The following is a 44,026-nucleotide window of genomic DNA, read 5'->3' on the forward strand; positions in this document are numbered from 1 at the left end:
GGACCTGCTCGGATTCCAGTGCTTCGTCGAGGTCAAGGACTGCGGCGGTGGGGACGCCGTGGCGTTGCCCGGCCTGTTCGAGTTCTGCTCGCAACTTGTCGGCGAAGAACCGCGCTATCGCAGGCAGGAGGGTGGGGGAGGCGAAGCGGGTGGTCAGCTTGTCGTAGGAGGGGTCGGCGAACTCCGCCGGGCGTCCCATCCACGCGAACATGGCGCGCCACTGCCGCGGGGCGAGGATGCACAGGCGGACGAACCCGTCGGCGCAGGGGATGATCGGGTACTGGTGGCGGGCCTCGGGGCGGCCCCGGGGGAGTTTGCTGGCGGGTACTCCGGCGGTGGCGCTGCCGGCGATGCCGTAGCCGGGGTCGAGCGCGGCGACCGCGCCGTCGAGGAGGGCGAAGTCGAGGTGGCCGCCCTGACCGGTGCGCAGGCGTTCGAGGTAGGCGAGGAGTACCACGAACACCGCCTGCGGCACGGCGCAGTCGTAGGGCAGGTCGCCGGGCAGCAGCGGCGCGCGGCCGGGAATGCCCGAGCGGGACAGCTCGTCGGACAAGGCGTGGAACACCGGGCTGGTGGCCTGCCAGCCGGCGTGAGGACCGGTCCGGCCGAACGGCGTTGCGGACAGGACGACGAGGGACGGGTGCTCCCGGCGGATCCCCTCGACGTCGAGCGTCGTCGCCTCCGGCGAGGTGGGCGGGGTGCTTTCCAGCAGGATGTCGGCCCCGGTCAGCAGGGCGGTGAACCTGTCCTGGTCGGCGGGCCGGGTGAGGTCGAGCGCCACGGCGCGTTTGCCGAGGTTCGCGGCGGCGAAGGCCAGCGAGACTCCCGCGACCCGGCGGCCGGAGTGACGGTCGGCGGCGCCGCCGGGTGGCTCGACGCGTAGGACGTCGGCGCCCCATTCGGCGAGGTGACGGCCGATCGCCGCCAGCGGCCCGGTGGTCAGGTCGAGGACCCGCACGCCGGACAGAGGCAGATCGAGCGGCTCGCCTGCCTCGCCTGCCTCGCCTGCCTCGACGGTGGTCAACTGAACCGCCTGGTGGCCTGGGCCTTGCGGACCTCGCGGAACGGGACGTTCTTGTCGACCTCGGGTTCCCTGGGCAGCCCCAGGACCCGCTCGCCGATGATGTTCCGCTGGATCTGGTCGGTGCCGCCGCCGATCGACGTGACGAACGCGGCGAACGAGGAGCGGTTGACCTCCGTGGCGACCGGGTCGGTAGCACCGTCGAGCACGGACGAGGCACCGAGCAGGTTCGTGGTCACGCTCACGCCGGTGTGCACGATGCGGGACATGGCGAGTTTGCCGATGGACGCCAGCGGTGACGACGCGCCGCGCCCGGCGTCCGCCCGCGCCCGCAGGCTGTTCCAGGCGTTGACCTTTTCCAGCGTGTACAGCCGGGCGATCTCCTGGCGGGTGACGGGGTCGTCGGCCTTGCCGACCTTCTTCGCCAGCTCGACGTAGTCGGCGCCGCCGATCTGCCGGGTCCACGGCGACTGCCGGTCCGCCAGGGTCGTCTCGCCCCCGCCGGCCCGCCTGCGCTGACGGGAGCTGCCGCCGGCGGCAGCCCCCATGATCAGCCGTTCGAAGCCGAGCGCGGTCTGCAGCACCCGCCAGCCGTTGTCGACCTCGCCGAGCCGGTGGGAGTCCGCCACGACGGCGTCGGTGAGGAACACCTCGTTGAACTCCGACCCGCCTGTGACCTGGTGGATCGGACGGATGTCGACCCCGGGCTGGTCCAGCGGTATCCAGAAGAACGTCAGTCCGCGGTGCTTCGGGACGTCCCAGTCGGTGCGCGCGACGAGGAAGCCGTGGGTGGCCTCGCGGGCTCCCGAGGTCCACACCTTCTGGCCGTTGACCACCCAGGAGTCGCCGTCGCGTTCGGCCCGGGTCTGCAGTGCCGCGAGGTCGGAGCCGGCGCCGGGCTCGCTGTAGAGCAGGCAGCCCTGCTGGTCACCGAGGGCCAGCGGTCGCACGAACGATTTCTTCTGCTCGTCGGTGCCGTGCGCGAGGATCGTGTTGGCGAACAGCTGCGTCACATCCAACGCGGCTGGTTTCGCGCCCACCCGGGTGAACTCCTCGGCGATCACCCGGCGCAGGTCGCGGTGCAGGCCGCGCCCGAACCACTCGATCGGCCAGGTCGGGGCCGCCCACCCCGAGTCGACGAGCCTCTCCCGCCACTGCGGGCCGCCACCGTCGGGTTGCCAGTTCTCGGCCAGCCACGCCGCCATCTGCGCGCGCACCCGCTCCGGTGACGCCTCCGCCGGCGCGTCCGCTCCTGTCGTCACGGTCATCGATGCCTCCTCGTCGTTCGCGTTCACCCGTGGTGTCGATCGCCGTTTCGATCACAGCCCGATCCGGGTGGCCAGCAGGTCACGGTGCGCGCGGGGGCTGCCCCACAGCTGCGCGCCGGACTTGGCGCGCCGGTAGTACAGGTGTGCCGGATGCTCGTAGGTGAAGGAGATTCCGCCGTGCACCTGCATGTTCGTCTGGGCCGTGGCGAAGAACGTCTCCGAGCAGAACGCCTTGGCCAACGGCGCGACCGTGGCGACCTCCGGGCTGTCCTGCGCGAGGGCCCACGCGCCGTAGTAGGCGGCCGACCGGGCGGACTCGACGTCGACGAAGGCATCGGCGCACAGGTGTTTGACCGCCTGGAAACTACCGATCGCCCGGCCGAACTGCACCCGCTCCTTGGCATACCCGACGGCCATCGCGAGCGCGAAATCAGCGCCACCGGCCTGCTCCGCGGCCACCGCGATCCGGGCGGCGTCGAGGAAGCGGTTGAACGCGGGCTCATCCGTCGGGGCCGTCAGCGGCTCCGCGGCCACGCTGTCCAGGCGCACCCGGGCGAGGCGCCTCCAGCTCGCTGCGCGACAACCCGTCCGCGGCACTGTCGACGGCGAACAACCCGACACCCGCCTCGGTGCGTGCCGCCACCACCAGAAGATCGGCGTCCAGGCCGTCGGGCACGAAGGACTTCGTGCCGGTCAGCCGCTGACCGCGGCGCAGCGCACCCCGGCCGCGTCCCAGCCGCCGCCGTCCTCGGCGAGGGCGACCGTGGCCACCACCCGTCCCTCGGCGACGGCCTCGAGGTGGCCCGCGGTCACCGCCCGGTCCCCGCCGGTCAGCGCGATCGTGGCCAGCGCCGTCGACAGGAACGGCATCGGCACCAGCCGGCGGCCGAACTCCTCCAGCACGATCGCCAGCTCGACCGGGCCGGCTCCCGCACCGCCGCACTCCTCGGGCACCACCAGACCCTGAAGTCCGAGCTCGCGGGCCATCCGTTCCCAGACGGGACGCTCCAGCGCCGACGGCGCCGCCATCAGCCGACGCACCTGCGTCTCGGGGAAGGTCTCCTCGACGAACGCCCGCACCGTCGACCGCAGGGCTTCGTGATCGTCGGTGAACTCGAACGTGCCCACGGCAGCCTCCAGACGACCGGTCGAACCCAAGTACTGACCACTGGTCAGCATCTTCGGGACGAACATTACTGACCAATGGTCAGGATGTCTAGCGGGCGGCCGCGCCGGCCCGGCTCGTCAGTCCGACGCCGGCAACCAGGCCCGCAGCCCCGCGATGATCACAGTGAGGCCGTTGTCGAAGTCGGCGTCGGTCGCGAACGTGTACGACCAGCCGCGCATCGTGACCTCATGCAGGTTCGGGAACCGGTCGAGGTCGCCGGGCAGGTTCACCGTCGACCCCGCCAGCACGTCGTCCCGGTTCGAACCCAGGAACCGCGCGAACTGGTGCTCGCTCACCAGACATCCACGTGTGTAGGTCGAGAGCAGGTGATAGGCATACCCCGCCTGCTCGGGCGTGAAGCCCGCCCGCAACAGCACCCCGAGCTGTGCGTCGATCCGCCCGTAACTGGAATCGAGCGCCTGCTGCGAACGGCCCATGGCCGCCCACTGACCCACTACCAGCTCGAACAGCGCCGGATCGGAACGCAGCACCGCACGGTAGCCCTCCCAGTAGCCGCGCAGGTGCGTCTCCCAGTCGTCGGAGTCGATCACCGGCAGGGCCTCGTTGAAGCGCCGCACCGCTCGCCCCAGCAGTGCGTCAACAAGATCGTGCCGCCGAGGGAAGTGGTAATGAACCGCGGGATGCTGCACGCCGAGGACCGCGGCAACCTTGCGGATGGTGACCTCGGCCAGGCCCGACTCGGCAGCCAGCCGCTCCGCCGCCGCCAGGATCACCTCGGCGTCGAGCGACCCCCGCGGCAACCGACCGTTCACCTGCGCCGGCACGACACCGCCTCAGCGCCACCGCGATCAGCGGCGACCGACCTCCCACAGGCACACCCGGCGATCATGCCCTCCCGCATTCGATCAGTCGACCCGAAGCACACCACCACCGGCATCGCCCAAGGCTAACCGCCTGACAGAGATCTACATCGGGGTGGGAAGTGGCTGGCGATCGCTATGCCTCGATCACGGCCACAGCGGAGCCGATGGAGGTGAAGGATTGGGCTCTCGGTTCCGGATGAGGGCAGGGGTGGGTGTCGAAGGTGGCTGGTTTCAGTACGAGGGCCGTGCATGGCGGCGCGACGGCGGATCGCGGCGATGGGCCGGTGGCGGAACCGATCGTGCAGTCCGCGACGTTCTCGGCGGCCTCGGAGGAGGAGTTCGCCCAGATCGCGCTGGAACGGCGAGGCGGCCGCTTCTACACCCGCTACGGCAACCCCAATCACGAGAAGGTCGCGGCGGTGATCGCCGACCTGGAGGCGGCGGAGACGGCGATGGTGTTCGCCTCGGGCATGGCCACCGCCACCACGACGGCCCTCGCGCTGCTCAGCTCCGGGGACCACGTCGTCGCGCAACGCAGCACCTATGCCGGGACGGCTTCGCTGGTGCTCAACGTGCTGCCACGCCTGGGCATCACGTGTACACAGGTCGACCAGACCGACCCGCGAGCCTTTGCCGACGCGTTCCGCCCGCAGACCCGGCTGGTGCTGCTGGAGACGCCGAGTAACCCGCTGCTGGAGGTCACCGACCTCCGGGCGGTCAGCGCGCTCGCCCGGTCCGCCGGCGCTCTCACCCTGGCCGACAACACCTTCGCGTCCCCCGTCAACAGTCGGCCGCTGGAGTTGGGGGTGGACCTGGTCTGGCACAGCTCCACCAAGTACCTGGGCGGGCACAGCGATCTGTCGGCCGGGGCGCTGGCCGGCTCGGCCGAGCTGCTCGACCGGATCTGGGACACCGCGCTTGTCACCGGGGCCGTGCTTGGGCCGTTCGACGCCTGGCTGCTCCTGCGCGGCATCCGGACCCTGCCGCTGCGGGTGCGTCAGCACAACGCCAACGGCGCGGCCCTGGCGACGGCGTTGGAGGCCCATCCGGCGGTGCGGGCCGTGCACTACCCCGGATTGCCCAGTCACCCGCAGCACGCGGTCGCGGCCACGCAGATGAGCGGCTACGGCGGGGTCGTCAGCCTTGAACTCGCCGGTGGCTACGCCGCCGAGCGGTTCATCAGCGGGCTGCGCCTGGCCCGCCGGGCGGCGAGCCTGGCCCTCGTGGTCCACCCCGTGGCGATGTGGGCCGGAACGCTGGAGCCTGGCCAGATCTCCAGCGCCGGCGTCAGCCCCGGTCTGGTACGTCTGGCCGCCGGCATCGAGGACACTCAGGATCTGGTCGAAGACGCCTTGCGGTCCTTGGACGCGCTGCACGAGGGCACCCCCTGAGACGTGACCGCTACGCCACCGACGACGCGCCGGACTCCATAAGGCGCGCAGCGGTTCGGTGATACTGCGAGCGACGGTGAATCGCGGGTCGAGTGAGGCGAACGGGCTCTGGTGTATGAGCTGGACGCGCCGGCGCAGTTGCCGCAGTTCCCGCTCCGGCCGCCGCGTCGCGTCGATTCCGTCCATGGTGCCCGTGCCCGTGGTCGCCGTGCCCGTGGTCGGCGCATCCAGGCCGGCGGCGAGCAGGCTGCGGGTGTAGGGGTGCTGCGGCTGGAGCAGCACTGCCGTCGTCGACCCGGACTCGACGACGGCGCCATCGTGCATCACCAGTACCCGATCGGCGCGGTCGGCGGCGACTGCGAGGTCCTGCCGGCCACGCCGTGGCCCGGCGACCTATGACCGCGGCGGCCAGCAGACGCGCGCAGAACACCTCCGACGTGAAAGCGACGTCATCGCCGCCCACCTCGACGACCCAGGCCATGACCGCCCACGCTACCGGTCCGGGCCGGCGTGACCTCGCCGCCGTCCGGGGACGATGGGACCAACGCGATACCAGAGGATGGCCCCAGCCGTGGGCGGTGGAGCCCACCCGCCGCGCGGAAGGAGCGAGACGGTGGACGATGACGCCCGGACCAGGGCCATGATCATAGAGCGTTGGCGGGCCTCCGAGCAGGGGGACAGCGCGGCCGAGCACGCCGTCTACGCGGCGAACGCGATCTTGGATTATCCGCAGTCCGGGGAACGGTTCCGCGGCCGCGCGACCATTGCGGCGCAGCAGTGAGCGCCACGGCTGCGTCACGTCCCGTTGACAGATGCTGCCTGCGGCGTGCAGGCTTGAACAGCTGGGCTATCAGCCAGTTCGGGACCGGAGTGCCGCGCCTACGCCGTGCCTCGGGAGCGGGGCCGCTCGCCGCCGGACCTCACGGTGATCTCCCTGTGGAGACACGCCATGCTTCTCCTGTCCATCGGTGTCCCGGCTGCGTCCGTGGCGCTGGTCGCCCTGCTGTCGTCGCTGCGCGTCGTCAAGCAGTCTAAAAAGGCACTGCGCCACCGGCACAGCGTCAGTGCTCCGTTCTTGCCTCCGACCCCGGAAAAGCGCCTGTTCACAGCGTCGGACGTCGCCTGAAAGCGTGAATGACGAGGCCGCCAGCGAAATCGTCGCACGAAGGTTGCGGTTCGCACGGGAAATGTCTCGATGACGGAGGAGAAGGCGATCGCAGGACCGCTCAACGGCGCGCGGAGGACGGCGACGGGCCAGGGCGAGCAGCTGCGCGAGGCGTTCGTCGCGTTGGCCGACAGTCTGGTCACCGACCACGACGTCACCGACCACGACGTTGCGGATCTGCTCCATGGTGTGGTGGCCGAGGACGAACCTCGAGGCCTGCCGGCCGTGCCAGCGCTCTTCGACGAGGCATCCTCGCCCACCACGGTGGCCGGTGCGGATGGGCCGTTCTGCCGTCTCACCGCGCTGGCGAGCTCGCTGCTGGACGTGCCGGTCGCGTTCGTCGCCTTGCCCATGGCGCCCAGCTCAGGGCGGTTGCCATGCAGCTCCGGGTCGCCACCCGGCCCGCTCGCGGACGCCTTCTGCCTGAAGGTCCTGCGCGGCGGAATGCCGCTGGAGGTCGAGGACGCGCGGACCGACCCACGGACCCGGGACAACCCGCACGTCGCCACCGCAGGCGTCAGAGCGTGGATCTGCCACCCCATGAAGGACCCGGCGGGCGAGACCCTCGGCTCGTTCTGTGTCCTGGACACGATCGCGCGTGCCTGGTCGGCCAGGGAACGCGAAACGGTCGCCGGCCTGGCGTACGCGGCGGCGGGCGAGCTCAACCTGCGGGGCGACATGGCCCGTGCGGCCTGTGACACCCAGCGGCTGAACGCGCTGACCGCGCAGACCGCAGCGCGGTCCCGCTACCTGCAGGACAGTCTGCTGCCCCCGCACCTGCCCGGCGTCCCCGGGATGCAGGTCGCCGCGCGCTACCTACCCGCCGCGGACGGGCTCGGTGTACTCGGCGACTTCTACGACCTGTTCCCCGGGCCTCGGAACATCGGCGGCCCGCGCCCACTCGCGAACAGAGGACCCCGGCCCCTCGCCCGTCGATGGCCAGGCGGGCGCGGATGGCCCAGGGGACGATGGGACGCGGTCATCGGCGACGTCTGCGGCCACGGCGTGGAGGCCGCGACGGTCACGGCGCTGGCGCGGTACACCATCCGCGCCGACGCGGTGCGCGAGATCTCCCCGGCCCGTGTCCTCGCCCGGCTCAATGCCGCGCTCCTGACCCAGCGACCCGACAGCGAGCGTTTCCTCACCGCCGCCTACGTCATGCTGTTCCCCAGGCGGGGACACGTCGACGCCCTCCTCGCCTCGGCCGGGCACACCCCCGCCCTGCTGCGGGACTCCGACGGCACGGTCCGCGCGGTCGGGCACCACGGCTTGCCGCTCGGCCTGTTCGACCGGGCCGACCTCCACGACACCCGCCTGTCCCTGAAGCCGGGCGACACCCTGCTGCTCTACACCGACGGCGTCACCGAAGCACGGCGAGGCCGCGAAGAGTACGGCGAGGAACGGCTACGCGGCCTGCTCGCCGACACGGCACACCTCGGCGCGTACGACCTCGCCCACGCCGTCGAGAAGGACGTGCTCTCGTTCACCGGCGGCCCACACCCCGATGACATCGCCGTCCTCGCCCTGCGCGTCGCCGACTACTGATCTTTAATGCGCGATGCCGGTTGATGGATCATGATGATGGCTCCACGGCCGGTCCGGTGATGGCGAAGTACCCCTCGGGCAGATCGGAACGGTGCCGGACCGGCCCGCGGACGGTTCCCGGCCGGCGCACAACCCCGCCCCCGCCCCGCCTCCGACCGGTGATCAAGGTGTTCCGCGGAACCGCGCCGCGGTCGTCACCGTCGCTGCTGCCACGTCCGCACGGTTCTATCCCGGTCGGAGTTCCGGTCCCGGTCCGGGTCGGGGCCCGAGTCCCGGTCTGGGTCCGAGCCCCGGTCCCGGTCGGGGTCGGGGTCGGGTCGACGATTACGTTCCGTGGCCGGTGAGGGAGTCGGGAGCGGGGGTGTGCGTGGGAACGGTGCTACTTGGGTCCTTCTGTAGGGACAGACCGGACGCCGAACCCACCAGAGCGACCACATAGGCGCTCTCCCACGTATCCACCCTGAACACCCCACCGCCGCCGTCACACTCCGCGGCCACCACCATGACCGCGGCCACGTGGCACGGTCATGCAGGTTCCGCGGGACCGCCCCTGACCCGGCCGCATCCCACCTCCAGCCGACGATCAAGGTGTTCCGCGGGACCGGAACCGGGACTGGGACTGGGACTGGGCAGAATCCACTCCAGTCCGACCCGGTGAATTAAAGATCAGCCTGCTGCACCGCCCGAGCGGGCGTGTGTCAGACCGCTGAAGGAGATGCCCCGTGACTCTTCTGGACCCGACCCGGACCCGGACCTACAGCGAGGTCTACTCCGCTGTCAGCCGGGACACGGACAGGTTCATCGCATCGACGCGGGGATCAGCGGGTTGCGCCGGCTATTCGACAGGCCACCGGCGGAACTGGAGACTGCCTGTACCTGAACGTCTACACCCCGCCGGACGCGACCGCCAAGCGCAACCTGCCGGTCATGGTCTACATCCCAGGCGGGGCGTTCGGCAGAACATCCGAACCTCGCTCGCGATCATCCCCTAGGCACGCTCCGCGTACCGCTCCCGCCACCGATCCAAAATCACGCCCCGTGATACCACCCTGCCCCGCGTCGGATGACGCTGTCAGTGCCCGGTGTCGGCGGACGCTCACGAGCACCGGCGACCTCGTCCGCGATGACATCGGATCCAGAAGTGCCCCTCTCCGGCCGCGAGGACCCCGAGGTCCTCAGCGCCAACCCCACACAACCCCGACCATGCGGAGCCCCACGCACTCACCCCCCTCCTTCTGTGGTGTCGCATAATGCTTCACCCTCTCCCTTCTATGGTGCGGCAGGTGCCGGAACCCCCTCCCCCCTGTGGTGCCGACAGCTAGTCTCGGCCGATGCGAGACGACGAACTGCGCCGCATCCTCGCCGACGCGAACCCCTGGTGGGCAAGTGCGGCAGCCGGCACGGACCCCACGGCGTGGACCGGCGCCCACCGCACTCTGCGCGACCGGGCCGGCCACGATCTCGGCTACCGGTCACGCGTCCTCGACGACATCGCTCACGGCCCGCCTGACGGCACCCTGACCGTGCTCACCGGGCCGCGACGGGCTGGCAAGACGGTCGTGGCCCTGGACACCGCCGCGCATCTGTGCGCCCACCCCGAGGTGGACCCACGGCAGGTGATCTACGTGTCCTGCGATGGCATGGCCGCTCGCGACCTGCGGCGGCTGATCACGCTGGGCCGCGCTCTCGCTCGCTCCGTCGACGCACCTGCCCACCGGCGACGGGTGTGGCTGCTCGATGAGATTTCCGGAATCACGGGCTGGAGCAGTGTGCTGAAGGCCGCCGCATCGCAGCCAAGTACGGCCACGGCATCCTCGCCACCAAATCCATCCTCGACCTCGACCACCCAGTCTGGGCCGTCCCTGCGCCCTTGGTCGCCAGCCTCCTTGGCTGAGGCCGGCTGGGTACTTCAGCCGGCCACTGAAGCCTCGCTGCGAAGCGACTTCGCCGGTAGCCGGTGAGGGACGTGCGCCGTTCAGTCGGACTGGTCTTCGAGGATCTGGAGTGCGGCGTGGGCGGCTGACGAATCAAGGCGCCCGGAGGCGGCCAGCCGGCGTAGGCGAAGGGCGGTGCGGGGTTCTTCCGCGGCCAGGCGGCGTAGGAAGGGCGTGGCGTCGTGCAGCCTGCCGGCCCTGGTGAGTGCGAGCGCGGCGGCGCCCACGGCGGTCAGGTCGTCGGGTGTGATCGCCAGCGCAGCCTCGATGTGGGCCAGGTCCTCATAGAGCCCGTCTGGGTTCATGGCGTGGAGGAGATGCTGGAAGGACCGGTGCAGCTCCCACAGCCTGCGTAGCTCTCCGACCGGGTCGCGGGCGTCGTCGACACGCAGATCGACCTCGCCGCTGACCGGACGCCCGCTTTGCGTCTCGCCCGACGACATGGCCGGGTCAACGACCCGCAGCGTGACGGACTGGCGGCCGCGTAGATCGCCGCCCATCTCGTCCGCCGCCAGTGCGGCGACCAACCGCGCGGGGAACGGCTGCGCCGACGAGGCGTCGTAGACCGCGATGGTGCGCCTGGCGACTTCGGGATGTTCCATGAGGTTTGCCGCGACGCAGACGTTCTTGCGCCGGGCGGCGCTGACCTCGGCTTCTACCCGCGGCCCTGACACGACCGCGGCCCCGCCGTCGGCTGCCACGATCCCAAGCTGGGCTGCATCTGCCCCGGGCAACCTGCCTATCATGGCGGCCACGTCGTCCGCTGACAGACCCGCATGTAACGCGTCGAGCCCAGTTCCCCCCATCGCCGCGGCGCCCCCGCCTGCACCGCCACAGCGCCCACTCCTGGACGCAGGTGAGGGACTCCCGCGCCCACGGCAAGGACGCGGCTCGCGGTCGCGACTCCCAGCCGCCCGGTCTCGGGGTCACGCGCCACGATCGAGACCGTCACCTGTACGACCCTAACGGTCGATGCCGCAATGCCTCTGCGGGGCGTAGACTGCGCCCGAGTTATATGCTCGACCCGCGAGTCGAGAAAAAGTTGCCGGGCGGTTGGGGGTCAGGATGGCTCGGATCAATCACGACACCGTGGAGCTGTGGCAGGGGTGGCAGCGGCGGGAACTGCGCGTCGACCGGTGCAAGGACTGCGGCACCTGGGTCTTCCCGCCGCGGCCGTTCTGCCCCGGCTGCTGGTCGGACGCCCTGGTGGGGACCACGCTCGGTGGGTCGGGACGGCTGGTGTCGTACTCCCTGCCCCGCGTCGCGCCCGCGTCGCCGCCGGTGGTCAGCGGGGTCGTGGCACTGGCGGAGGCGCCGGGCGTCCGGCTGCTGGCCCGCATCGTGGGGATCGAGCCGGAGCGGGTCACGCTCGGGATGCCGCTGGCGCTCGGCTGGTGGGAGGACGCCGGCGGCGTGTATCCGCAGTTCGGGCCGGTCGACGCCGACCCGGCCCGGCCCCCCGGCGCTGCGGACGGCGTCGAGGGTGGCGCCGCGGACGGCGGTACGGGGGAGGCGGGGGCATGAGCGAGCGGGAACGGGCCGCGATCGTGGGGATCGGGTGGTCGGAGCTGGCGCGGGACAGTGGCGTGGGGCCGGGCAGCCTCGTCGCCCGAGCCGCCCGGGCGGCGGTCCTCGACAGCGGGATCGCGCGGGACGCCATCGACGGGGTCGTCGGCGTCTACGGCACGGACTCGCCGACGCTGTGGCCCGGGTACGTCGTCGACGCGCTGGGATTACCCGACGTCCGCTGGTGGGACACGGCGCAGCCGCCGTCGGTCACGGCGCAGCCGCCGTCGGTCACGGCGCTGTCGACGGCGGCGAACGCGGTGCTGACCGGCAACTGCGACTACGCGCTGTGCTACCACGGCAAGTACCGGTGGGCGAACACCTCGGTCGTCGGCCGCGGTGACCCGCTGGGCCAGGCCCCGGCGCACGAGTTCGACCCCGGCCTTGACCATGCGCTGGTCGAACACGGCGGTTCGATGCTGTGGGCCGCGCGGGTCATGCGCGAGCACATGACGCTGCACGACAGTACCCGGGAGGACTTCGCCCGGATCTCCGTCAACAACAGGACGAACGCCGCCCGCAACCCCCGGGCGGTCTTCCGCGCCCCGATGGTCGACGATCCCATGTGCCTGCTCGACATGGACGCGCCGATCGACGGCGCGCTCGCCGTCGTGGTCACCACCGAGCGCCGCGCCCGCGACCTGCCGCACCCGCCCGTGCTCGTCGAGGCGTTCGGCAGCGCGCTGCCGGCGCGCAACGACGGGCTGCTGTGGCCCGAGGCGGACGGGATCGCCGCCCGCCGGGCCGTCGGCAACCTGTTCGCCCGCAGCGACCTGACCCCCGCCGACGTCGACCTCGCCTACCCGTACGGCGGGTTCACGATCCTCGCCATGCTGTGGCTGGAGGCCCTGTACACCGGGCCAGGGGAGGGCCCGGCGCTGCTGCGCGAGTCGTGGTCCGACGGTGAGCAGCGGCTGCGGCTGTTCGGTCGGGTACCGGTGTGCACTCACGGGGGCAACCTGAGCGAGGGCCGCGCCACGCAGGGGTTCGGCTCCGTGATCGAGGCGGTGCAGCAGCTATGCGGCGACGCGGGGGAGCGCCAGGTCGACGCCGCCCGCAGCGCCGTGATCACCGGGGGCATGGCGGGCACGAACCGCTCGACGATCCTCGTCGTCGGCTGAGCGCCGAGCCGCGACCCGACGGCCCGGGTCAGGTCGGGAGGTGCCGGCTCGGGAGCGGGGCGCCGCCGCCGTCGACGACGAGCGTCTGGCCAGTGAGGTAGGACGCCGCGTCGGAGCACAGGAACAGCACGACGGTCGCGATCTCGTCGGCGCTCGCCCAGCGCCGCAGCGGGATGCCGGCCGCCGTCGCCCGGCGAAACCGCTGGTAGCCCTCGTCGCCGAGGGCCGTTACCAGCGGCTGCCAGATGTCGGTGTCGACGAAGCCGGGCGCGACGGCGTTGACCCGCACCCCCCGATCGCCCCAGGCGGTGGCCAGATTCTGGGTCAGGGTGTTCAACCCGCCCTTCGTCGCCGCGTAGACGGCCTGTTCGACGTCCCCGCCATACGCCGCCGCCGACGACATCGTGACCACGCATCCCCGCTGGCGTAGCAGGGACGGCGCGAGCCATGAGGTCAGCAGAATGACGTTGCGAAGGTTGAGGTTGAGCTGCAGGCCCAGCGGCTTCGCGGTGATGGCCTCCGGCGGTTGGTGCCAGCCGAGCCCGGCGTTGTTCACCAGGATGTCGACGTCGCCGAGCTCCGCCAGGGCCTGGTCGGCCACCCGCCGCACGTCGGCCTCGACGGTGAGATCGGCGCTGATCGTGACGGGCTTGTTGGCGAGCTGGTCGGCGACGGCGGCCAGGCCCGCGCCGCCGCGGGCGACGACGGCGACCCGCGCGCCCGCGGCGTCGAGGGCGCGCGCAGGCCGCGCCGATGCCTCGGCTGGCGCCGGTGATCACGGCGGCGCGGCCGGACAGATCAAAGGTGAGACCGGGCATCATGCGCTCCTGGGAATCGTGCGGGTGATGATCGTCCGGTTGGGGATCGGGCTGCGTCGGAATCGGGCTGCGCGGGGTCGGCAGGCGGCTCGGGGACTCGCCGGGTCGGCGACGAGGCGGCTACGTCCAGCCGGCCGTGGCTCCCTGAATCATCGTGAACGGCCCGACGGGCCAGCGGAAGCAGTCGACCAGCAACTGGTCGACGTCGCGTTCGGTGCTGACCCCCTCGGCGACGATCCGGCGCGCCTCGGCCACCGCCGCCCAGTAGACCCGGTTGGCGACGTAGCCCCAGGCCATCGGGGCGTCGCGCACGATGATCGGGTTCTTGCCCAGCCCGTGGGCGAGCCGGGTCACCGTCTCGACGGCGTCCGGGTCGGTGTGCTCGGTCACGACGATCTCGGCGAAGCGCATGATCTGCGCGGGCGACGACCAGTGCCAGCCGAGGACCCGGGTGGGCCGGTCGGTCGTCGCGGCCAGCGCCCCGACCGGGAAGCCGCTGGAGTTGGTGGCGAGGACCGCGCTGGCGGCGGCGGCCCGGTCGAGCTCGCGGAACACCCGGACCTTCAGCGCGAGGTCCTCCGGCACGGCCTCGATGACCACCGTCGCGCCGGCGACGGCCGACAGCTCGGACTCCCAGGCGATCCTCGTAGCGACCCGGTCGACGTCGGCGGCGGCCAGCTTCCCGCGCTCGACGGCGGCCCGCAGTCCGAAGCGGCCCTCGACGAGCTGGCGGCGGGCGCGCTCGCGGGCCGCGGCGCTGGTGTCGACGCAGACCACCGCGCCGCCGGCCACCGCCACCGCCTGCGCGATCCCCGAGCCGATCACCCCCGCGCCGATCACCCCCACGGTCCCCACGGCACCGACGCCGGCCGGGTTGTCGCCGGCGGTCATGCGGCGGTCGCCAGTCGGGAGGTCAGCGCCGCCACCTCGGCGCCCGTCTCCGCCAACGGCCCCTCGGCCGGTCCGGCCGCGCCGACCGGCGGCCACGCCCGTCGGTCGGCGACGATCCACAGCTCCTTCGACCCGCTCGGGCCGGGGCGCGACTCCCCGTGCCAGGTGCCCTCCTGCTGGAGCCGGAAGCCGAGTCGGCCGAGCTCGACCCCGCTCGGCCGGCCGGTGAACCGGCTCGTCCGGCTGTCGGGCCCGTCCGCCGAGCCGTCGGGCCCGTCCGGCTCGCCGATCCGGCAGGATCCCTCGACCACGAGTCGGACCAGGTCGGTGCCGAGCCGGAAGGCGGGCAGCGCGGCGGCGCCCGGCGGCCGGTCCCAGCACAGCAGGAGCACCCCGGACTCCCGGTGCCCCAACGCGACGGCGGCCAGCCGGCTGCCGTCGCAGAGCATCGACCAGCCCGTCGTGTCGGTGAAGCCGGCGTCGACGTGGTTCGGGCGCAGGGCGGCGCCGAAGCTGTTGACGATGGCGTGCGGGACGTCGGCGTCGCGGGGGAGCATCGCCACCCCCTCGAGGCTGACGTCGTCGGCGAGGGCGGTGTCGGCGAGCCGTTGGAGCTGCGCGTCGGTCAGGTAGGGCTTGAGTCCGCGCCGGTCGGCCATCAGCAGGAGCTGGTTGGTGCCGACCTCGTCGGTCCAGTACTCCGGTCCGTAGAAGGCGTCGGCCTGCTGGAGGCGGAACTCGCCGTGGGCGTAGCTGGTGCCGCCCACCCGGATCGGTTCGCCCAGGGCCATCCGGAAGCTGTCGCTCTTGTGCAGGTGCACGGGGGCCTTGCGGGGAAAGATTCGGCCCTCGATGGACATCGCGACGACGGGGCCTGCGCCTGGGTCACCCATCCGCAGGATGGCCCCGCTGAGCAGGCCGTCGTCGGGTACCGGACGGCGGATGTCCCGGATGACGCCGTCGACGTGGCCGTTGTGCCAGGTCGCGGATCCGAGAAGAGTGATCATGAGGGACCCCCAGGGGATGTATGTTTCTTCGACTCGTGGGTTGACAATAATACGGCGGGGCTCCTACGGTCTGCGGGTCGCCGCCGCGAGGATCGAGGGATGACATGCCGATCAGTTCCATCGCCGACCTGATTCGCACCCATGGCGCCGGGCGCGGCGGCCAGCCCGCGCTCACCGCCGACGGCTGCACCGTCACCTTCGCCCAGCTCGACGCCCGCTCGAACCAGGTGGCCCAGGCTCTCGCCGGCGAGGGGGTCGGCGCCGGCGACCGGGTCGCCTGCCTCGACACCAACGCCGCGCAGTACTACGAGCTGCTCTTCGGCGGGGCGAAGCTGGGGGCGGTGAACGTCGCGGTGAGCTGGCGGCTGGCGCCGGCCGAGATCGCCACGATCATCGCCGACGCGCAGGCCCGGGTCCTCGTCGTCGGCGCGGCGTTCGCGGCGAGCGTCGAGGCGGTCGAGGCCGACCTGCCTGGCGTCAAGAAGATCATCGTGGTCGGCGGCTCGACCCGCCACCAGGACTACGACGAGTGGATCGCCGCCGCGCCCGCGCTCGATCCCGGAGTCTGTGCGAAGCCCAACGACGTGCGGATCCAGCTTTACACCTCGGGCACCACCGGCCTGCCGAAGGGCGTGATGCTGACCGAGCACAACCTGCTGTCGCTGCTGCGGATGGGCGGGGAGACGCTCGACCTCGGGCCCGACACCGTGAACCTGGTCGCCATGCCGCTGTTCCACATCTCCGGCAGCGGCTACTCGCTCAGTGGCTTCCACGCGGGCTGCCACACGGTGCTGCTGCGCGAGGCCCACCCCGACGCGATCCTGCGCTCGGTGGTCGAGCACGGGGTGACGAACCTGTTCGCGGTGCCCGCCGTGCTGCGCACGATGCTCGGCGTGCCGGGCATCGCCGACCTGGACCTGTCGTCGTTGCGCACGATCACCTACGGCGCCTCGCCGATCTCGCTGGACGTGCTGGTCCGGGCGATCACGACGTTCCGTTGCGACTTCGTGCAGGTCTACGGGCTGAGCGAGACCGCGGGCACCGTGACCATGCTGACGCCGGAGGATCATCGCCGGGCCCTCGAGGCCGCCGGGACGGGGGCGGCCGGGACGGTGGGCGCGAGCGGGACGGTGGGCGCGAGCGGGATGGCGGGGCGGCCGGGATGGCGGGGGCGACGGGGCGGTTACGCTCGGCGGGGCGAGCGGTGCCCGGGTGCGCATCGTCCCGCCGCACACCGGGGCCGACGCCGCCGCCGGGGAGGTGGGCGAGATCTGGATCTGTTCGCCGCAGAACACCCCCGGCTACTGGCGCAACCCCCGCGAGACCGCGGTGCTGCTCGAGGACGGCTGGCTGCGCACCGGGGACGCCGGCTACCTCGACCCCGAGGGCTACCTGTTCATCCACGACCGGGTCAAGGGCATGATCATCACCGGGGCGGAGAATGTCTACCCGGCCGAGGTCGAGAACGTCCTGATGTCCCATCCCGACATCGCCGACGTCGCGGTGATCGGGGTGCCGAGCGAGCGCTGGGGTGAGACGGTCAAGGCCGTCGTCGTCGCCGAGGCGGGCCGGACCCCGACGACCGCCGTCGTCGTGTCCTTCGCCCGCGCCCGGCTGGCCGCCTACAAGTGCCCGACCTCGATCGACCTGGTCGAGGCGCTGCCTCGCAACGCCGCGGGGAAGGTGCTCAAGCGTGAGCTGCGCGACCCTTACTGGTCCGGACGCGGGCGGTCCGTAAGCTAGATTTCGCCGATCACAATCTACCTGCTGGTCGGATGGTCGATATCGTCTCGGGGCGTGCGGAGCCCTGCGGAGGAACGCATGAACACGAGCCAGTCCGACCCGCCGCGCAAGCGGGGCCGCCCCCGCAACCTCGAGCCCAGCCAGGAGTACCGCGATCGGCTGGAGAACATCGTGCGGGTGGCGGCGGACGTCTTCCAGGCCCACGGGTACGAGGCCGGCTCGCTCGACGACGTCGCCGCCGCGATGGGCCTGCGCAAGGCCAGCCTCTACTACTACGTCAAGCGCAAGAGCGACCTGCTCCGCCTGGTCTTCGAACGCGCCATCACGGTGGCCCTGACCGAGGTCGAGACGCTGGCCCACCTCGCCGACCCGCGCGAACGGCTCGCCGCGCTCATCCGCCACCAGGCGCTGCTCGTCACGCGTGATCCCGCCCTGTTCGCCGTGTTCTTCGACCAGCGGGCCGGCCTGGAGCACGCCGACCTCGCCGACGTCGGCCGCAAGGAGCACCTCTACCTGCGCCAGTTCATCCTCACGGTCGAGGCCGCGATGGCGGCCGGGGTGATCGGACCGGGTGACCCCAGGCTCGTGGTCAACGCGATCATCGGCATGACGAGCTGGTCCTACAAGTGGTTCGACACCCGGCGCGACTCGCCGGAGACGTTCGCCGACACCTGCGTGGCCCTCGTCCTGCGCTGAGCCGGTGGGGGTCCGGGAAGGGCCTGGCTGGGACCGGAGGGGACCGAGTGGGGCCGGGTGATGGCCCCCCTGCCCGCGCGCCTGAGCCCGCGTCCATGTGACGCAGATTAATTTTTACTCGCGGGTTGACAGAAACCTGCGGCCCGAATACCTTGCTCCTACCTCGCAGGCCGCAGTGGTCGGCGGCCTCTCCGGGAACGCGATCGGCGTCCCGGGAGGCGGTCGGTTCCGGCGGTCACGGATGGCCGCCGACGCGCCTGCGGGCCCGCACGCGGGGCCGGCGGAGTCCACCGGCCCGCCCGCGCACCGCCGCGGCGCACCGCCACCGGTGACCGGGGCCTGCCAGCCCGCCGGGAACAGGAGCTTGGACACATGAAGCGACCCCGAACTCCCTTCGTACGATTACGCACGGGCGTTCCCGCTCTCGTGGTGGTGGCCATCCTCGCGGTGATCCTCGCCAAGGGGGACTACCGGGCCAACTTCTTCTCCGGCGGCGGGTTCGCCCTGGGGGCCCTGGTCGCGGCGATCGCCCTCGGCGTGGTCGTCACCTACCGTGGGTCCGGGGTGGTCAACCTGGCGGGGACGGCCGTGGCGATGTACGCCGCCTACGTCTACGCCGACCTGCGGGCCCGCGGTGACCTCTTCCTCCCCCGCTGCCCAACCCGCTCGCGCCCATCGAGGGCATCGTGCACCGGGCGGGCAACGACTCGTTCACGGTGCCGTATTGGCCCACCTCGGTGTCGTTCGGCGGCGCGATGGGGTTCTGGCCGGCCCTCGTGCTCGCCCTGGTGTTCTGCGCGCTGTTCGGCCTGGTGCTGCATTTCGCGGTGTTCCGGCCGCTGCGGCACGCGCCCGTCCTGGCCAAGGTGGTCGCCTCGGTCGGCGTGCTGCTGTTCCTGCAGGCCGTCGTCGTCCGGCGGTTTTCCACGACGACCCAGGTCGTCGGGCCGCTGCCGTTCGTCGACAAGACGCAGGTCGACCTCGGCCTGTCCAAGATCACACAGGAGCAGCTCTTCGTCGTCTGCCTGGTGCTCGTGCTCGCCGTGGCGCTGTGGGCGCTGTTCCAGCGCAGCCGCTTCGGTCTCGCCGTGCGGGCCGCCGCCGAGAACGAGAAGGGTGCCACGGTCCTCGGGTTCTCCGCCGACCGGCTCGCCGCGGCGACCTGGGTGCTGTCCACCGTGGTGACCGGGCTGCTCGGCATCTTCGTCGCCTCGGTGAACTCCTCCGTCGACCCGAACACCATGCCGGCGCTGATCGTCCCGGCCGTCACCGCGGCCCTGGTCGGCGGCTTCACCTCCTTCGGGTGGACGACGCTGGCCGCCTTCGGCCTCGGCATGCAGGTCTCGCTGGTGACCTTCCTCGGCGCGAACGAAAGCTGGTTCCCGAAGGCCGACGGGCTGCCCGTGCCCGGGGTCGACCTGCTCGTGCCGCTCGTCGTCATCGTCGCGGTGCTGGCCCTGCGCGGGCAGTCGCTGCCGACCCGCGGGGTGCTGGGGCCTGGCCGGCTGCCGTTCTTGCCGACGGCGCGGCCGTGGTCGCTGCGCTACGGCGGTCCGGGGCTGGCCGTCGTCGCGCTGATCCCCGGCGTGTTCTTCCTGTCGCCGGCGATGCGCGACGGGCTGACGAACACGCTGACCGGCATCGTCATCTGCCTGTCCATCGTCGTCCTCACCGGCTACATCGGGCAGATCTCGCTGGCCCAGACCAGCTTCGCCGGCCTGTCGGCCTACACCGTCGCGAGCCTGTCGACGCACCACGGCTGGCCGTTCCCGCTGTCCATCCTCGCCGGCGCCGCGGTCGCGGTCGTCGCCGGCGTGCTCGTGGCGCTGCCCGCGCTGCGGGTGCGCGGGGTGCACCTCGCGATCGCCACCCTCGCCTTCGCCGTCGCCGTCGACAAGGTCGTGTTCGCCAACTCCTGGATCAACGGCGGGTTCGACGGCGCGACCGTGACGACGCCGGCGCTCATCCGCTCCCAGGACACCGCCACCCACCACGTCCTCGGCGTCACGATCGGGGACGGCACCCAGCCCAACCCGCTGACCCTGGTGTTCTGCCTCGTCGTCGTGGTGGCGCTGGGCTACCTCGTCGCGAACCTGCGCCGGTCGCTGACCGGGCGCCAGATGCTGGCCATCCGCTCGAACGAGCGGGCCGCCGCCGCCGCGGGGGTCAACGTGGCCGCCGTTAAGGTGCTGGCCTTCGGGGTCTCGGCGTTCATCGCCGGGGTCGGCGGCGCGGTCATCGCCTACCGCACCGGCAACGTCACCCCCGACAAGTTCCTGTACGACAAGTCGCTGATGTTCTTCGCGTTCGCCTACCTCGGCGGGATCGCGAGCGTCACCGGCGCGGTCACCGGCGGCCTGCTCGTCGGCGGCGGGCTCGGCTTCACGGTCCTCAACCGGGTGTTCGGCCTGCCCGACGAGTTCGTGCTGCTGCTCGGCGGCCTCGGCCTGGTCGTCACCGCCGTGCTGAACCCCGAGGGCGTCGCCGGCAAGGCCCGCACCGGCCTGCTGGCCCTGCAGCGAAGATTCCGACCTCCTACCCCGGTGGACCCACCCGCCCGGGTGGACCCACCCACCCCGGCGGAGGCGGCAACCGGTCCCGTCTCATCCACCGAGCCCGCCGCGTCTACCGAGCCCGCCGCGACTGTCCCGTCTGCCGCGGCCACCCCGGCTGCGTCCGGGGCCGCTGCCGGCTCGCACGTGAGCGGATCCGCCGGGGCGACGCCCGCGGTGGCGGGGGAGGCCCGATGACCGAGCTGTTGCGCACCGAGGCGATGAGCGTCGTCTACGGCGGCCTGCACGCCGTCAACGGGCTGGACCTGCGGGTCGACGAGGGCCGTCTGGTGGGGCTCATCGGCCCCAACGGCGCCGGTAAGACGAGCTTCATCGACGGCATCTCCGGCTTCACCCGGACCCAGGGTGCGATCTACTTCCGCGGGAAGCGCGTCGACCGCGAGCCGGCCCACCGCCGGGCCCGCCTGGGCCTCGGCCGCACCTGGCAGTCGCTGGAACTGTTTGAGGACCTCACCGTCCGGGAGAACCTCTAGGCCGGCGCCGAGCGGCAGACGGTCGGCGGGTTCCTGCTCGACCTGGTCCGTCCCGGCCGCCGCCGCGACCAGTCCGACGTGGACTGGGCGCTGGACGTCCTCGGCATCGCCCACCTCGCCGACCGGCTGCCCACCGAGATCAGCCACGGCCAGCGCAAGCTGGTCGGCGCCGGGCGCACCCTCGCCGCCCGGCCCGCGCTGATCTGCATGGACGAGCCGGCCGCCGGGCTCGACACCACCGAGTCGGAGCAGTTCGGCCGCCGGCTACGCCGCATCGTCGAGGCCGGCGTGTCGATCCTGCTCGTCGACCACGACATGGGGCTGGTGATGGGGGTGTGCGACGAGGTCTACGTCATCGAGTTCGGGACGAGGATCGCCCACGGCACGCCGACGGAGGTCGTCGCCGACGAGCGCGTCCGGGCGGCCTACCTCGGCACGAAGGCGGGTACATGAGCGCACTGCTGGAGATCGACGGGCTGTACTCCGGCTACGCCGGCGTCGCGATGGTCCGTGACCTGAACCTGACCGTGCACGCCGGGGAGATTGTGGCCCTGCTGGGCCCGAACGGGGCGGGCAAGACCACGACGCTGCTGACCACCTCGGGCCTGAACCCGGCGATGAAGGGCGACATCCGGGTCTTCGGCCGCTCGATCCGGGGCCGCCCGGCGCATCGGGCACCCCGCGAGGGGCTCGCCCACGTGCTGGAGGACCGCTCGCTGTTCTACCAGCTCACGGTGGCCGAGAACCTCCGGCTTGCCGCCGCGCGCAGCCGGGGCGACCTCGACCGGGCGCTGTCGTACTTCCCGGCGCTGGAGCCGCTGCTGGGCCGGCGGGCGGGGCTGCTGTCCGGCGGCGAGCAGCAGATGCTGGCCATGGCCAGGGCCCTGACCTCGAAGCCACGCCTGCTGATGGTGGACGAGATGAGCCTCGGTCTGGCCCCCGTCATCGTCGAACGCCTGCTGCCGGTGCTGCGCCGCATCGTCGACGACACCGGCGCGGGGGTGCTGCTCGTCGAGCAGCACGTGCACCTCGCCCTGGAGGTCGCCGACCGGGCCGCCGTGCTGGTCCACGGAGATCTGGTCGCCAGCGGCACCACCGCGGAGATCGCCGGGCGTGCCGCCGCCCTCGAAGAGACCTACCTCGGCGCCGACGCCAGCCCCGATGCCAGCCCCGATGCCAGCCGTACTGCCGGCCCCGACGACCGTCCCGACGACCCGGAAACCGACCCGGAAGCTGACCGGAAGGATCACGATGAGTGAGGCCTGGATTCTCGACGGCGTGCGGTCACCCCGCGGCAAGGGCCGGCCCACCGGCTCGCTGCACCACCTGCATCCGCAGGAGCTGCTCGGCCAGCTCCTGCGCGCGCTTGCCGACCGCGTCGGCTTCGACCCGCAGCTCGTCGACGACGTGGTGATGGGCAACGGCAACGCTGTCGGCGACTACGGCGGCGACATCGCCCGGATGGCGGTACTCGCGGCCGGCTGGCCGGACACGGTGGCGGGCGTGACGCTGAACCGGTGGTGCGGGTCCGGTCAGCAGGCCGTCACCTTCGCGGCGATGGGGGTGGCGTCCGGGCATCAGGGGCTCGTGCTCGCCGGCGGCGTGGACATGATGTCGCGCTGGCCCGCCGAGGAGGGGCCGATGGACTTCTCGGCCGGCAACCCGGCGGTGCGGGCCAGGTTTCCGCAGGTCCCCCAAGGGGTGTCCGCCGACCTGATCGCGACGATCGAGGGGTTAACCCGCGACGACGTCGACGCGTTCGCCGCGCGCAGCCAGCAGCGGGCCGCCGCCGCGATCGAGCAGGGCCGCTTCGCCCGCAGCGTGGTGCCCATCGTCGACGCCGACGGCTCCGTCGCTCTCGACCATGACGAACATCCCCGGCCGGGCACCGCTCCGCAGACGCTGGCGAAGCTGGCGCCGTCGTTCGCAGCCCTGGGGCGCGCCGTGTTCACCGACTACGGGTACGACCGGGCCTTCGGCGAAATGGTCCGCGACGTCTACCCGGACGTCAAAGAGGTCGACTACGTCCACCACGCCGGCAACTCGTCGGGCATCGTGGACGGCGCGGCCGTGCTCGCGCTCGCCTCGCCCGAGTTCGCGCGGGCGCACGGCCTGCGCCCGCGGGCCCGGGTGGTGATGAGCGCGGTCGTCGGCGCGGAGCCGGTGATCATGCTGACCGCGCCCGGCCCGGCCCGGCCTCGCGCCGCTGCCTGGCGCGGGCCGGGATGGCGGTGGACGACGTCGACCTGTGGGAGATCAACGAGGCGTTCGCCGCCGTCCCGCTGAAGACGATGCGCGACCTCGATCTCGATCCCGAGAAGGTCAACGTCAACGGCGGGGCGATCGCGCTCGGCCATCCGATCGGCGCGACCGGCGGCATGCTCCTGCAGACCGCCCTCGACGAGCTGGAACGCCGCGACCTCGCGACCGTGCTCGTCACCATGTGCACCGGCGGCGGCATGGGGACCGCGACGATCATCGAGCGGATCTGACCGCGCCGAGCAGGTCTGGACGAAAGCGCCGCAACGGCGATCAGGGTGGCGGGCGGGTCCGCGGGGATCCGCCCGCCCCGGGGTGTGGAGGCAGACGATGGGCAGAATCCTCGAGGGCATCAAGGTCGTGGAAGTGGCGATGTTCGCGTTCGTGCCGTCGGCCGGCGCCGCGCTCGCCGACTGGGGCGCGGACGTCGTCAAGATCGAGCATCCCGAGACCGGTGACCCGGTTCGGGCGTTGTCGTCCTACGGCTTCGGCCCCGGCGACGGCGGCGTGACGACACTGTGGGAGGTGTTCAACCGCGGCAAGCGGGGCGTCGGCATCGACATCGCCACCCCCGACGGGCTCGAACTGCTGATGTGCCTCATCGACGAGGCGGACGTGTTCATCACCAGCTTCATGCAGCCGGCCCGGGAGCGCCTCGGCATCGACGTCGACCAGGTCCACGCCCGCAACCCGCGCATCGTCTACGGCCGCGGCACCGGCCAGGGGCCCGTCGGCCCCGACGCGGACAAGGGCGGCTTCGACGGCATCTCCTACTGGAGCCGGTCGGGGGCCAGCACCGCGTCGGTGCCGCCGGGCTACGACTTCCCGATCCTGCTGCCCGGCCCCGCCTACGGCGACATCCAGAGCGGGATGTTCCTGGCCGGCGGCATCGCCGGGGCGCTCTACCAGCGGGAACGGACCGGCCGGGGCAGCGTCGTCGACGTGTCGCTGTTCGGCTCCGGGCTGTGGGCGATGCAGCCCTCCATCGCGGGCGCCGCGGCGATCGGCGCGGACAACATCGTCCAGCTCGACCGCCGCCGCCCGCCGAACCCGCTGACGAACCTGTACCGGACGGCCGACGGCCGCTTCTTCGTGCTCGGGATGTTACAGGCCGACCGCTACTGGCCCGGCCTGTGCGCGGCGCTCGGCCACCCGCAGCTGGCCGTCGACGAGCGGTTCACCACCCTGGCCCTGCGCACCGAGCATTCCGAGGCGTGCGTCGCGGCCCTCGACGCCGCCTTCGCCGCCATGAGCTACGACGAGCTGGTCAAGGCCCTCGACAGCCAGGGAGGGCCAGTGGTCGCCGATCGCCGTCCCCGGCGACACCCTCACCGACCCGCAGGCGCTGGCCAACGGCTACGTCCAGCAGGTCGACTACCCGGGCGGCGCGCGGCTGCCGCTGGTCCCGGTGCCCGCCCGGGTCGACGGCGACCTGCCCGTCCTCACCCCGGCGCCCACCCTCGGGGAGCACACCGACGAGGTCATCACGGCGCTCGGCCGCTCCGAGGAGGAGCTCATCAACCTCAAGATCGCCGGCGTGATCTCCTGATGACCGCCGTCACCCGCGGGATCGACGCGGGCGTGCTGCGCTCGCTGCTGGCAGCGGGACGCAACCCCACCCTCGCCGCTTCCGCTCCCGCCCTCGCCACCTCTGCCCTCGCCGAGGTCGACATCGTCGACCTGCACCGGCTCAAGGGCGGCTACTCCCGCGAGATGTGGTCGTTCGACGCGGTGACCCACGACGGTGTGGTCCACCCGCTGATCCTGTGCGCGGACTCCGCCGCCGGCGTCGTCGGCGCGGGCGGGCGGACCCTCGGCCGCCCCGCGGAGGCCGCTCTGCTGCACACCCTGCACGCCGCAGGCCGGCCGGTGCCCGATGTGGTGGGCAGCGGCGACGGCGTGGCAGGAGGTCCCGGCGAGGAACTCGGCCGCCCGTACCTGGTGATGGAGCGATGCAGCGGCACGGCCGCGATCGGGCCGCTGCACCGCGACCCCTGGTATGTGCGGCACCGGGCGGAGCTTGCCGCCTGGTACGCCGAGACGCTGGCCGCGATCCACGCCGCCGACGTGCCGGCGGACATCCTCGGCGGCCGGCCGGACCCGGCGCGGGTCGCCGGCGGGGAGCTGGCCAGGTGGAGCGGCGAGCTGTGCGCGACCCCCCAGGCGCACACCGCCGTGCTGGACCGCGCGCTGGGCTGGCTCGCCGCGAACCCCCCACCCCCGCCCGAGCGGGTCACCCTGCTTCACGGCGACTACCGGACCGGCAATATCCTGCATGGTCACGGTGACGGTGACCCCAGCGGGCTGCGCACGGTGCTGGACTGGGAGATGGCCCACTTCGGGGACCCGCTGGAGGACCTCGCCTGGGCGCAGCTCGTCTGCTGGCGGGTCGGTACCGACCGGGTCGGCGGCCTGGTGGACCTGGTGCGCTGGCCGGAGCTCTACGGCGCCGCCGCCGGCCGGGCACCCGACCTCGCGGCCCTGCGGTGGTGGGAGGTGCTGGGTTCGGTGAAGATGGCCTGCCTGGTGTGGCGGGCCGCCGAGGCCGTCGCCGCGCCCGCCGAGCGCGCCCTGCTGGAACGCCTCTTCGCCGACCTGGGTACCGAACTCGACCGCCGCCTACTGCCGCCTGACCGCCGTCCCGCCGCGCCGCGACCGGCCGGACCGGCACCGACGGACGTGGTACGGGCGGACGCAGCCCAGGCGGACGCGGTACTGGCGGGCGGAGCACAGGCGGACGGAGCAGCGATGACCGACGGGGGACGGCGGGCCGACGTGGGGCCCGCGACGGAGTCGTTCGAGGTGCGGGGGGTGCGTAACGGCGGTCGTCTGGGACCGAGGCGTGCTCGACGGTGACCCGCCCACCATCGACCTCGTCGAGGTCGAGGCCGATCTCGTCGCCGAGTCCCGGCGCGATCCCCTCCAGCGTCGCCGCGACGGGGGCGGCGGTGGCGGCGCGGCCGCGGTCGCAGTGAACGATCCCGAGTCCGCGTTCGCGCTCGTAGTCCGCACCTGGACCGGGTCGTCCAGGTGACGACCCCGGCACGGCCCCGGCCGTCGCGCTAGCCGATCGAGTTTTCTCTACCCTCCGATCTACCCTCCGACCACGAGCATGCGCCGGTGACAGGCCGGCCGAGGTGGGCGGGCGGGATGGGTTGCGGTGCGGTCTGCGTGATCCGCTGGTGTCGGACCGCGCAGAACGCACCGCACCGGCCCCCGCCCCGGTGCCGACGTACTCGCGGTACCGCTCCACGCATCCGAGCGCCGGTCCAGTCTGATGATCACGATGTTCCGCAGAACTGCGCCACGGTCCTCGCGCCTGCGTGGTTGTTCGCCGAGGCCCGGGTCGAGGCTCGGCCATTTAGTTACTTGCGGTGACGGGTGAGTGGGGGCGTGCGGGGGGCCGGTGTCATGTGGTCCTTTGGTATGGACAAACAGGACGCCGAACCCACCAGAGGAACCACATCGGCGCTCACCCACGCATCCATCCCGAACACCCGCCAGCCGCCGCCACGCTCCGCGGTCGCCGCCGCGGCCCGCTCGACCTCTGAGGCATCACCGACGCGCCGCCCCGACCTCGGACCGGTCCTCCCGCCACCGCCACCGCCACGAACCACGAACCACGTGACACGGTCATTCGGATTCCGCGGAACCGCGCCGTGCTGCCGGGCCAGGAGATCGACGGAAGGCCCGGGCACCGCACGGTGCCCGGGCCTTCTCGGCGGCCGGTGGGCCGGTGGCTGCGGCCGGGTCGTGCGGTTCAGGTGAGGTCGTAGAGCTTCATGGCGTTGTCCTGCAGGATCTTGCGCAGCACGTCGTGCGGGAGGTCGCCGAGCTTGTCGTTGATGAACTGCCGGGGTGGCAGCGCCGAGCTCACCGGCCCCGGCGACATGCTCGTCGGGTGCGGGAAGTCGGTCTCGTACAGGATGTTGTCGGCGCCGACATAGTCGATCGCCGTGCGCAGCGTGGGGCCGTGCTCGAACCAGAAGCAGGCGTAGATCTGGCGGCGGAAGTACTCGCTGGGCAGCAGGTCGTACTCGGGGTGCTCCTTGGCGACGCCGCACTCGGTCCACATCCAGTCCAGCGCCTGCAGGGTGAACGGCACCCAGCCGACGCCGCTTTCCACCGAGACGAACTTCAGGTCCGGGAAGCGGTGGCACACACCGGCGCCGATGAGGCTGCCCACGGTGCGGGCGTTGCCGAGGAAGAACGTCATCGGGAAGGTGGCGTAGTTGGCGTGGACCCCGGCGGAGGGATGCAGCAGCTGCGGCATCGTGACGTCCCCGCTGCCGATGTGGAAGTTGACCGACAGGCCCATCTCCTGGGCCGCCGCCCACAGCCGGTCCCAGTGCGGATCGGTGAGCATGGGGGAGCCGAAGTCCTCGGGCGCCTGGGAGAACACCATGCCCTTGTGCCCGAGCTCCGCGCAGCGGGTCATCTCCTGGATCGACAGGTCGATGTCCCAGAACGGCACCGTCATGACCGGGACGTAGCGGTCCGAGACCCGGCGGAAGTCCGCCAGCCAGTCGTTGTACGCCTGTAAGAGAAGCAGCGCCAGCTCCATGTCGCCGAAGTCGGTGTAGCGCCCGGCGCCGAAACCGGCGACGTTCGGGTAGAGGACCTCGGCGTGGATGCCGTAGTCATCCATGATCTCCAGGCGGCCCTCGGGCTGCCAGATGCGCGGGTCGACCATGTCGAGCTGGGCGGGGAACTTCGGGGGCGGCTCCTTCCAGCCGGCGATGGCCAGGCCCGCGGCCGGGCTGAGCACCTTGCCGCCGGCGACCCACCACTCGATGCCGCCTGCGTCGCGTTCGACGTGGGGCACGCGGTCGCCGTACTTCGACGGGACCCGGGACGTCCACAGGTCGTAGTGCTCCACGACGTGGGTGTCGCAGTCGATGACCTTGAGGTCGAGTTCGTCGATGAGATCCACGATGTACCCCTCACGCGGGACCGGGAACGCCCCCGGTCGGGACGGTGCGCACTACCTGCACGGGACGATAGGTGAGACGCAGATTACAGTCAACCGACAGGTCGAATAAATTCGGGTCAGGTTGGAGGGTGTCGGCCAGCCGGCCGATCGGACCGGCGATCGGGCCGGCGATCCGGTTGTCGAGGGGTCCGCCGGCGGGGCTCTCGATTAATTCGATCGACTGGTGGACTAAATTATTGCGGGGTCGTACGGTGCTCCCACCCGTCGGCCACTGGGGGCCGGCGCAGGTGGGAGGCGGTACCGGTGAGAGGTCGATCTGTGGCGGGGGCGCTGGCGCTCAGTTCCCTGCTCTTAGCCGCGGCGTGTTCGTCGTCGGGTTCGTCCGGGGGCGCCGCGAACGGTGCCGGCGGTGCCGGCGCCGGGGAGGTGAGCTCCGCGCCCGTCGCCAACAGCGACAACAACGCCTGGGCGCTGCGCTACACCGGCGGCTCGGCCGGCGCGGCGAAGGGCACGCCGTACAAGATCGGATTCGTCAGTCAGGACACCTTCCTGCCGTCCGCCACGCAGGGCGCGAGGGCCGCGGTGGCCTACGTCGACGCCGAGCTCGGCGGTGTCGGCGGCCGGCCGATCCAGCTGGTCTCCTGCTCGGTCAACGTGCCGGAGGACGCCGCCCGCTGCGGCGCCCAGCTGGCCAACGACGCGTCGCTGTCGCTGGTGATCGTGGGCGGCCTCAGTGTCGGCAACAAGGAGTTCTACGACGCCGTGGGCGGGCGCAAGGCGATCCTCATCGGCAACGCCCTGGCCAGCGAGGACTTCGTGACGACCCGCGGCGTCGCCTACACCGCCGGCTCGCCCGGGGTGCTGATGGGCATGGCACGCTTCGCCGTGGAGGAGCTCAAGGCCCGCACGGTGGCCGGCATCGTCCCGGACACCCCCGCCGGCCGCGCCGCCGCCCAGCAGCTCGTGAAGCCGATCCTGGACGCCGCCAAGGTGAAGTTCCGGCCGGTGTTCATCAGCCTGCAGGCCACCACCCCGGACCTGACCACGGCGCTACAGGCCAGCGGCGCGGGCAGCGCCGACGCGCTGATCACCGCCTTCCCGTCGAGCAGCTGCATCAGCATGTACGACGCGATCCGCTCGCTCGGCATCAAGCCCAAGGTGATTACGACCGACCAGTGCGCCGACGTGCCCGTGCGTGCGCACCTCAAGAGCGTCGGAGCCGCTGACACCGTGCCCGACGGCTGGTACTACGCCAACTACGGTTACAACTTCGACCTGCCCGAGGTCGACTCCGGGATGAAGACCTACCAGTACGCGGCGTCGAAGTACGCCAAGCCGCTGGGCAGCGCCCCCGTCGAGCTGCGCGGCTTCAGCGGGCCGACGTTCGGCACCGTGATGACCGCCGCCAAGATCGTCAACCAGGTCGGCGTGGACAAGGCCACGTCCTTCGACGTCGTCGACCGGGCGCTGCGTGGCTTCACCGGTCCGGCGATGCTCCAGGTCGGCCCGCTCAAGTGCGGCCAGGCGCCGTTCGTCGCCGTCTGCGGTCACCAGATCGGCGTCGACCAGTACACCGGCGGCAAGTGGACGAGCGTCCGCGACGGCCTCAACGACAAGCCGGTCAACCTGCTGGCCCCGGTGAGCTGACCCCCCGCCTACCTTCCGGGCTCCCGGTCGACCCCGCCCCCCGCCGGCCGGCGCCCCGCAGGCCTTGGCCGACCCGTACAGCCAGGTCGTGCACTTCACACCGCGGAGCTCACCGCGATGGCTGCGGCCATCCGCGATCTGATCGCCGACTACCGCGATCGTGAGATCCAGTCGGGATCACGACCGGCGGGCACCGCGCCCGTCGCGGTCATCGCGCGACTGTTCCCCCTGCTCGACGACCTCTCGTCGAATCGCTGATCGACCGGTTCCCGAGGCCGCTGTCGCCCGGCCTGCGGCGGGCCGGCAGAGGACCGTCCTCGCTGGGTCGGGTGGGAGCCGGTTCTGCGGAACACCATGATCGGCTGTCGGCTTCGGGTCGGAGGCAGATCGACGGTCGGCGCGGGATCGGGGGCGGAGGCCATCCGGTTTGGTGATTCGTGGCGGTTTTCTGTCGGTGGCGGGTGGGACGACACCCCCGGCCCGGTGATCATGAAGATGACGGCTCCGCCAACCGATAAGTCATACCCGTCCAGGGACACTTCCCGGTAGCGGGGCCGATCAGACCGTGACACTGGGACCGCGGTGGCGAGACCGCGCCGGGCCGGAATCCCCCCCCGGTGGTTCGCGGGTGGGTCAGCGCTGGACGCCGACGGACTGCCACACCCGGAGCAGGACTTCCTCGTCGGGGGCGTCGAGTGACCACTGCCACGGCTTGGCGAAGACGAAGACCTGGGCCTCGTGATGGGTCGGGTCGCTGCCGTCGAGCATCGTGATGGTCACGCTCTTGTCGCCGGTGAGGACGAAGAAGACCTCACGGTACTGCCCGAGGTGGACGTCGAGCACGACGGCGTCGGGGCCGTAGCGGTGGACGTCGACCGTCCGGGTGCGCGGCGTCGCGGGGCCCGGTGCGGGATCGGCGGGGGGTGGCGCCCCGTCCTGCCTCATGACCGCTCCTGCCTCATGCGCGCGCCCTTACAGGAAGCGGCGGTTCGCTGTGTCCGCGGGAACGGTGATGCCGATTTCCTCCAGCAGCGGACGGGTGTCGGCGATGTACTGCTGGCGCAGCTGGGCGTTGTTGAGCTTGCGCAGGCCCCAGCGGACGTAGGCGTCGCTGAACTCCGAGTCCGACCGGCCGAACATGTCCAGCGCGGCCGGCCACCAGATCTTTATCTTCTCGTTGGCCTCCGCCAGCCCGGCCGGATCGGCGCACACCCGGCGCAGGTTCGACAGGCCGAACGTCGCGTGGAACACCTCGTCCTTGTGCAGGCGTTCCGCCACGTTCAACAGGGGCTCGTAGGGCACGTCCTCCCACGTCTCCCCGATGTAGCAGCCCACCCGGTCGCCCAGGGCGTTGAAGTACGCCATGTCGCAGAACGTGTCGATGGGCAGGTGGAACAGGTACTGCTTGATCGGCTGCTTGATCGTGCCGACGCCCAGGCCCGCCAGGATCCGCGCCGTGATGACGCCGTGCTCGACCTCCTGCTGCATGAGCTTCGCGAAGGTCGTCTTCAGCCGCTCCTCGGGAGCGAGCGTCATGCAGCGTTCCCACAGGTGGCTCAGCAGCTCGGTGTAGTGCCGGTTCGTCGAGTTCTCCAGGTGGTGCACGAGCATGCGCACCAGCAGGTCGGAGAACTCGCTCGGGATGTCGGCATCGTTCTCCCGGTACACCCGACGCTCGCCCACCATCGCATCTCCCATGACCTCATCGTAGGAAGGTCCACCATTATTGTCAACTCACGAGTCGAATGAAATCAGCACTGCTTATCCGGAGGGATAAATCGGACGCGGAAGTCTCCGGATAAGCAGGTGGCCGGGTTCAGGGGGCAGTGGGGTCGTCGAGGCGCAGCGCGCGACCCACGACCTCCTTCATGATTTCGCTGCTGCCGCCGAAGATCCGGGTGATCCGCACGTCGCGGTACATTCGGGCGATGGGGTACTCCTCCATCCACCCGTAGCCGCCGTGCAGCTGGACCCCGGCGTCGACCGCGTCGAACTCCAGCTCCGTGGCCAGCAGCTTCGCCGCGGCGGCGTCCTGCGGGGTGAGCGTGCCGGCGATCCTGGCCTGGACGCAGCCGTCGACGAGCGCCTGGACGGCGAGCGTGCGGGCGTGCAGGGCCGCCAGGACGAACCGGGTGTTCTGGAAGCTGCCGATCGTGGTGCCGAACGCCGTGCGGCTGCGCACGTACTGCCTGGTCAGCTCCTGGGCCCGCCGGGCGCTGGCGACGCTGCCGACGGCGATGGACAGCCGCTCGGCCGCCAGGTTGCGCATCAGGTAGTGCAGCCCGCGGTGCTCCTCGCCGAGCAGGTTCGTCGCCGGCACCCGGGCGTCGTCGAAGAACAGCTCGGCGGTGTCCTGCGCGCGCAGGCCGACCTTGTCGAGCTTGCGTCCCCCGGCGAAGCCGGGGATGGCGCGCTCCACCGCGAGCAGGCTGAGCGAGCTCCGCCCGGCCGCCGGGTCAGTCTTGACCGCCACGACGACGAGGTCGGCGAGCAGACCGTTGCTGATGAAGGTCTTGGCGCCGTTGACGACGAAGCGGTCGCCGTCGCGGATGGCGGTCGTGCGGATGCCGCGCAGGTCGCTGCTCGCCCCGGGCTCGCTCATCGCGATGGCGGTGACGGTCTCGCCGGAGCAGTAGCCGCGCAGCCAACGCGCCTTCTGCGCGTCGCTGGTCAGGCCGACCAGGTAGGGGGCGAGCAGCTCGTTGTGCAGCGACAGCCCGAGTCCGGTGATGCCACCGAACGCCAGTTCCTCGGTGACGATCACGTCGTAGCGGGGGTCGTTCAGCCCGGCGCCGCCGTACTGCTCGGGCACGGTGAGCCCGAGCAGGCCCATCTCGCCGGCCCGGCGCCAGGCGCTGCGGTCGACGACGCCGGCACGCTCCCACTCCTCGTGGTGCGGCTGGCATTCCTTCGTGACGAAGGTCCGCAGCAATTCGCGGAACTCTTCGTGTTCGGCCTCGAAGAGCGTGCGTTGCATGACGGCGACTCCTGTCTGTGCTCCTTGCGGGCCTGGTTGCTCGTCGCGGGACGGGGTAGCTCCTCGCGGGGCTGGTCAGCCGGCGGCCGCGCCGCCCGCGGCGGCGAAGGCGGGTGCGGCGGCCGGACGGGAGTGCAGGGCACCCCAGACGGCGGCCATGGCGGCGGCCTCGGCGGGGGAGGCGCCATGCACGAGCACCTCGTCGGCGCCCGCCGCGCGGTAGTCCGCCGCCCGCCGCGCGCATGCGGTGTTGGACCCGATCGCCGCGCCGGTGTCGAACCACTGCGCGGGGATCAGCTCGGCGGAGTCCACCAGCCGGTCGCGGGTGACGGCGGTGTCCGCGATGCCGCGGCCGGTCAGGGTGGGATGGGCCCGCAGCCGGTCGAGCACCGCCGGGTCCCAGCCGTTGCGTTCGACCAGCAGCTCCCCGAGGCCGCGGACCTGGAAGTAGCTGACCGCCTGCGCCCGCACCGCGAGGTCCGCCCGGTCGGGCGGCAGGTCGGGCGCGGCGACGAGGGTGGTGATGACCCGGACCGACGCCGGGTCGCGCCCGGCCCGCGCCGCGGAGCTACGCACCGCCGCCACCGCGGCGGCCACCGCGTCGACGGTGAGGAACGGGTGCAGGATGACCCCGTCGAACACCCGCCCGGCGAGGTCGAGCCCGCGTGGCCCGATGGTGCCGAGGACGACCGGCGGCGCGCCGTCCGCGGGCAGGTCGGAGAAGCGCATCCCGCGGAACGACCCCGCCGCCCCCTCCTCTCGGATCGCCTCGCCCGTCCACAGCCGCCGCAGCATGCCCACCAGGTGCTCCAGGCCGCGCAGCGTCGGCGCCGCGACGCCGAGCGAGGGCGCCAGCGCGCCCAGTCCCCGGCCGAGCCCGAGGACGAACCGGCCGCCGCTCATCGTGTGCGCAGTCGCCGCCAGCGCGGCGATGGTGAGGGGATGGCGGGTGCCCTGATGGATCACGGCGGTCCCGACGCGACACCGCTCGGTCGTCGCGGCGAGTGCCCCGCAGACCACCCCGGCCTCCTTGAGGTCGAGCCGCTCGCTGACGTAGACCGCGCCGAAGCCGGCCCGCTCGGCGTCGCGCGCCTCCCGCAGGGCGCGGGCGGGGTCGCCCGCCCGCCCTGGCAACACGTAGACGCTGAGGTCGTCGTGCACGCTGAGGTCGTCGTGCACGCCATCGCTGTGGTCGGCGGATGTCATGATTCGATTCCCTCGGCTTCGGTCGGATCGGTCGACGGGGAGGCAGCCGGGGCGGCCCGGATCTCGTCGGGTTCGTCGAGCTCGCTGGGGTCGTTGAGCTCGTCGGGGAACAGCTCGTCGGTGTGGCCGACGTAGCCCAGCGCGAGGAACAGGTACATCTGGGCCGTCTCCAGCGCCCGCTCGATCGCCGGCGACAGGGCGCCTTCCCGCTCCCGGGCCAGGAGGGCGTGCAGCGCGAGCAGGCGGGCGCGCTGCCGCTCGACGTCGGCGCCCAACCCCGGTCCGGTGTTCGGGTTCGGTGGTGGGAGCGGGTCGAGATCCGTGCGGGTCCGTGTTCCCTGTGCCACGCCAGTCACCGTTCAGCGCCCTTCTCGGGGGGTGGCGGCTCGTGCGCCCGGCTCGCGGGCGTCGAAGATCCGTCTGGTCTTCAGCTCGTAGCGCGGCAGCGTCCCGGCGTGGACGACCTCGGTCTCCAGCCGGACGCCGAGGTGGTCGCGCAGGTGCGCGGACAGCCGTGCCGCCAGGTCGACCAGCGCGCCGACCCCCGCCGCGGCCTCGGCCCGGACCAGCATCCGATCCATGCCGTCGCGGCGGGACAGGTGCAGCTCGTAGTGGTGCGTCAGCCCCGGGACCTCGCTGATCAGGTTCTCCACCGCGGTCGGGTACACGTTGACCCCACGGATGGTGACCATGAAGTCGGACCGGCCGAGCACGACGCCCGGGAAGTGCTTCCAGGTCCACCCGCAGCCGTGGTCGGGACGATCGTCGAGGCGGACGAGGTCGTGCGTGCGGTACTTGATGAACGGCTGCACGAGATGGGTGTAGCTGGTGATGACGTGCTCGCCGACCCCGTCGGCGTCGGTGACCGGCTCGCCCGAGTCGGGGTCCACCGAGTACGAGTGGCAGACGTCCTCGATCGCGTGCACCCCGCCGGCCCACACGTCGCAGGACTGGCCGATGAACAGCGCCTCCCCGATGCCGTAGGCGTCGTGGATCCGCTCGACGCCCCAGGCCTCGGCGAGCCGCTCCCGGATGCGCGGCACCGACAGCCCGGCCTCGCCGCCGCCGGCCAGGATGCGCACCCCGACGCGGCGCAGGTCCAGGCCCGCCCGCTCGGCGATCTCGGCCAGATGCAGCAGATAGGTGGGGGTGGCGTAGACGATGGCGGGGCGGCGCTCGAGGATGTGGCGGACCCGCTGCTCCCCGGTGGCCCCGCCGCCGGAGACGATGGTCAGGCCGAGGTTGCGCGCCCCCCAGTAGTACGTCCACAGGCCGACCCACATGCCGAAGTCGAAGCAGAAGTAGATCGAGTCGCGCGGCCGGGCTCCCTGGCTCCACAGGCCATAGCAGAGCTGGGTGCCCGCCTTGTGCATCTCGAACTGGCTGAACGCCTCGTGCAGGAACCGGCCCGTGGTGCCCGTGGTGTGGAAGTACTGCTGCCAGTGCTCCGGGCCGAGTGCCAGACCGCCGAACCCCGACTCCGAGCTCTCCTGGTCGCGGACGTAGTCGGGCTTGTCGGTGAACGGCAGCCGGTGGTGGTAGTCGTCCCAGGTGCGGATGTCGGCGGGCTTCACCCCGGCGGCGTCGTAGATCCGCCGGTGCAGCGGGGAGTTGTCGTAGGCCCAGCCGACCAGGTGGCGGATCCGGGCGAGGTGCAGCGCGTCGAGCCGTTCCCGATCGGCGGTCTGCGTCGCCCGGTTCCAGAACCGCTGGTCGACGGCCTGGCCTAACGCCCCTGCCATTGTGCGGTCCGCTTCTCGATGAACGCGGCGGCGCCCTCGCGGTGGTCCTCGGTGGTCTTGAGCACGCTCTGGCCGAGACGTTCCAGCCGGCGGCCGGTCTCGCCGTCGACGTCTGCGCAGGTGTTGAGCACGAGCTTGGCCATGCCGAGGGCGAGCGGCGCCATCGCGGCGAGCCGGTCGGCCATCCCCCGGGCGGCGTCGAGTGCCGTCCCCGCCGGCACGACCTCGGTGACCAGGCCGAGCTGCAGCGCGACGTCAGGACGCAGGGTGCCGCCGAGCATGACCAGTTCCTTCGCTCGGCCCCGCCCCACGTACGTGACGAGGCGCGAACAGCCCCCCGACCCGGGGATGAGGCCGACCTTCGCCTCCGGCATGACGAACCGGGCGTTGTCGCCGGCCACCCGGAAGTCGCAGGACAGGGCCAGCTCGAACCCGCCGCCCGCGGCCACCCCGCCGCCCGCGGCCACCCCGTCGACGGCGGCGATCATCGGGATCTCCATCGCCTCGATCGTGTCGAAGACGTCGTGGATGCGCCAGGCATGCGCCCGGAACCCGCGGGTGCCGAGCGCCGTGAGGTCACCCATGCCGCCGACGTCCTCGCCGGCGGAGAACGCGCGCTCGCCCGCGCCGGTGATGATCAGCACGCGCACCCCCGGGTCGAGCGCGGTGTCCTCGACGGCGTCGCGCAGCTCCTGGCGCATCGCCGCGTTCCAGGAGTTCATCCGGTCCGGCCGGTTCAGCGTGAGCACCCGCACGCCGCGAGGCTCGTCGTCCAGGGTGATGTACTCGTGCCCCATCAGCGCGTCCCCGTCTCCAGGCGTACCGTCGCCGCCACCGTGCCGTCGGCCTTGCGCACCTCGACGCCGTCGGCGGTGGGCACCACCGTCAGCTCGTCGCCGGGGAAGACCGGCGCGGACAGCCGTGCCTCGGCGGAGCGCAGGGCCTGGGGGCCGAGCTGCTCGACCACGGCGTCGAGCGCCAGTGTCACGGTGAGCGGGCCGTGCGCGATGACCGACGGCAGGCCGGAGGCGCGGGCGAACTCGTCGTCGACGTGGACCGGGTTGAAGTCGCCCACCGCGCCGGCGTAGCGGGCGATCTGCACGCGGGTCACGGGACCGCGGGTGCGCTCGCCGAGCGTCACGCTCCCGTCGGGGGCCGCGCTCTCGCCGTTGGTCACGCTGTCGTCCTGGGTCACTTGCCGCTCCCACGCTCGATGAAGGTGACGGTCTGGCGCTGCACGAGGTCGCCCGCGGCATCGGTGAACTCCGCGGCGAGCAGCCCGAACTGGTTGGCGCCCTTGCGGAAGACGTCTTCCACGGTGACCCGCACGTGCACCCGCTCGCCGGGGGCGAAGGGGCGGCGCCAGTCGTAGTCGATGCCGGCGAGCAGGGCGCGGGACAGGTCGAGGCCGAGCCCGTCGACGGCCGTCGACTCGCCGCCGACCGCCGCGCCGAAGTAGGGGACGAGGGCGGCCGTCGCCGCCCCCGCGGGGCTGCCGACGGCGCGGACCAGCGCGGCGAGTACGTCGGGGGAGACGGTGAGATCGTCCTCCACCAGGGTCTGCCCTTGGCGCTTTCGTCCATCTCGACCTCCGTCGGAACTGTCCGCGGCCCGTGGGCGCGGCGAGGGAACGTGGCTGGTCCACGGGCCGCAGCGGTCATGGAAACCGCCCGCCGGTGGGGCGGTTCGTGGGGGTGGGCCGCGGCCGGGCCGTGGCGCGGGTCACGTCGGGACTGAGCCGACCGTCCCCCATCGCGGGGCTCGTAGTCAAGAGTTTATTTGACCGATGCGATGGTTGACTAAAATACTGTGGTGATCCTACGGCCGGGTCGGCGCCGCGCTCGGAAGCGGTTCTGGCACAGGAAGGACCGGCGATGAGCGAGGGATCGGCGATGAGCATCGTGCGGGAGTCGGGCCGGCGGCCACCGGGCGGTGCCGTGGCGGCGGACGTGCCCGCGGCGCGCAGCCCGTTCGACCTGACCGGTCACGTCAGCGTGGTGACCGGCGGCAACGGCGGGATCGGGCTGGGCATCGCGGGCGGGCTGGCCGCCGCCGGCGCCCACGTCTGCGTCTGGGGGACCAACGCGGCCAAGAACGCCACCGCCGTCGCGCGCATCGCCGCGGCGGGCGGGCTGGCCACCGGCCATCTCTGCGACGTCGGCGACGAGGACCAGGTGGTCGCGACGATGGCCGAGGCGGCCGCGTCCTTCGGCCGGCTCGACTCCTGCTTCGTCAACGCCGGCGTCGCGTCCCGTTTCCACCCGCTGCTGGAGACCTCGCTCGCGGAGTTCCGCGAGGTGACGCGGGTCGACCTAGACGGGGCGTTCGTGACCCTGCGGGAGGCGGCTCGCGCGATGGTGCGCTTCGGCAACGGGGGGAGCCTCGTCGCCACCTCCAGCCTCGCGGTCCTGCAGGGGCAGGCCCGCGTCTACTCCTACGGCGCCAGCAAGGCCGGGCTGACCGCCATGATCCGGGCGGCCGCGGTGGAGCTGGCGCGCCACGACATCCGGGCCAACGCCATCCTGCCCGGCTGGACGGACTCGCCCATGACCCACCAGGGCCTGCACGACGAACGCTTCACCGAGCGGGTGCTGCCGCGCATGCCCATGCGCCGCTGGGGCCGCCCGGAGGACTTCGCCGGCATCGCCGTCTACCTGGCCTCGCCCGCGTCCGGTTTCCACACCGGCGACAGCATCCTGCTCGACGGCGGCTACGCCGCCTTCTGACCCCGACCCGCCTTCTGACCCCGACCCACGAACTGACCCCGACCCACGAAGGAGATCGAGGCATGGACATCTCAGGCAGCATCGCTCTGGTCACCGGCGGCGCGTCCGGACTCGGCCTCGCCACGGCGCGGCGTCTGCTGACGGCCGGGGCGAAGGTCGTGCTGCTCGACCTGCCCAGCTCGGCCGGGGACGCCGTGGCCAAGGAGCTCGGGGACGACGCGCGGTTCGTCGCGGCGGACGTCACCAGCCCCGAGGAGGTCGGCGCCGCCCTCGACGCCGTCGAGGCCCTCGGCCCGCTGCGGGTCGTGGTCAACTGCGCCGGCACCGGCAACGCGATCCGGGTGCTGGGGCGGGGCGGCGTGTTCCCGCTGGAGGCCTTCGCGAAGGTCGTCCACGTCAACCTCGTGGGGACGTTCAACGTCATCCGGCTCGCCGCTGAGCGGATCGCGGCGGTCGAGCCGGTCGACGGCGACCGCGGCGTCATCGTCAACACCGCCTCGGTGGCCGCGTTCGAGGGGCAGATCGGGCAGGCCGCCTACTCGGCGTCCAAGGGCGGCGTCGCCGCCATGACGCTGCCCATCGCCCGGGACCTCGCCGACCGGGCGATCCGGGTGGTCACCATCGCGCCGGGCCTGTTCGAGACGCCGATGCTCGGCGGGCTGTCCGAGCAGGCCCGGGAGTCGCTGGGGCGGCAGGTCACGCATCCGAGCCGGCTGGGCAACCCGGACGAGTACGCGGCGCTGGTCGAGCACATCGTCGCCAACCCGATGCTCAACGGTGAGGTGATCCGCCTCGACGGCGCGATCCGCATGGCCCCCCGCTGACCAGGCCAGGCGGCTAGGGGGCAGGTGAGCGGGTGTTCGGTCAGCTCGCCCGGCCCGTCTTCTATGGGGGGCAACCTTCCATGAGGGCAACGGACGCCGGCCGGGACGGCGCGGCGGTCCGGCGGGCAGGGCGCCCGGGCGTCGTCGACGAGGAGAAGCCGCGTGCGTTCGCCCTGGACCAGAGGAGAGTGATCATGCGCGCTTCGGTCTCCCGGGCGGGCGCGGCGCACGTCGGTCGGCCACCGGTCACGTCTGGTGCCTGCTGATGGCGGCGGTGGACGGCCGGGCCGCGGTGGACGACCGGCCCGTCGTCGAGCAGCGCGGGCTCTACTACGACGAGCTGGCCGAGGGGGTCGTGTACCGGCACCGGCCGGGCCGCACGGTGGGGGAGGCGGACAACACCCTCTTCACGACGTTGACGATGAACATGCAGGCTCTGCACCTCGACGAGGCCTGGAGCGCGACGCAGCCGTTCGGACAGCGGCTGGTCAACAGCCTGTTCACGCTGTCGACGCTGGTGGGCCTGTCGGTGGCGCAACTGACGCAGGGCACGACGGTGGCGAACCTCGGCTTCGGCGCGGTGCGTTTCCCCGCGCCGGTGTTCGTGGGGGACACCCTCTACGCGGAGACGGTCGTGCGTAGCCGGCGGCTGTCGAGCAGCCGGCCGGACACGGGCGTCGTCGAGTTCGAGCACACGGCGCGCAACCAGGACGGCGTGGTGGTCGCCACGGCGACCCGCTCGGCGCTGATGCTCCTGCGCCCCGCGGGAGCGGACTCAGTCGCGGCCCCGCGGGACGGGGTGCGGTCGGATGCCGGCTGAGCTCACAGGCACGGCTGGGCTGGCGGGCACGACGCTGCTGTTCTGCCCCGCCGACCGCTCGGACCGCTTCGCCCGCGCGGCGGCTGCCGCGGACCTCGTCATCCTCGACCTGGAGGACGGCGTGGCGCCCCCGGCGCGGCCCGCGGCCCGGGCGGCGCTGGTGGCGGCCCTGCCGGACCTCGACCCGGCCCGCACCGTCGTGCGGGTCAGCCCGGCCGGCACCCCGGACTTCGCCGCGGACCTCGCGGCGCTGGACGGGACGGGCGTGCGCCTGGTCATGCTGGCGAAGGCGGAGTCGGCGGCGCAGGTCGCCCAGCTCGCCGGCTTCGCGGTCCTCGCGCTGTGCGAGACAGCCCGTGGGGTGCTCGCGGCGCCGGAGCTGGCCGCGGCGGCGAACGTCGTCGGCCTGATGTGGGGCGCGGAGGACCTCGTCGCCGGGCTGGGCGGCCGGTCGAGCCGCTTCGACGACGGGCGCTACCGCGACGTCGCCCGGTACGCCCGCGCGGCCGTCCTGCTGGCCGCCGGCGCCCATGGCCGCCAGGCGATCGGCGCCGTCTATCTGGACATCGCCGACCTGGACGGGCTGGACGACGAGGCGCGCGACGCCGCGGCCAGCGGCTTCGGCCTCAAGGCCTGCATCCACCCTACCCAGGTCCCGGTCGTGCGGACGGCGTTCGCGCCGTTGGCGGATGAGGTGGCCTGGGCGCGCCGCGTGCTGGCAGCGGCGCGTGAGGCGGGCGTGGGCGTGTTCGCCTTCGAGGGCCGGATGGTCGACGCGCCGATCCTGCGCCATGCCGAGCTGCTGCTGCGCGCCGCGCAGAGCGCCCCGGCCGCGGGGCGGTAGACGGCAGGTCCGCGATCCTGTTCTGCCGCCTGCCGCCTGCCGCCTGCCGCCTGCCGCCTGCCGCCTGCCGCCTGCCGCCTGCCCGATAGCCGTTCACTTTCCGTCATTCTCTGATTGCAAAATCGCGCCGAGGGCTGTTGACGGTTTTCGGGCGAAAATCCGTACCTAAGCCTCGGCACGATCTGGCCGGGAATCGGGATGCGGGCGTCGGATTGGTGGGCGGTGGTGGCAAGGGGTTGCGCGGGGGATTGCGTGGCGGCCGGGGCGGGAGGATCTCCCGTGGCTGCTGCTCCTGGGCGGACTGCTGGAGGTTGGTGGCGGTTGACGGTCGGTGCAGGGCGGCCATCGACCTCCAGCAGTTCTGCTGCCGGTAGCAGGATCTGGCCGCGTGGGAGGGCCGGGGGCGGTGATCAGGCGCTGTCGGCGCCGCCGGGCGCGCCCGAGCCGAGGAAGTCCGCAGCCAGCGCGTCCCAGCGTGCGAGCTGCGCGCCGGTCTCGGCGACCTGGAGCTGCGCGTGGCCGATGAGAGCGGCGAGCCGTTCGGTGGTGGAGACCGGATGGCCCGGGTCGCCGGCCCAGGCCAGGATCAGGACCGGGAGGTCCAGGCCAGGATCAGGACCGGGAGGTCGAGGGTGGTCAGCGCCTGCTCGGCGGGGAGGCCGGAGTCGGCGGCGCCGCGCAGGACCGAGGGGAAGAGTTTCTCGCTGACGTCGGGCGCGGGCGGGTAGCCGGGCAGGTCGGCGAAGACGGCGGCCACCGGCGCGCTGGCGGCGAGCTCGGCGAACAGCCCCGGGCCGCGCGTCTCGACCAGGTCGGCGCCCCGCCGGTACAGGTCGGCCTGGGCCGCCCGCGACGCCCACGCGGTCGGGGGTGCGGTCAGCGCACGAGCCGATCGAAGCGGCCCGGGGCGCGCACGGCGGCGTGCAGCAGGGTGGCCGTGCCCATCGAAGAGCCGATCCCCGCCACCGGCGAGGGGCCGGCGAGCTGGTCGAGCAGCGCGAGCAGGTCGTCGGCGAGCTGCGGCCAGGTAGTACTGCGCCGGGAGAGGGCCGCCGGTGGACTGCCCGTGGTCCCGGGCGTCGTAGCGCACCAGACGCCGGCCCGCGGCGACGACGGGGGCCCAGCCGAACAGGCCCGAGGCCGTCTCCGATGCGCGGCTCTGGGTGAGGCCGTGGGCGTAGACGGCGACCCGTGCCGGCGTCGGTGTAGGCGAGCTCGGCGCCCCGGACGTGCGCGCGGCGCTCTGCGCCGTCGGAGGGGGCGCTCGGCCCCGCGGTGCTTCCGGCCATGTCGATCATCCTGCCAGGCATCGGGGCGGGGTGCCCGGCCGGGCGATAGCGGACCGTCACCGACCGCTTAACGTCTGCCCTCGGCGCCGACGAGCTTGCCGAGCTCCTGGAAGGCGATGCCGTGCTGCTCGCTGAACTCCCGCAGCAGCGCGCCGCCGCGGCGGCGCGCTGCGCATCGGCGAACAGGTCCGCTGTCAGCGCGGTGCGGATGTAGCCGGGGGCGACGCAGTTGACCCGGGCGCCGCTCGCCGCCCACTCCACCGCGAGCGCGCGCACGACGCCGAGGACGCCGGCCTTGCTGGCGGCGTACGCGGTGACGTTCCGCAGCCCGATCGAGCTCGCCGACGACCCGATGAACACGTGGCTGCCGTGTTCGCCCCGGGCCGCCTGCGCCCGGTGCACCGCGGTGCTCAGGAAGAACGGCACGCTCAGGTTGACCGTCAGGATGCGCGCCCAGGCGTCGGCGGGAAGTCCGTGGCCGGCGCCCGGTGCTAGGACACCGGCCGCGTGGACGACGCCGTGCAGCGGCCCGGCCAGCTGCTGCACGCCGGCGACGAGGTCGTCGGCGGTCTCGGGCGCGGCGAGGTCCCAGGGCAGCACGTGGACGCGGCCCGGGTCGGCCAGCGCAGCCGTCTCGGCGAGTTCGCCCGGCGCGGCCGTCCATTGCCGCGGGGACGACCGGAGTACCGCGACCGCCCTGCGGGCCGGGATCGCCTGGGACGGCGGCCAATCCGATGTGAGGCCACCATCGCCGCGGGGAGGTCGGCCACCAGGTCGGCGTCGAGGACGGCGGCAAGCGGGACGAACTGGGCGCAGCTCACGATGCGCTTCGCACCGTCGATCGTGATCATCGAGATGCGGGTCGCTTCCGAGTCGGTGCCGGTGGTCGTCGGCACGAGCAGCAGCGGTGCCACCGGCACCGGCGGCTCGACGACCCCGATCCAGTCGGCGATCCCGCCCGTGTTCGTCGCAAGCAGGGCGACGGCCTTGGCGAGGTCCAGCGTGCCGCTGCCGCCGCTGCCGCCGCTGCCGCCGCTGCCGCCGCCGCCGCCGACGGCGTGGGCGTGGGCGAGGTCGGCGGCGCGGGCGACGACGATGAGCACCCGCCCCGAGGCCACTCCCCAGGTGCGCAGGGCCGCTCCCGCCGTGGCGGCGGACCCCGCGCCGGTCAGCACCTGCCGGGGGGCGAGGAAGGCCGGCGCGCCGGTGCCGGCGAGATCTAGCGGAGGGGGTGTCGGCGGGCCGGATGCGGCCCGCGGTCGGACCGGGCGGGGCGCCTGGCGTGGAGGGTGTCCGGAAGCCGATGACTCTGGAAAGGGATGACGGAGAGTCGATCCGGGCGTGTAATTCTGTGATTCTTCTAACCGATTGATCGCGTTAGTCCCTCGTGACGGCGGGGCCGCAGGCCATAGAATGGGACGGCAGTTCGCGTATCATCGGCGCGGTTCGGTAGGCCCGGCAGCGCACCGCGGGAGTGTGGCGACGCGGACCGGCGGGGGCGGGTCCCGTTGCGGTCGATGCTGACGTTGAAGATATAAAATCCACAAATCCACAA

At 72.4% G+C, this 44,026-nt stretch carries 48 protein-coding genes and 3 pseudogenes; 27 read left to right on the plus strand and 24 right to left on the minus strand.

Annotation, left to right across the window (positions count from 1 at the left end):
- The 6 genes from G6R25_RS03165 to G6R25_RS03180 form a co-directional block, all read right to left on the minus strand.
- Positions 1 to 1,024: CoA transferase (locus G6R25_RS03165; RefSeq protein ID WP_205446828.1), on the minus strand; the 1,024-nt coding region annotated here is incomplete at its 3' end.
- Entirely contained in the window at positions 1,021 to 2,289 is a 1,269-nt protein-coding gene (locus tag G6R25_RS03170) for an acyl-CoA dehydrogenase family protein (protein WP_163551660.1), read from the minus strand. The genes G6R25_RS03165 and G6R25_RS03170, both read right to left, overlap by 4 nt.
- 51 nt (positions 2,290 to 2,340) lie before the next feature.
- Entirely contained in the window at positions 2,341 to 2,823 is a 483-nt protein-coding gene (locus G6R25_RS29425) for an acyl-CoA dehydrogenase family protein (protein ID WP_336500484.1), read from the minus strand.
- Positions 2,789 to 2,965 carry a hypothetical protein gene (locus G6R25_RS29430; RefSeq protein ID WP_336500485.1) on the minus strand — a complete coding sequence of 59 codons (177 nt, stop codon included), beginning with the start codon at positions 2,963 to 2,965 and terminating at the stop codon, positions 2,789 to 2,791. Before G6R25_RS29430 ends, G6R25_RS29425 begins: the two co-directional genes overlap by 35 nt.
- 17 nt (positions 2,966 to 2,982) lie before the next feature.
- The gene (locus G6R25_RS29435; RefSeq protein WP_336500487.1) at positions 2,983 to 3,417 is read right to left on the minus strand and encodes an acyl-CoA dehydrogenase family protein; all 435 of its coding nucleotides are present in this window, start codon (positions 3,415 to 3,417) and stop codon (positions 2,983 to 2,985) included.
- Positions 3,418 to 3,534: 117 nt separating this feature from the next.
- Entirely contained in the window at positions 3,535 to 4,242 is a 708-nt protein-coding gene (locus G6R25_RS03180) for a TetR/AcrR family transcriptional regulator (protein ID WP_136449236.1), read from the minus strand.
- 284 nt (positions 4,243 to 4,526) lie between these two features.
- On the opposite strand from G6R25_RS03180, the gene G6R25_RS03185 reads away from it, so the two are divergent.
- The 7 genes from G6R25_RS03185 to G6R25_RS03215 all read left to right on the plus strand — a co-directional run bounded on the left by G6R25_RS03185 (position 4,527) and on the right by G6R25_RS03215 (position 10,343).
- Positions 4,527 to 5,672 (plus strand): trans-sulfuration enzyme family protein, encoded by a 1,146-nt coding sequence (locus G6R25_RS03185; protein WP_136449237.1) that lies wholly within the window; start codon positions 4,527 to 4,529, stop codon positions 5,670 to 5,672.
- Positions 5,673 to 5,783: 111 nt separating this feature from the next.
- Complete coding sequence (locus G6R25_RS29275; protein ID WP_163551662.1) at positions 5,784 to 6,071, plus strand: hypothetical protein; 288 nt, start codon at positions 5,784 to 5,786, stop codon at positions 6,069 to 6,071.
- 214 nt (positions 6,072 to 6,285) lie between these two features.
- Positions 6,286 to 6,453, plus strand: coding sequence for a hypothetical protein (locus tag G6R25_RS03195; RefSeq protein WP_205446830.1), 168 nt, complete (start codon positions 6,286 to 6,288; stop codon positions 6,451 to 6,453).
- Between the two features lie 168 nt (positions 6,454 to 6,621).
- Positions 6,622 to 6,798 (plus strand): hypothetical protein, encoded by a 177-nt coding sequence (locus G6R25_RS03200; RefSeq protein ID WP_163551664.1) that lies wholly within the window; start codon positions 6,622 to 6,624, stop codon positions 6,796 to 6,798.
- A 69-nt stretch (positions 6,799 to 6,867) separates the two neighbouring features.
- Positions 6,868 to 8,382, plus strand: coding sequence for a PP2C family protein-serine/threonine phosphatase (locus G6R25_RS03205; protein ID WP_163551666.1), 1,515 nt, complete (start codon positions 6,868 to 6,870; stop codon positions 8,380 to 8,382).
- An 837-nt stretch (positions 8,383 to 9,219) separates the two neighbouring features.
- Positions 9,220 to 9,633: a carboxylesterase family protein gene (locus G6R25_RS29280; protein WP_272871446.1), complete on the plus strand. Its 414-nt coding sequence runs from the start codon at positions 9,220 to 9,222 to the stop codon at positions 9,631 to 9,633.
- An 80-nt stretch (positions 9,634 to 9,713) separates the two neighbouring features.
- Complete coding sequence (locus tag G6R25_RS03215) at positions 9,714 to 10,343, plus strand: AAA family ATPase (protein WP_163551668.1); 630 nt, start codon at positions 9,714 to 9,716, stop codon at positions 10,341 to 10,343.
- A gap of 14 nt (positions 10,344 to 10,357) precedes the next feature.
- Here G6R25_RS03215 and G6R25_RS03220 read toward each other — a convergent pair.
- Positions 10,358 to 11,268: pseudogene (locus tag G6R25_RS03220) on the minus strand (DUF1028 domain-containing protein).
- A gap of 113 nt (positions 11,269 to 11,381) precedes the next feature.
- On the opposite strand from G6R25_RS03220, the gene G6R25_RS03230 reads away from it, so the two are divergent.
- Together G6R25_RS03230 and G6R25_RS03235 are read left to right on the plus strand one after the other, a co-directional pair.
- Positions 11,382 to 11,840, plus strand: coding sequence for a Zn-ribbon domain-containing OB-fold protein (locus G6R25_RS03230; RefSeq protein ID WP_163551674.1), 459 nt, complete (start codon positions 11,382 to 11,384; stop codon positions 11,838 to 11,840).
- A complete protein-coding gene (locus tag G6R25_RS03235) occupies positions 11,837 to 13,003 on the plus strand; it encodes a thiolase family protein (protein WP_163551676.1) in 1,167 nt (388 codons plus the stop codon). Before G6R25_RS03230 ends, G6R25_RS03235 begins: the two co-directional genes overlap by 4 nt.
- A 28-nt stretch (positions 13,004 to 13,031) precedes the next feature.
- Here the strand turns inward: G6R25_RS03235 and G6R25_RS03240 are convergent, their stop codons facing one another.
- The 3 genes from G6R25_RS03240 to G6R25_RS03250 all read right to left on the minus strand — a co-directional run bounded on the left by G6R25_RS03240 (position 13,032) and on the right by G6R25_RS03250 (position 15,719).
- Complete coding sequence (locus G6R25_RS03240) at positions 13,032 to 13,685, minus strand: SDR family NAD(P)-dependent oxidoreductase (protein WP_235947333.1); 654 nt, start codon at positions 13,683 to 13,685, stop codon at positions 13,032 to 13,034.
- Between the two features lie 256 nt (positions 13,686 to 13,941).
- Positions 13,942 to 14,712, minus strand: a complete 771-nt coding sequence (locus tag G6R25_RS03245) for a 3-hydroxyacyl-CoA dehydrogenase family protein (RefSeq protein ID WP_235947304.1) — start codon at positions 14,710 to 14,712, stop codon at positions 13,942 to 13,944.
- Positions 14,709 to 15,719, minus strand: coding sequence for a hypothetical protein (locus G6R25_RS03250; RefSeq protein WP_163551678.1), 1,011 nt, complete (start codon positions 15,717 to 15,719; stop codon positions 14,709 to 14,711). Before G6R25_RS03250 ends, G6R25_RS03245 begins: the two co-directional genes overlap by 4 nt.
- Before the next feature lie 104 nt (positions 15,720 to 15,823).
- On the opposite strand from G6R25_RS03250, the gene G6R25_RS03255 reads away from it, so the two are divergent.
- From G6R25_RS03255 to G6R25_RS26110, 11 genes and pseudogenes are all read left to right on the plus strand, one after another.
- On the plus strand, positions 15,824 to 17,254 hold the full coding sequence (locus tag G6R25_RS03255) for an AMP-binding protein (protein WP_235947306.1): 1,431 nt from the start codon (positions 15,824 to 15,826) through the stop codon (positions 17,252 to 17,254).
- Positions 17,193 to 17,462, plus strand: coding sequence for an AMP-binding enzyme (locus G6R25_RS26095; protein ID WP_235947310.1), 270 nt, complete (start codon positions 17,193 to 17,195; stop codon positions 17,460 to 17,462). The genes G6R25_RS03255 and G6R25_RS26095 overlap by 62 nt, the downstream gene beginning before the upstream one ends.
- A 78-nt stretch (positions 17,463 to 17,540) precedes the next feature.
- Positions 17,541 to 18,158, plus strand: coding sequence for a TetR/AcrR family transcriptional regulator (locus G6R25_RS03260; RefSeq protein ID WP_136449137.1), 618 nt, complete (start codon positions 17,541 to 17,543; stop codon positions 18,156 to 18,158).
- Between the two features lie 716 nt (positions 18,159 to 18,874).
- Positions 18,875 to 20,908 carry a branched-chain amino acid ABC transporter permease gene (locus tag G6R25_RS03265; protein WP_235947312.1) on the plus strand — a complete coding sequence of 678 codons (2,034 nt, stop codon included), beginning with the start codon at positions 18,875 to 18,877 and terminating at the stop codon, positions 20,906 to 20,908.
- Between the two features lie 23 nt (positions 20,909 to 20,931).
- Positions 20,932 to 21,414, plus strand: a pseudogene (locus G6R25_RS29440) (ATP-binding cassette domain-containing protein); the annotation flags it as partial.
- Between the two features lie 117 nt (positions 21,415 to 21,531).
- The gene (locus G6R25_RS29445) at positions 21,532 to 21,657 is read left to right on the plus strand and encodes an ABC transporter ATP-binding protein C-terminal domain-containing protein (protein ID WP_336500499.1); all 126 of its coding nucleotides are present in this window, start codon (positions 21,532 to 21,534) and stop codon (positions 21,655 to 21,657) included.
- A complete protein-coding gene (locus G6R25_RS03275; RefSeq protein WP_235947318.1) occupies positions 21,654 to 22,463 on the plus strand; it encodes an ABC transporter ATP-binding protein in 810 nt (269 codons plus the stop codon). The genes G6R25_RS29445 and G6R25_RS03275 overlap by 4 nt, the downstream gene beginning before the upstream one ends.
- Positions 22,456 to 23,490, plus strand: a complete 1,035-nt coding sequence (locus G6R25_RS03280; RefSeq protein ID WP_473246872.1) for an acetyl-CoA C-acyltransferase — start codon at positions 22,456 to 22,458, stop codon at positions 23,488 to 23,490. Before G6R25_RS03275 ends, G6R25_RS03280 begins: the two co-directional genes overlap by 8 nt.
- Entirely contained in the window at positions 23,436 to 23,696 is a 261-nt protein-coding gene (locus tag G6R25_RS31220) for a hypothetical protein (protein ID WP_473246873.1), read from the plus strand. The genes G6R25_RS03280 and G6R25_RS31220 overlap by 55 nt, the downstream gene beginning before the upstream one ends.
- A 97-nt stretch (positions 23,697 to 23,793) precedes the next feature.
- Positions 23,794 to 26,319 carry a CoA transferase gene (locus tag G6R25_RS31225; protein WP_473246874.1) on the plus strand — a complete coding sequence of 842 codons (2,526 nt, stop codon included), beginning with the start codon at positions 23,794 to 23,796 and terminating at the stop codon, positions 26,317 to 26,319.
- Positions 26,306 to 26,497, plus strand: a complete 192-nt coding sequence (locus G6R25_RS26110) for a hypothetical protein (protein ID WP_235947320.1) — start codon at positions 26,306 to 26,308, stop codon at positions 26,495 to 26,497. Before G6R25_RS31225 ends, G6R25_RS26110 begins: the two co-directional genes overlap by 14 nt.
- A 726-nt stretch (positions 26,498 to 27,223) precedes the next feature.
- Here the strand turns inward: G6R25_RS26110 and G6R25_RS03300 are convergent.
- Positions 27,224 to 28,396, minus strand: coding sequence for an amidohydrolase family protein (locus G6R25_RS03300; RefSeq protein WP_163551680.1), 1,173 nt, complete (start codon positions 28,394 to 28,396; stop codon positions 27,224 to 27,226).
- 318 nt (positions 28,397 to 28,714) lie between these two features.
- Between G6R25_RS03300 and G6R25_RS03305 the strand changes: the two genes are divergently transcribed.
- Together G6R25_RS03305 and G6R25_RS03310 are read left to right on the plus strand one after the other, a co-directional pair.
- The gene (locus G6R25_RS03305) at positions 28,715 to 30,043 is read left to right on the plus strand and encodes an ABC transporter substrate-binding protein (RefSeq protein WP_235947323.1); all 1,329 of its coding nucleotides are present in this window, start codon (positions 28,715 to 28,717) and stop codon (positions 30,041 to 30,043) included.
- A 117-nt stretch (positions 30,044 to 30,160) separates the two neighbouring features.
- Positions 30,161 to 30,301, plus strand: coding sequence for a hypothetical protein (locus tag G6R25_RS03310; protein WP_163551684.1), 141 nt, complete (start codon positions 30,161 to 30,163; stop codon positions 30,299 to 30,301).
- 375 nt (positions 30,302 to 30,676) lie between these two features.
- On the opposite strand, the gene G6R25_RS03315 is transcribed toward G6R25_RS03310, so the two are convergent.
- The 9 genes from G6R25_RS03315 to G6R25_RS03355 all read right to left on the minus strand — a co-directional run bounded on the left by G6R25_RS03315 (position 30,677) and on the right by G6R25_RS03355 (position 37,522).
- Positions 30,677 to 30,988 carry a hypothetical protein gene (locus G6R25_RS03315; RefSeq protein ID WP_163551686.1) on the minus strand — a complete coding sequence of 104 codons (312 nt, stop codon included), beginning with the start codon at positions 30,986 to 30,988 and terminating at the stop codon, positions 30,677 to 30,679.
- Between the two features lie 27 nt (positions 30,989 to 31,015).
- Complete coding sequence (locus G6R25_RS03320) at positions 31,016 to 31,741, minus strand: Phenylacetic acid catabolic protein (protein WP_163551688.1); 726 nt, start codon at positions 31,739 to 31,741, stop codon at positions 31,016 to 31,018.
- A 118-nt stretch (positions 31,742 to 31,859) separates the two neighbouring features.
- Positions 31,860 to 33,020, minus strand: a complete 1,161-nt coding sequence (locus G6R25_RS03325; protein ID WP_163551690.1) for an acyl-CoA dehydrogenase family protein — start codon at positions 33,018 to 33,020, stop codon at positions 31,860 to 31,862.
- A gap of 75 nt (positions 33,021 to 33,095) precedes the next feature.
- Complete coding sequence (locus G6R25_RS03330; protein WP_163551692.1) at positions 33,096 to 34,226, minus strand: TIGR03857 family LLM class F420-dependent oxidoreductase; 1,131 nt, start codon at positions 34,224 to 34,226, stop codon at positions 33,096 to 33,098.
- Positions 34,223 to 34,573 (minus strand): hypothetical protein, encoded by a 351-nt coding sequence (locus G6R25_RS03335; protein WP_163551694.1) that lies wholly within the window; start codon positions 34,571 to 34,573, stop codon positions 34,223 to 34,225. The genes G6R25_RS03330 and G6R25_RS03335 overlap by 4 nt, the downstream gene beginning before the upstream one ends.
- A gap of 12 nt (positions 34,574 to 34,585) precedes the next feature.
- Positions 34,586 to 35,968, minus strand: a complete 1,383-nt coding sequence (locus tag G6R25_RS03340) for a phenylacetate--CoA ligase family protein (protein ID WP_163551696.1) — start codon at positions 35,966 to 35,968, stop codon at positions 34,586 to 34,588.
- Positions 35,953 to 36,765: an enoyl-CoA hydratase/isomerase family protein gene (locus G6R25_RS03345; RefSeq protein ID WP_163551698.1), complete on the minus strand. Its 813-nt coding sequence runs from the start codon at positions 36,763 to 36,765 to the stop codon at positions 35,953 to 35,955. The genes G6R25_RS03340 and G6R25_RS03345 overlap by 16 nt, the downstream gene beginning before the upstream one ends.
- Positions 36,765 to 37,163 (minus strand): MaoC/PaaZ C-terminal domain-containing protein, encoded by a 399-nt coding sequence (locus G6R25_RS03350; RefSeq protein ID WP_136449736.1) that lies wholly within the window; start codon positions 37,161 to 37,163, stop codon positions 36,765 to 36,767. Before G6R25_RS03350 ends, G6R25_RS03345 begins: the two co-directional genes overlap by 1 nt.
- Positions 37,160 to 37,522: an FAS1-like dehydratase domain-containing protein gene (locus G6R25_RS03355; protein ID WP_235947326.1), complete on the minus strand. Its 363-nt coding sequence runs from the start codon at positions 37,520 to 37,522 to the stop codon at positions 37,160 to 37,162. Before G6R25_RS03355 ends, G6R25_RS03350 begins: the two co-directional genes overlap by 4 nt.
- A 320-nt stretch (positions 37,523 to 37,842) precedes the next feature.
- Between G6R25_RS03355 and G6R25_RS03360 the strand changes: the two genes are divergently transcribed.
- The 5 genes from G6R25_RS03360 to G6R25_RS03380 all read left to right on the plus strand — a co-directional run bounded on the left by G6R25_RS03360 (position 37,843) and on the right by G6R25_RS03380 (position 41,182).
- The gene (locus G6R25_RS03360) at positions 37,843 to 38,694 is read left to right on the plus strand and encodes an SDR family NAD(P)-dependent oxidoreductase (RefSeq protein WP_205446831.1); all 852 of its coding nucleotides are present in this window, start codon (positions 37,843 to 37,845) and stop codon (positions 38,692 to 38,694) included.
- Between the two features lie 62 nt (positions 38,695 to 38,756).
- Positions 38,757 to 39,518 (plus strand): 3-hydroxyacyl-CoA dehydrogenase, encoded by a 762-nt coding sequence (locus tag G6R25_RS03365; protein ID WP_163551700.1) that lies wholly within the window; start codon positions 38,757 to 38,759, stop codon positions 39,516 to 39,518.
- 80 nt (positions 39,519 to 39,598) lie between these two features.
- Positions 39,599 to 39,784 carry a hypothetical protein gene (locus tag G6R25_RS03370; RefSeq protein WP_163551702.1) on the plus strand — a complete coding sequence of 62 codons (186 nt, stop codon included), beginning with the start codon at positions 39,599 to 39,601 and terminating at the stop codon, positions 39,782 to 39,784.
- On the plus strand, positions 39,784 to 40,338 hold the full coding sequence (locus G6R25_RS03375) for a MaoC family dehydratase (protein ID WP_163551704.1): 555 nt from the start codon (positions 39,784 to 39,786) through the stop codon (positions 40,336 to 40,338). Before G6R25_RS03370 ends, G6R25_RS03375 begins: the two co-directional genes overlap by 1 nt.
- Complete coding sequence (locus tag G6R25_RS03380) at positions 40,328 to 41,182, plus strand: HpcH/HpaI aldolase/citrate lyase family protein (protein ID WP_163551706.1); 855 nt, start codon at positions 40,328 to 40,330, stop codon at positions 41,180 to 41,182. The genes G6R25_RS03375 and G6R25_RS03380 overlap by 11 nt, the downstream gene beginning before the upstream one ends.
- Before the next feature lie 586 nt (positions 41,183 to 41,768).
- On the opposite strand, the gene G6R25_RS26115 is transcribed toward G6R25_RS03380, so the two are convergent.
- From G6R25_RS26115 to G6R25_RS26125, 4 genes and pseudogenes are all read right to left on the minus strand, one after another.
- Positions 41,769 to 42,272, minus strand: coding sequence for a hypothetical protein (locus tag G6R25_RS26115; protein ID WP_235947337.1), 504 nt, complete (start codon positions 42,270 to 42,272; stop codon positions 41,769 to 41,771).
- Positions 42,273 to 42,538: 266 nt separating this feature from the next.
- Positions 42,539 to 42,727: a hypothetical protein gene (locus G6R25_RS26120; protein ID WP_235947339.1), complete on the minus strand. Its 189-nt coding sequence runs from the start codon at positions 42,725 to 42,727 to the stop codon at positions 42,539 to 42,541.
- A pseudogene (locus G6R25_RS03390) lies at positions 42,703 to 43,071 on the minus strand (SDR family NAD(P)-dependent oxidoreductase); the annotation flags it as partial. The gene G6R25_RS26120 and the pseudogene G6R25_RS03390, both read right to left, overlap by 25 nt.
- Positions 42,963 to 43,646: an iron-containing alcohol dehydrogenase gene (locus G6R25_RS26125; protein WP_235947329.1), complete on the minus strand. Its 684-nt coding sequence runs from the start codon at positions 43,644 to 43,646 to the stop codon at positions 42,963 to 42,965. The gene G6R25_RS26125 and the pseudogene G6R25_RS03390, both read right to left, overlap by 109 nt.
- Positions 43,647 to 44,026: the final 380 nt, after the last annotated feature.

The sequence above is a fragment of the Candidatus Frankia alpina genome, assembly GCF_902806485.1.
GTDB classification, from domain to species: domain Bacteria; phylum Actinomycetota; class Actinomycetes; order Frankiales; family Frankiaceae; genus Frankia; species Frankia alpina.

Excerpts from the sequence above, each read along its gene's own strand:
- G6R25_RS03255 (WP_235947306.1), top strand. The coding sequence starts at position 15,824 with ATGCCGATCAGTTCCATCGCCGACCTGATTCGCACCCATGGCGCCGGG.
- G6R25_RS31225 (WP_473246874.1), top strand. The coding sequence starts at position 23,794 with ATGGGCAGAATCCTCGAGGGCATCAAGGTCGTGGAAGTGGCGATGTTC.
- G6R25_RS26095 (WP_235947310.1), top strand. The coding sequence starts at position 17,193 with ATGTCCCATCCCGACATCGCCGACGTCGCGGTGATCGGGGTGCCGAGC.
- G6R25_RS03360 (WP_205446831.1), top strand. The coding sequence starts at position 37,843 with ATGAGCGAGGGATCGGCGATGAGCATCGTGCGGGAGTCGGGCCGGCGG.
- G6R25_RS03330 (WP_163551692.1), bottom strand. The coding sequence starts at position 34,226 with ATGACATCCGCCGACCACAGCGATGGCGTGCACGACGACCTCAGCGTG.
- G6R25_RS03205 (WP_163551666.1), top strand. The coding sequence starts at position 6,868 with ATGACGGAGGAGAAGGCGATCGCAGGACCGCTCAACGGCGCGCGGAGG.
- G6R25_RS03235 (WP_163551676.1), top strand. The coding sequence starts at position 11,837 with ATGAGCGAGCGGGAACGGGCCGCGATCGTGGGGATCGGGTGGTCGGAG.
- G6R25_RS03315 (WP_163551686.1), bottom strand. The coding sequence starts at position 30,988 with ATGAGGCAGGACGGGGCGCCACCCCCCGCCGATCCCGCACCGGGCCCC.
- G6R25_RS03250 (WP_163551678.1), bottom strand. The coding sequence starts at position 15,719 with ATGATCACTCTTCTCGGATCCGCGACCTGGCACAACGGCCACGTCGAC.
- G6R25_RS03230 (WP_163551674.1), top strand. The coding sequence starts at position 11,382 with ATGGCTCGGATCAATCACGACACCGTGGAGCTGTGGCAGGGGTGGCAG.
- G6R25_RS03375 (WP_163551704.1), top strand. The coding sequence starts at position 39,784 with ATGGCGGCGGTGGACGGCCGGGCCGCGGTGGACGACCGGCCCGTCGTC.
- G6R25_RS03215 (WP_163551668.1), top strand. The coding sequence starts at position 9,714 with ATGCGAGACGACGAACTGCGCCGCATCCTCGCCGACGCGAACCCCTGG.
- G6R25_RS03280 (WP_473246872.1), top strand. The coding sequence starts at position 22,456 with ATGAGTGAGGCCTGGATTCTCGACGGCGTGCGGTCACCCCGCGGCAAG.
- G6R25_RS03365 (WP_163551700.1), top strand. The coding sequence starts at position 38,757 with ATGGACATCTCAGGCAGCATCGCTCTGGTCACCGGCGGCGCGTCCGGA.
- G6R25_RS03320 (WP_163551688.1), bottom strand. The coding sequence starts at position 31,741 with ATGGGAGATGCGATGGTGGGCGAGCGTCGGGTGTACCGGGAGAACGAT.
- G6R25_RS29445 (WP_336500499.1), top strand. The coding sequence starts at position 21,532 with ATGGGGGTGTGCGACGAGGTCTACGTCATCGAGTTCGGGACGAGGATC.
- G6R25_RS03345 (WP_163551698.1), bottom strand. The coding sequence starts at position 36,765 with ATGGGGCACGAGTACATCACCCTGGACGACGAGCCTCGCGGCGTGCGG.
- G6R25_RS03340 (WP_163551696.1), bottom strand. The coding sequence starts at position 35,968 with ATGGCAGGGGCGTTAGGCCAGGCCGTCGACCAGCGGTTCTGGAACCGG.
- G6R25_RS03380 (WP_163551706.1), top strand. The coding sequence starts at position 40,328 with ATGCCGGCTGAGCTCACAGGCACGGCTGGGCTGGCGGGCACGACGCTG.
- G6R25_RS03310 (WP_163551684.1), top strand. The coding sequence starts at position 30,161 with ATGGCTGCGGCCATCCGCGATCTGATCGCCGACTACCGCGATCGTGAG.
- G6R25_RS03370 (WP_163551702.1), top strand. The coding sequence starts at position 39,599 with ATGAGGGCAACGGACGCCGGCCGGGACGGCGCGGCGGTCCGGCGGGCA.
- G6R25_RS03245 (WP_235947304.1), bottom strand. The coding sequence starts at position 14,712 with ATGACCGCCGGCGACAACCCGGCCGGCGTCGGTGCCGTGGGGACCGTG.
- G6R25_RS03275 (WP_235947318.1), top strand. The coding sequence starts at position 21,654 with ATGAGCGCACTGCTGGAGATCGACGGGCTGTACTCCGGCTACGCCGGC.
- G6R25_RS03200 (WP_163551664.1), top strand. The coding sequence starts at position 6,622 with ATGCTTCTCCTGTCCATCGGTGTCCCGGCTGCGTCCGTGGCGCTGGTC.
- G6R25_RS03170 (WP_163551660.1), bottom strand. The coding sequence starts at position 2,289 with ATGACCGTGACGACAGGAGCGGACGCGCCGGCGGAGGCGTCACCGGAG.
- G6R25_RS03260 (WP_136449137.1), top strand. The coding sequence starts at position 17,541 with ATGAACACGAGCCAGTCCGACCCGCCGCGCAAGCGGGGCCGCCCCCGC.
- G6R25_RS03325 (WP_163551690.1), bottom strand. The coding sequence starts at position 33,020 with ATGCAACGCACGCTCTTCGAGGCCGAACACGAAGAGTTCCGCGAATTG.